49 protein-coding genes (2 of these 49 cut by a window edge) are annotated in these 57,671 nt (G+C 60.5%); 39 read left to right on the plus strand and 10 right to left on the minus strand.

From position 1 onward, the window contains the following. Both BMS17_RS00240 and BMS17_RS00245 read right to left on the minus strand, forming a co-directional pair. Positions 1-79, minus strand: the start of a protein-coding gene (locus BMS17_RS00240) for a GntR family transcriptional regulator (protein ID WP_046027847.1). 593 nt of this gene lie to the left of the window's left edge; 79 of the gene's 672 nt are visible here — the first part of the coding sequence; its start codon is at positions 77-79; its stop codon lies beyond the left edge, outside the window. Between the two features lie 181 nt (positions 80-260). Next, positions 261-920, minus strand: a complete 660-nt coding sequence (locus BMS17_RS00245) for a lysozyme inhibitor LprI family protein (RefSeq protein WP_046027203.1) — start codon at positions 918-920, stop codon at positions 261-263. Positions 921-1,442: 522 nt separating this feature from the next. On the opposite strand from BMS17_RS00245, the gene BMS17_RS00250 reads away from it, so the two are divergent. The 19 genes from BMS17_RS00250 (at position 1,443) to BMS17_RS00340 (ending at position 27,836) form a co-directional block, all read left to right on the plus strand. Further along, on the plus strand, positions 1,443-3,725 hold the full coding sequence (locus BMS17_RS00250; protein WP_077430157.1) for a phage tail sheath subtilisin-like domain-containing protein: 2,283 nt from the start codon (positions 1,443-1,445) through the stop codon (positions 3,723-3,725). A 59-nt stretch (positions 3,726-3,784) separates the two neighbouring features. Next, on the plus strand, positions 3,785-4,309 hold the full coding sequence (locus BMS17_RS00255) for a phage tail protein (protein ID WP_077430158.1): 525 nt from the start codon (positions 3,785-3,787) through the stop codon (positions 4,307-4,309). Positions 4,310-4,355: 46 nt separating this feature from the next. Then, positions 4,356-5,087, plus strand: coding sequence for a hypothetical protein (locus tag BMS17_RS00260; RefSeq protein ID WP_077430159.1), 732 nt, complete (start codon positions 4,356-4,358; stop codon positions 5,085-5,087). After that, complete coding sequence (locus BMS17_RS00265) at positions 5,084-5,845, plus strand: hypothetical protein (protein WP_077430160.1); 762 nt, start codon at positions 5,084-5,086, stop codon at positions 5,843-5,845. Before BMS17_RS00260 ends, BMS17_RS00265 begins: the two co-directional genes overlap by 4 nt. Then, entirely contained in the window at positions 5,842-7,170 is a 1,329-nt protein-coding gene (locus BMS17_RS00270) for a DUF4255 domain-containing protein (RefSeq protein ID WP_077430161.1), read from the plus strand. The genes BMS17_RS00265 and BMS17_RS00270 overlap by 4 nt, the downstream gene beginning before the upstream one ends. Continuing rightward, a complete protein-coding gene (locus BMS17_RS00275) occupies positions 7,167-9,080 on the plus strand; it encodes an ATP-binding protein (RefSeq protein WP_077430162.1) in 1,914 nt (637 codons plus the stop codon). Before BMS17_RS00270 ends, BMS17_RS00275 begins: the two co-directional genes overlap by 4 nt. Further along, positions 9,077-9,355: a hypothetical protein gene (locus BMS17_RS00280; RefSeq protein WP_046027210.1), complete on the plus strand. Its 279-nt coding sequence runs from the start codon at positions 9,077-9,079 to the stop codon at positions 9,353-9,355. Before BMS17_RS00275 ends, BMS17_RS00280 begins: the two co-directional genes overlap by 4 nt. Further along, positions 9,352-12,669: a DUF4157 domain-containing protein gene (locus BMS17_RS00285; protein ID WP_077430163.1), complete on the plus strand. Its 3,318-nt coding sequence runs from the start codon at positions 9,352-9,354 to the stop codon at positions 12,667-12,669. The genes BMS17_RS00280 and BMS17_RS00285 overlap by 4 nt, the downstream gene beginning before the upstream one ends. Beyond that, complete coding sequence (locus tag BMS17_RS00290) at positions 12,666-13,322, plus strand: hypothetical protein (RefSeq protein WP_046027212.1); 657 nt, start codon at positions 12,666-12,668, stop codon at positions 13,320-13,322. The genes BMS17_RS00285 and BMS17_RS00290 overlap by 4 nt, the downstream gene beginning before the upstream one ends. Before the next feature lie 36 nt (positions 13,323-13,358). Beyond that, positions 13,359-13,676, plus strand: coding sequence for a hypothetical protein (locus BMS17_RS00295; RefSeq protein WP_046027213.1), 318 nt, complete (start codon positions 13,359-13,361; stop codon positions 13,674-13,676). Then, on the plus strand, positions 13,669-14,793 hold the full coding sequence (locus tag BMS17_RS00300) for a hypothetical protein (protein ID WP_046027214.1): 1,125 nt from the start codon (positions 13,669-13,671) through the stop codon (positions 14,791-14,793). The genes BMS17_RS00295 and BMS17_RS00300 overlap by 8 nt, the downstream gene beginning before the upstream one ends. Further along, positions 14,790-15,308 (plus strand): phage baseplate assembly protein V, encoded by a 519-nt coding sequence (locus BMS17_RS00305; protein ID WP_046027215.1) that lies wholly within the window; start codon positions 14,790-14,792, stop codon positions 15,306-15,308. Before BMS17_RS00300 ends, BMS17_RS00305 begins: the two co-directional genes overlap by 4 nt. Before the next feature lie 57 nt (positions 15,309-15,365). Further along, positions 15,366-15,689: a hypothetical protein gene (locus tag BMS17_RS00310; protein WP_046027216.1), complete on the plus strand. Its 324-nt coding sequence runs from the start codon at positions 15,366-15,368 to the stop codon at positions 15,687-15,689. 1 nt (position 15,690) lies between these two features. Next, positions 15,691-16,053 carry a GPW/gp25 family protein gene (locus tag BMS17_RS00315; RefSeq protein WP_046027217.1) on the plus strand — a complete coding sequence of 121 codons (363 nt, stop codon included), beginning with the start codon at positions 15,691-15,693 and terminating at the stop codon, positions 16,051-16,053. Continuing rightward, a complete protein-coding gene (locus tag BMS17_RS00320) occupies positions 16,050-18,467 on the plus strand; it encodes a putative baseplate assembly protein (protein ID WP_077430164.1) in 2,418 nt (805 codons plus the stop codon). Before BMS17_RS00315 ends, BMS17_RS00320 begins: the two co-directional genes overlap by 4 nt. Beyond that, positions 18,464-21,586, plus strand: a complete 3,123-nt coding sequence (locus BMS17_RS00325) for a putative baseplate assembly protein (RefSeq protein ID WP_077430165.1) — start codon at positions 18,464-18,466, stop codon at positions 21,584-21,586. The genes BMS17_RS00320 and BMS17_RS00325 overlap by 4 nt, the downstream gene beginning before the upstream one ends. Next, the gene (locus tag BMS17_RS00330) at positions 21,583-23,724 is read left to right on the plus strand and encodes a hypothetical protein (RefSeq protein ID WP_077430166.1); all 2,142 of its coding nucleotides are present in this window, start codon (positions 21,583-21,585) and stop codon (positions 23,722-23,724) included. Before BMS17_RS00325 ends, BMS17_RS00330 begins: the two co-directional genes overlap by 4 nt. Positions 23,725-23,756: 32 nt before the next feature. Then, positions 23,757-26,840 carry a DUF6519 domain-containing protein gene (locus BMS17_RS00335; protein WP_077430167.1) on the plus strand — a complete coding sequence of 1,028 codons (3,084 nt, stop codon included), beginning with the start codon at positions 23,757-23,759 and terminating at the stop codon, positions 26,838-26,840. 330 nt (positions 26,841-27,170) lie between these two features. Beyond that, complete coding sequence (locus BMS17_RS00340; protein ID WP_077430168.1) at positions 27,171-27,836, plus strand: dTMP kinase; 666 nt, start codon at positions 27,171-27,173, stop codon at positions 27,834-27,836. 234 nt (positions 27,837-28,070) lie between these two features. On the opposite strand, the gene BMS17_RS00345 is transcribed toward BMS17_RS00340, so the two are convergent. Then, entirely contained in the window at positions 28,071-28,580 is a 510-nt protein-coding gene (locus BMS17_RS00345; protein ID WP_077430169.1) for a cupin domain-containing protein, read from the minus strand. A 212-nt stretch (positions 28,581-28,792) separates the two neighbouring features. Here BMS17_RS00345 and BMS17_RS00350 point away from each other — a divergent pair, with 212 nt between their 5' ends. The 7 genes from BMS17_RS00350 (at position 28,793) to ppk2 (ending at position 35,125) form a co-directional block, all read left to right on the plus strand. Further along, complete coding sequence (locus tag BMS17_RS00350) at positions 28,793-29,401, plus strand: trimeric intracellular cation channel family protein (RefSeq protein ID WP_046027272.1); 609 nt, start codon at positions 28,793-28,795, stop codon at positions 29,399-29,401. A gap of 152 nt (positions 29,402-29,553) precedes the next feature. Beyond that, the gene (locus tag BMS17_RS00355) at positions 29,554-30,585 is read left to right on the plus strand and encodes an NAD(P)-dependent alcohol dehydrogenase (RefSeq protein ID WP_077430170.1); all 1,032 of its coding nucleotides are present in this window, start codon (positions 29,554-29,556) and stop codon (positions 30,583-30,585) included. A 142-nt stretch (positions 30,586-30,727) separates the two neighbouring features. Continuing rightward, positions 30,728-30,952: a hypothetical protein gene (locus BMS17_RS00360; RefSeq protein WP_046027274.1), complete on the plus strand. Its 225-nt coding sequence runs from the start codon at positions 30,728-30,730 to the stop codon at positions 30,950-30,952. Then, positions 30,945-31,316 carry a DUF3302 domain-containing protein gene (locus tag BMS17_RS00365; protein ID WP_046027275.1) on the plus strand — a complete coding sequence of 124 codons (372 nt, stop codon included), beginning with the start codon at positions 30,945-30,947 and terminating at the stop codon, positions 31,314-31,316. The genes BMS17_RS00360 and BMS17_RS00365 overlap by 8 nt, the downstream gene beginning before the upstream one ends. 3 nt (positions 31,317-31,319) lie before the next feature. Next, complete coding sequence (locus BMS17_RS00370; protein ID WP_046027276.1) at positions 31,320-32,279, plus strand: HlyD family secretion protein; 960 nt, start codon at positions 31,320-31,322, stop codon at positions 32,277-32,279. A gap of 166 nt (positions 32,280-32,445) precedes the next feature. Next, positions 32,446-34,158: a SulP family inorganic anion transporter gene (locus BMS17_RS00375; protein WP_077430171.1), complete on the plus strand. Its 1,713-nt coding sequence runs from the start codon at positions 32,446-32,448 to the stop codon at positions 34,156-34,158. A 148-nt stretch (positions 34,159-34,306) separates the two neighbouring features. Beyond that, entirely contained in the window at positions 34,307-35,125 is an 819-nt protein-coding gene (gene ppk2 / locus BMS17_RS00380) for a polyphosphate kinase 2 (protein WP_046027278.1), read from the plus strand. A 22-nt stretch (positions 35,126-35,147) separates the two neighbouring features. Here ppk2 and BMS17_RS00385 read toward each other — a convergent pair whose 3' ends face one another. Next, the gene (locus BMS17_RS00385) at positions 35,148-35,501 is read right to left on the minus strand and encodes a potassium channel family protein (RefSeq protein WP_046027279.1); all 354 of its coding nucleotides are present in this window, start codon (positions 35,499-35,501) and stop codon (positions 35,148-35,150) included. A gap of 112 nt (positions 35,502-35,613) precedes the next feature. Between BMS17_RS00385 and potE the strand changes: the two genes are divergently transcribed. The 3 genes from potE to BMS17_RS00400 are packed head-to-tail and all read left to right on the plus strand — an operon-like array spanning position 35,614 to position 38,139. Next, the gene (gene potE / locus BMS17_RS00390) at positions 35,614-36,954 is read left to right on the plus strand and encodes a putrescine-ornithine antiporter (RefSeq protein WP_077430172.1); all 1,341 of its coding nucleotides are present in this window, start codon (positions 35,614-35,616) and stop codon (positions 36,952-36,954) included. Between the two features lie 48 nt (positions 36,955-37,002). Further along, positions 37,003-37,908 carry an amino acid ABC transporter substrate-binding protein gene (locus tag BMS17_RS00395; protein WP_046027281.1) on the plus strand — a complete coding sequence of 302 codons (906 nt, stop codon included), beginning with the start codon at positions 37,003-37,005 and terminating at the stop codon, positions 37,906-37,908. Positions 37,909-37,950: 42 nt separating this feature from the next. Continuing rightward, on the plus strand, positions 37,951-38,139 hold the full coding sequence (locus BMS17_RS00400) for a hypothetical protein (RefSeq protein WP_046027282.1): 189 nt from the start codon (positions 37,951-37,953) through the stop codon (positions 38,137-38,139). Between the two features lie 21 nt (positions 38,140-38,160). On the opposite strand, the gene BMS17_RS30280 is transcribed toward BMS17_RS00400, so the two are convergent. The 4 genes from BMS17_RS30280 to BMS17_RS00415 form a co-directional block, all read right to left on the minus strand. Beyond that, positions 38,161-38,319, minus strand: a complete 159-nt coding sequence (locus BMS17_RS30280) for a hypothetical protein (protein ID WP_175648939.1) — start codon at positions 38,317-38,319, stop codon at positions 38,161-38,163. A 31-nt stretch (positions 38,320-38,350) separates the two neighbouring features. Further along, complete coding sequence (locus tag BMS17_RS00405; protein ID WP_077430173.1) at positions 38,351-39,961, minus strand: mechanosensitive ion channel family protein; 1,611 nt, start codon at positions 39,959-39,961, stop codon at positions 38,351-38,353. Positions 39,962-40,227: 266 nt separating this feature from the next. Then, entirely contained in the window at positions 40,228-40,428 is a 201-nt protein-coding gene (locus BMS17_RS00410; protein ID WP_046027284.1) for a YbdD/YjiX family protein, read from the minus strand. Next, a complete protein-coding gene (locus BMS17_RS00415) occupies positions 40,418-42,478 on the minus strand; it encodes a carbon starvation CstA family protein (RefSeq protein WP_046027285.1) in 2,061 nt (686 codons plus the stop codon). The genes BMS17_RS00410 and BMS17_RS00415 overlap by 11 nt, the downstream gene beginning before the upstream one ends. A gap of 399 nt (positions 42,479-42,877) precedes the next feature. On the opposite strand from BMS17_RS00415, the gene BMS17_RS00420 reads away from it, so the two are divergent. The 5 genes from BMS17_RS00420 to BMS17_RS00440 all read left to right on the plus strand — a co-directional run bounded on the left by BMS17_RS00420 (position 42,878) and on the right by BMS17_RS00440 (position 48,683). Next, the gene (locus BMS17_RS00420) at positions 42,878-44,245 is read left to right on the plus strand and encodes a cache domain-containing protein (protein ID WP_046027286.1); all 1,368 of its coding nucleotides are present in this window, start codon (positions 42,878-42,880) and stop codon (positions 44,243-44,245) included. A 33-nt stretch (positions 44,246-44,278) separates the two neighbouring features. After that, on the plus strand, positions 44,279-44,911 hold the full coding sequence (locus tag BMS17_RS00425; protein WP_046027287.1) for a response regulator transcription factor: 633 nt from the start codon (positions 44,279-44,281) through the stop codon (positions 44,909-44,911). Positions 44,912-44,988: 77 nt separating this feature from the next. Beyond that, positions 44,989-46,545 carry an efflux transporter outer membrane subunit gene (locus BMS17_RS00430; RefSeq protein WP_077430174.1) on the plus strand — a complete coding sequence of 519 codons (1,557 nt, stop codon included), beginning with the start codon at positions 44,989-44,991 and terminating at the stop codon, positions 46,543-46,545. Then, on the plus strand, positions 46,538-47,665 hold the full coding sequence (locus BMS17_RS00435) for an HlyD family secretion protein (protein WP_077430175.1): 1,128 nt from the start codon (positions 46,538-46,540) through the stop codon (positions 47,663-47,665). Before BMS17_RS00430 ends, BMS17_RS00435 begins: the two co-directional genes overlap by 8 nt. Then, positions 47,655-48,683 carry a DUF2955 domain-containing protein gene (locus BMS17_RS00440; protein ID WP_046027290.1) on the plus strand — a complete coding sequence of 343 codons (1,029 nt, stop codon included), beginning with the start codon at positions 47,655-47,657 and terminating at the stop codon, positions 48,681-48,683. The genes BMS17_RS00435 and BMS17_RS00440 overlap by 11 nt, the downstream gene beginning before the upstream one ends. Here BMS17_RS00440 and BMS17_RS00445 read toward each other — a convergent pair. Continuing rightward, a complete protein-coding gene (locus tag BMS17_RS00445) occupies positions 48,668-49,123 on the minus strand; it encodes a YMGG-like glycine zipper-containing protein (RefSeq protein WP_046027856.1) in 456 nt (151 codons plus the stop codon). The two genes, BMS17_RS00440 and BMS17_RS00445, sit on opposite strands and share 16 nt — an antisense overlap. A gap of 204 nt (positions 49,124-49,327) precedes the next feature. Here BMS17_RS00445 and BMS17_RS00450 point away from each other — a divergent pair, with 204 nt between their 5' ends. Continuing rightward, the gene (locus tag BMS17_RS00450; protein WP_077430176.1) at positions 49,328-51,718 is read left to right on the plus strand and encodes a DUF3772 domain-containing protein; all 2,391 of its coding nucleotides are present in this window, start codon (positions 49,328-49,330) and stop codon (positions 51,716-51,718) included. Here the strand turns inward: BMS17_RS00450 and BMS17_RS00455 are convergent, their stop codons facing one another. After that, on the minus strand, positions 51,719-52,627 hold the full coding sequence (locus BMS17_RS00455; protein ID WP_046027292.1) for a helix-turn-helix domain-containing protein: 909 nt from the start codon (positions 52,625-52,627) through the stop codon (positions 51,719-51,721). Positions 52,628-52,788: 161 nt separating this feature from the next. Here BMS17_RS00455 and BMS17_RS00460 point away from each other — a divergent pair, with 161 nt between their 5' ends. The 4 genes from BMS17_RS00460 to BMS17_RS00475 all read left to right on the plus strand — a co-directional run. Further along, the gene (locus BMS17_RS00460; protein WP_077430177.1) at positions 52,789-54,147 is read left to right on the plus strand and encodes a glutamine synthetase family protein; all 1,359 of its coding nucleotides are present in this window, start codon (positions 52,789-52,791) and stop codon (positions 54,145-54,147) included. A 154-nt stretch (positions 54,148-54,301) separates the two neighbouring features. Continuing rightward, the gene (locus BMS17_RS00465) at positions 54,302-55,390 is read left to right on the plus strand and encodes a polyamine ABC transporter substrate-binding protein (protein WP_046027294.1); all 1,089 of its coding nucleotides are present in this window, start codon (positions 54,302-54,304) and stop codon (positions 55,388-55,390) included. Then, entirely contained in the window at positions 55,387-56,688 is a 1,302-nt protein-coding gene (locus BMS17_RS00470; protein ID WP_077430178.1) for an FAD-binding oxidoreductase, read from the plus strand. Before BMS17_RS00465 ends, BMS17_RS00470 begins: the two co-directional genes overlap by 4 nt. Before the next feature lie 45 nt (positions 56,689-56,733). After that, a protein-coding gene (locus BMS17_RS00475) for an alkene reductase (RefSeq protein ID WP_256577117.1) crosses the window boundary here: on the plus strand, positions 56,734-57,671 show its 5' portion. The gene runs 16 nt beyond the window's last position; only the first 938 of its 954 coding nucleotides appear in the window; its start codon is at positions 56,734-56,736; its stop codon lies off the right edge, out of view.

The following is a 57,671-nucleotide window of genomic DNA, read 5'->3' on the forward strand; positions in this document are numbered from 1 at the left end:
CCCGCAGATGGCGAGTGATGATTTCCGACGTCGAGGGCGCATTGCCAAGGTCTGGAGCATTGAATTTGGTTTGGGTCACGGCGGCGGTCGTTCGGAATGAGTTGTAGATATGGTATACGAATTTTGCAGGGTGTTGCTCAACCGCACTGTCGATGGCAAATGGCTTACGCAATGGGGCCTGGTCATGGAAATCGAGCAGGTGGACGACCGGCAACAAGGGGGGAGGAGGGATAACTACAATCCCTGGACAGGCAGAGCCCTCAGCCAACCGGCTCGGCCGTACAGCTTACTTCCCCGGCACCAGGCTTCTGGAAATAGACCCCGTTTTCGTTTTGCCGAAAGCTGTAGTTCCCTTGGTAGTTCTTGCCGGTGTATCGGGTTTCAAAATCACTTTGCACCTGGCTCAGGGTGATCGAGGAGTTCGCCCATTTCAGGTAAACCACGCCTGGCTGCGTATTAAAAAATGTCGCAGTCATCAAGTCGCTAAGCCCGGTACAACGGAACGCCTGGGGGCCTTCGGTCAGTCTGTCTGGATCCTTGGTTCTCACAATGGCCGAGCCTTGGCGTAGCTGATACGCACGTTCGGCATAACTGCGGATCGCGCATGCCTTGGACTCCGGCCCGGAACCACACTGGTTGCGGGCCTCGATCCAGAATTGCTGGTCGATCATGACTTTGTTTGCGGGTGGCACCGAATGTTCATCTGTGAGCGCCAGGCGATAGAGACGCATCAGTTCAATATCCATTTGCGCCAGTTGCGGATCGCGGCAGATGAGTTTCTCGACGGATGCTTTTGTGTCGGCGCAGTCGAAGCTGGTCTTGAAGGTGCGCGCAGGTGACGCAGCATTCGCGCAGGAGATCGTGACCGCGCATACGCCGGCAACATGCAAGCAGGTGAAAAGGGCCGTGAGCGTTTTCATGTTGACGTCACCCGGATCATTTTCTGTACGGGGCTTTTCTGTACGGGACTATAACCTCAAGCGAGAGAAGTTCCATCCAGCTACATCTTAACTGAGCGATGAAAGTGGGGGGCTTCGCTGATTTTAATGATGTATGGCTATTAGCGTTACAACAAAACAGTCATTGGGCTTTTACAGTTAATTATTGTTTTACTTCGACGCTTTATAACTATTGGGTATTGGCTTTTGGCGGCAGCCCTTTAAGTTCAGGTGCTTATAGAACTAAAAATATCAATAAGCCATTAGCTAAAGATGGAAATGCTTGAATTTGCGTAATAAAAAAAAAGATCTATAGCTATCCATACCTTTCGGATCGTGGGCTGTCAGTTCCCATAAGAATTATGAACTGCGTCCAGGTCATCAACGGTTTCCGGGCAGTGGATGGGTTCGGATGTAGTTGTGTTGGTTGTGAGGCGACGTTGTATCTGCCTCTGAAGGGATTTGGCCATCAACCTCCTGCATCCAGCCCGGAAAGGATCCGTCATGCCTGCCCAACTCAGCTATCCAGGCGTCTATATCGAAGAACTTCCCAGCGGCGTGCGGACCATTACCGGCGTCGCGACCTCGGTGGCTGCCTTTGCCGGTTCGGCGCCACGCGGGCCGATCAACAAAGCCCAGCACCTGTTCAGTTTCGCCGATTACGAGCGGCGCTTCGGCGGCTTGGCAGTGGATTCCGAGATGGGTTATGCGGTCCGGCAGTTCTTCCAGAACGGCGGTACCGAGGCCTACGTGGTGCGTATCGTCAAGGACGCCAGTACAGCCAGCAAAACCTTGCAGAACACAAACCCGATCGATGTACTGAAGGTCGAAGCGCTGGACGAAGGCGCTGCGGGTAACGGTATCGAAGTACGGGTGGATCACCTCACCATCAACCCTGGTAGCTCATTCAACATCACGTTCATCCGCGCCTCGGATGGACGCGCCGAACGCTTTGAAAATCTGTCGATGAACTCGATGGACGCCCGCTACGTGCTGGATCAGGTCAATGCGGTTTCTCAGTTGGTCAGCGTGAGTCGGGTGGTCGGTCAGGCAGCACTGGACGGGTTGGCAGCCGGCACTTCGCGCGGTGCCAGTCTGGCCGATGTGACGACCCTGCTGGACGCTAATCACAACGAGTTTCGGGTCAGCGTGAACAATCTACCGCCGGTCAAGGTGCTGATCGCGCTGCCGGCGGATATCGCCGGTGGTACGCCGACCCAGCGTCTGGATTCACTGTGTGGCGCAATCCAGGCCAAAGTCCGGGCCCAAGCGAACAGCCAACTGGCCTACCAGAACTTCACCTGTGGGCGGCCGGCCGCTACGCAAACGATCCTGATGACGTCCGGTGTCGGCGGTGAGTTCTCCAGTGTGCGGGTGCTGCCCGGGCAGAAAAGCAATGCCAGTGCTGCGCTCAAACTTGGCAGTGAAGCAGGTGGAGTGGAGGTCGATGCGGTCGGGGCAATCCGTCCGGTGCCGGTGCCTGATCCTGCGACCCTGACCAGCGATACCTTCGCTGCCAACGACCTGGATGCTCTGCCAGATGCGACCCACACGGGCCTTCGCATCAGCCTCAATGGCAATTCCGATGTGATCGATATCGGTGACGCGGGGGCGGTTGGCGCCAATCTGGCCGCCAAACTGACGGACGTCGCCGCGCGGATTCAGGCCGCGGTGCGTGCGCGTAAACCAGGAGATCCCGCCTACCGCAACTTTACCTGTGCAGTGGCCGGCAGCACCCTGGTCCTGGCCACCGGCACCCAAGGCGCGGCCTCAAGTATCGCGGTCTCGGATTCGCCGCTGAACAGCATCGCCAGCCAACTGCATTTGCTGGCGGGCTCGCTGACCACCCAGCCGGTGAACGTCACCCTGCAAGGCGGCAGTGAAACAGCCTATGCCGCCGCGGATATCTATTCCGCCTTCATTGCGGACCGTGACACACGCAAAGGGTTGTATGCCCTGGAAGAAGTGGACCTGTTCAACATCCTCTGTCTGCCGGGTATCACCGACACCGGCGTGCTGATGGATGCAGCGGCTTACTGTGAGGAACGCCGGGCATTCTTCGTGATCGACTCGCCACCAACCGCTGTCGATCCGCAGCAGATGGTGGCGACGGTTTCCGGCACCGCGTTGCCAAAATCCGATCACGCCGCCGTCTACTACCCCTGGGTCTACATCGCCGACCCCCTGAAAAACGGCAAGTTGCGCCTGAGCGCACCCTGCGGAACCGTGGCCGGGCTTTACGCCCGCACCGATGGTGACCGTGGTGTATGGAAGGCGCCGGCCGGCACTGAAGCCAGCCTGATCGGGGTACAGGCGCTGAACTATCAATTGAACGACCGCGAGAATGGCAGTCTCAACCCGCTGGGGGTCAACTGCCTGCGCAGTTTTCCGGTTTACGGCGCGGTGTCCTGGGGTGCCCGGACCCTGCGCGGGGCTGACCAGATGACCTCCGAATACAAATACGTGCCGGTGCGCCGACTGGCCCTGTTCCTGGAAGAAAGCCTGTATCGCGGCACTCAATGGGTGGTGTTCGAGCCCAATGATGAGCCGCTCTGGGCGCAGATCCGGCTCAACCTCGGCGCCTTCATGAACAGCCTGTTCCGCCAGGGCGCCTTCCAGGGCAAAACGCCGCGCGAGGCCTATCTGGTCAAGTGCGATCGTGAAACCACCACCCAGGACGACATCAATCGCGGCGTGGTGAATATCCTGGTGGCTTTCGCTCCGCTGAAACCGGCGGAGTTCGTGGTGATCAGGATCCAGCAGCTGGCTGGGCAAATTCAGGTGTGATCCAGGCAGCGGCCACCCGGGTGGGTGGCCGCTGAATCGCTGCATCAGGGAGATATGCCATGGCTCAGTTCACGGTCAACGCCCAGCGTTTCGATCCTTACAAAAACTTCAAATTCCGCGTCAAGTGGGACGGTCGCTATGTCGCCGGCATCAGCAAGGTATCGGCACTCAAGCGCACCACTGAAGTGGTCAAACACCGCGAGGGCGGTGACCCCAGCAGCAGCCGCAAATCGCCGGGGCGCACCGAGTTCGAGGCGATCACCCTGGAACGTGGGGTGACCCACGATGCCGATTTCGAGCGTTGGGCGAACAAGGTCTGGAACTTCGCTTCCGGCTTGGGCGCGGAGGTGTCGCTCAAGGATTTTCGCAAGGACATCATCATCGAGCTATACAACGAGGCCGGCCAATTAGCCCTGGCGTACAAGGTGTTCCGCTGCTGGGTCAGCGAGTTTCAGTCGCTGCCGGACCTGGACGCCAATGCCAACGCCGTCGCCATCGCCCGTCTGAAGTTGGAAAACGAAGGCTGGGAGCGCGATTACGAGGTGGTCGAACCGAGCGAACCAAGCTTCAACGAGCCGAACTGACGAGGCATCGTGCCTGTTGGCATTTCCATGATGGAGATCCCTGACCGTGTCCAAGCTTGATTCCGCTGACTGGCTGGCGATCTGGGACCACAGCCAGACGCTGCCCCCCGCACTGCAATCCTGCGCGCTGTTGGCGCCCTTGCTGGCCGACGGCCTGACGGGTGCCGAGCGGTTGCCAGTGGGGCGCCGCGATGCCCATCTGCTGGACCTGTATGGCGCGCTGCTCGGGCCGCAATTGACCGCCATGGCCTGTTGCGAACATTGCGCCGAACGCCTGGAGCTGAACCTGAGTACGGCCGACCTGCGTCTGGATGATCCGCCCGCCGACACGCCGGAGTTGCAATTGCAGTGGCAAGATTACCGCCTGTGTTTTCGCTTGCCGGACAGCCTCGATCTGGCGGCCGTGGCCCAATTGTCGGACATCGAGCAGGCGCGGCAGCTATTGGTCCGGCGCTGCGTGCTGGAGGCTGCGCAGGGCGCGCAGCCAATATCGCTCGAGAACTTGCCGCAGGGGGCGATGCAAGCCTTGAGCGAGGCCATGAGCCAGGCCGATCCACAAGCGCTGATTGAGTTAGACATGTGCTGTCCGGCGTGCAAGGAACGTTGGAGCGAGGTCTTCGATATCGGCAGCTACCTGCTGGAAAGCCTCGACCATTGGGCGCAACGGACGCTCGATCAGGTCCATTTGCTGGCCGCGGCCTACGGCTGGAGCGAGACGCAGATTCTCGCCTTGAGCCCGCAGCGTCGCGCCCGCTATCTGCATCGCGTGCAGTCATGAGCGACTGGCTGCTGGCCTTGGCCCGGCGCGCCTTACAGCCGCCAACAATTCGCCCGCGAATCGGCTCGCGCTTTGAAAACGACGCTATCGCGCCGCGCGATTTTGAGCCGGCACCGCAGTCGCAACTGACACCCACCCAAGAACCGTCCACCGCGACTGCCGCGATCCCGGTAACGGTGCAGCCGAGGGCCGAGCCGTCATCGCCGATGGCGCGGCCTGTTACGCAGGTGTTGCGTCAGGTGACCTCGCTGCTGCAACCAACACCGCCGGTAGCGACCATTCCGCCACCCATGCCAGGCCCTGCGCAGACGTTGGTTTCGTCAATGCTTGAATCACCGAAGGAGGCCGGGCTACCCCGAATTCCGCTACCGTTACCGCCGGTTGTCGAGACTGCGCAAGGACAGCCACCCCTGCGCCTGGAGTCCCGGCTGATCGAACGCTCCCACAGTGAACAGCGTATCGAGCGCCACGAGCTGACTCGGGAGCTGATCGAACGCCGTGTCGAACGCTTGCACGAGCAAGCGCCCAACGCCACCTCGGCTTCGCAGCCTCTGCATGTCCGGCAGGAACCGCACCCGACGCAGCCCGATGGGCCCGCTGCCGCACCGCGGGTCGAGATCAATATCGGTCGCATCGAAATTCTCCCGTCCGAGGCAGCGCCTGCGTCGCGTCGCGAAGAGCCACCCCGGCGCTTGCCGGCCAAGTCCCTGGATGACTACCTGAGCGAGCGTAACTCGGGTGCAGGACCGCGGTCATGAGTTCGCCACTTGGGCTGGCCGCCGCGCTCGCGACGCTCCAACAGTTGCTGGAAAGCGGCCTGGCGGAATTGAAAGTCAGCGATGTGCTGGGCGGTGCGCCGAGCGTCACCTGTATCGGCCCGGACCGCATAGATCCCGCCGGTGGCGACCAATTGAACCTCTATCTCTACAACCAGACGCGCAACCCCGGCTGGGCCAACCTTGGCCTGCCGAGCCGCGACAGTGTGGGTGAGCGCATTGGCAATCCGCCTCTGGCGCTGGACTTGCACATACTCATCACAGCCTATGGCGCTGCCGACTTCCACGCCGAAATCCTCCTCGGCGCTGCCATGCAGATCCTTCATGACACCCCGGGAATGGGCCGCGATGCCATCCGCGCGGCGCTCAAGCCGGCGCCGAACAAACCCAATGTGCCCAAAGCGCTGGAACGCGCCGGGCTGGCCGATCAGCTGGAGCAACTGCGGATCACGCCTCTCAATCTCAGCACCGACGAACTCTCGCGCATCTGGTCGGCGATCCAGGTGCCGGCGCGGCCCAGCGCGGCGTACCTGATCAGCGTACTGCTGCAATCGACGGCCAGGAGCCAACGCACGCCGCTGCCGGTATTGGCACGCAACCTCTATGTGGTGCCGTTGCGGATGCCACGGGTGGACCGGGTCGAGTCGGTGGCCGGCGCGTCAATGCCGATTCTGCCGGATGGCAGCGTGCGGGTCAGCGGCGCCAACTTCAAGGCCCAGACCGTACAACTGTGGGTCAACGGACTGGACCTGAGCGCTGGTCTGAGCACCGTCGATAACGAGACCCTGGAGTTCGGTTTCCTGTTGCCGGATCTGCCTCATCCGCCGGCGCTGCCTTCATCCTTGCGGGCGGGGGTCTGCACGTTGCAGGTGGCCCATGGGCAATGGTTGGGTACGCCGCCGGCAGCCCATGGGGCGGTGCAGTCGAACCTTGGCGTGTTCATCCTCAACCCGCAGGCGGGTTTTGTCGTGCTACCCGGTGCCACCAGCACGGTGGTCGACGGCGTCACCTACCGCTTCGGCAGCATCGAGGTGACATGCGCTCCGCCAGTGGGCCCCGGGCAGCGGGTGCGCGTGCTACTCAACGAAAAGAACCCGCCGAGCGATCGGCCGGCACGGGCCTATAGTTTCAGCGCGACTGACGGCAATGGCATTCTCCCGCCGGCCGAGCAGAGCTCGACAGTCACCGTCGAATACCAGGGCGTCGCCCAAGGCGCCTACCTGGCAAGGGTGCAGGTGGATGCCGGAACCAGCGCGCTGGTCATGGGCGCTGACGGGCAATTCAGCACGCCGCAGGTGCTGCCATGAGCCAGCGCCATGATTTTGCCGAAAACCGCCGCGTGCTGACCCAGGCGTTGAATGCCTTTGCCGCTTACCTGACGGCGCGACTGGCTGGCGAGCCTGCGCCCTTGGGCGGTTATCTGCGAACCCCGCCAGCCCTGGCGCGGCTGAGCGAGCGGTTGGGGCTGAGCCGTTTCGAGCAGGATCTGTTGCTGCTGGCCGCCGCCGCTGACCTCGACCCACGCTTTCGTGACCTGCTGGCACAAGCCCAAGGCGACGCGAACCAACCCTGGTTGAGTTTCGAGCTGGCCCTGAATCTGCTCACGGACCCTGAGTGGAGTTCGATCACCCCTATCGGCCCTCTGCGGCGCTGGCAATTGCTCGAACCGAGCGGCAGCGGCGGGGTGCTGCAAGCGCGGCTGGTGGTGGATGAAATCATCCTGCACCGGATCGCCGGCCTGAGCTTCCCAGACCCGCGCCTGGAGCCCTGGTTTCGCCGCGAAAACCTGCCAGACGCCGCGTCGGTCGCTGTCGATGGGCATCAGGCCAGGGCCAGCATCCTCGAGATCGCCGCGCAGTGGCAGGCGGCGCCCAACCTGGCCCTGGCGCCCATTGCGCGACTGGTGGACGGTGACGGCGATGGCTACGCCCACGCCTTGGCGACAGAGCTGGGGCTCAAGCTCTACCGGATGACCGAGTTCGACCTGCCTGCAGGGCAAGCCGAGCGCGGGCAATTGGCGCACTTATGGGAACGTGAAGCGCTGTTGCACGGCGTGCTGCTCTGGTTGCAACCGCAAAGTCTGAACCCGGAGCAGGCACAACGCCTGGGCGACTTCCTCGATCACCTGCAGAGCTTGCTGCTGCTCAGTGGTGACAGCGCGCCAGCCTTGCGTCGCCGTCAATGTCGGGTCAGCGTTCAGGGCAGCGATGCATCGGCACGGCTCAAGGTCTGGCAGCAACAATTGGGTGAGTCAGTCGCAGGCCTCAACGGCCGTCTCGGCCTGCTGGCGGAACAGTTCCAGCTCAGCAGCAGCACCATTCTGCGTCTGGCCGAGGGTTTCAAAGCCAGCCCCCAAGGTGGTGCCGAACACCTCTGGCAGGTGTGTCGCGAAGAAGCTCGACGCGGCCTGGAACACTTGGCCGAACGGGTGGACGCTCGCGCCGGCTGGGACGACCTGGTGCTGCCGGACGCGGCCCTGACCAGTCTGCATACGTTGGCGGCGCAAGTCCGCCAGCGCACGCGGGTCTACCGCGACTGGGGTTTTGCCGAACGCAGCGACCGAGGCCTGGGCATCAGCGCCTTGTTCGCCGGCGGCAGCGGCACCGGCAAGACCCTGGCCGCCGAAGTGCTGGCCAACGAACTGCAGCTGGACCTGTACCGCATCGATCTGGCGGCGCTGGTCAGCAAGTACATCGGCGAGACCGAGAAGAACCTGTCACGGGTATTCGCCGCGGCTGAAAGCAGTGGCGCGATCCTGCTGTTCGACGAGGCCGACGCCTTGTTCGGTAAACGCAGTGAAGTGCGCGACAGCCATGACCGCTACGCGAACCTGGAGGTCAGCTACCTGCTGCAACGGATCGAGACTTACCGTGGCCTGGCGATTCTCACCACCAACTTGAAGCAGGCCATCGACCCGGCGTTCCAGCGCCGCATCCGTTTCATCGTGCAATTTCCTTTCCCCGATGTGGACGCCCGCAGCGCTATCTGGCAGCGGGCATTTCCGTCCGATGCACCGTGCAGCGCATTGGATATTGGCAAGTTGGCGCGGCTATCGCTGTCAGGCGGGCATATCCGCAACCTGGCCTTGAACGCGGCCTTCCTCGCGGCGGACAAGGACATGGCCATCGGCATGCAGCATCTGCGCGCGGCGGCCGAAGCGGAATTCGCCAAACTGGAAAAACCGCTGCCGGCGGCGGAAGTGGGGGACTGGGAATGACCCGTACCCTGGCACCCGCCGCCCCGACCATCAACCTTACGATAGGGACCCTGGCGTTGCCCGGTTATTCGTTGCGCAATGGCCAGCGACTGGCCGGCGCCCTGGAACGCGAGTTGGGACGTTTGCTGATCCAGGGACCGCTGCCAGGGCAGGGCTTTGCGCTTGAGCAGGTGCAAATCCCCCGGTTCGCCACGCCCGCCGGAGAACGCCCGGAGCGCACCGGGCGGCGCTTGGCACGGTTGATTGCCGAACAACTGCAGGGGCCGGGACAATGACCGAACACGCCCTTGCCCCCAGTGCCGAACGCGACGCCTCGCCGCCGAAAACCGCCGTGCGCGGTCTACTATTGCAGCGCAAGTGCGCCTGTGGCGCGGGTGCCGGCAGCAGCGGCGAATGCGAAAGCTGCGCCGCCGGCCGCCAGCAGAACCTGCAACGCAAGAGCAACGGTGCCTCGGGCGGGCAGGGTGTACCGGACTCGGTCAATGAGACCCTGGCACGTCCCGGCAGACCGCTGGATGCGGACACCCGCGATTTCATGGAAAGCCGCTTCGGCAGCGACTTCGCTGCCGTACGCGTACACGACGACAGCGCCGCCGGGGCCAGCGCCCGGGATGTGGATGCGCATGCCTTCACGGTCGGTCAGGACATCGTGTTCGGTGACGGTCAATACCAGCCTCACAGCGACAGCGGTCGACACCTGTTGGCCCACGAACTGGCCCACACCGTGCAACAACAAAGCCTGCAACGCTCCGGCATCAGCAACCTCGCCGATCAGGGGCCGCACTACCAGCGACTGGAACGCGAGGCCGACTTCGCCGCCGACAGCGTGATGCGCGGCCAGCCTCTGGCCAGCGGCGTGCTCAGTCAGGGCGGGCCGCGACTGTCGCGCAAGGATGGCAAGGGCAAGTCGCAAGACTATGAGGTGGAGAGCCGTTACAAAGACCTGGAAATGTCCACCGGGCACAAGGTCACGCCGGAGAAAAAAACCACTGCCAAAGTGAAGGGCAAGGACAAGGAGCTGGCTTCGTACGACGTCGATTTCCTTGAGTTGCATGAGGTCAAGGGCCCGGTGCTCAAGGAATGGCAAAGCAAGGCCAAGGCCAAGGCCCTGCGTGCAATCATCACCTTGCAGGGGGCCAAGGCCCAGGAAGCGGGCCTGTGGCAAATGCGTGTCAGCTCCGACGAGTTGCGTTCGCGCTGGGTCAATCTGCGCGGCTGGAAGATGGGCGATGCGTTGAACGCCGCGTGGCAAAAGGCCGGTGGCGATGCCGAATTTCCCAAGGTCGGCGGTGCCACGTGCGAGATGGATCACATCATCGAATTGCAGGTGGGTGGCGATAACACTCAGGAAAATATCCAGGTGCTCGATCGCCTTGATAACGGCATGAGCGGCAGCCTGATCAAGCAACAGGTCTTTGGCCTGGCACAAGCCATCGCGCAAAAGATCGAGGAGGGCGGCGAGGAGCCGCCGGCGCAGATCCGCATGGTGTTCGCCGATTCCAAAATGAAGGGCACCGGCAAGTGCGGACCCTGTTGCGAAACCGGCAAGAAACTCGGCAAGCCCGGCAAGGACGGGCGCGCCGACAAGTCCACTGAAACCCTGATCGACTACCCGGTGGTGGCCGGCGGTAGCACGCGGGTGCTGCGGGTCAGTGAAAAGAGCAAGACGCCGCCGATCTTTGAGTCCGGTATCCCGGAAAACGTCGCAGGGGCCGAAATCCTTCCCGGGTTGTTGTTGATGACCTTGCGCCGGGTCGGCAAGGGCAAGGACACCATCAACGCGATGATCGACAACCGCGACCGGACCCGCCTGCCGATCACCTTGCCGGCCAAGGGCACCGGGGTGGTGCTGGATGTCGCCGAGGACGGTGGCCTGACCCTCTCGGCGGCGGCGAAGAAGAACGCCGGTATCGCGTTTACTTATGACTACCTGAGCCCCGGCGTCTTCACCAAACTGGACCTGGTGCCCGGCGGGGTCGCGGGCGAGGGCTACATCACCCCCACCAAAGTGCCTTTGTTGCAAAAAATCGAAGTGGCCTTCTCGCCGGAGTATTTCCGGCTCAAGGCGCCGCTGGACAAGGACAAACTGAAGCCACCGTTCGCCGGGGTGAAAATCACCGAGGCAACGCTGGCCATCGATCTGGCGCCGAAACTGAAACCGGTCGGGACTGTCGCGTTCGAGTTCGGCACCGCGAAGAAAATCGCCGCGAGCAAAGTCGAGGTCAGTGCCGACGAGAATGGCCTGGTGTTGACCGGGGTGCTCTTTGTGTATTTGCCCGGCGTCGATGAAGCCAAGGGCGAGATCAAGTATCAGGCCGGCGAGTGGAGTGGCGGGGCGCACATCGAGTCGGGGCAGATGGCCGGCAAGATTCCCTATGTAAAAAGCGGCGCTGTCGATGTGTTTCTCAAGGCCGGCAAGATCGACGCCAGCGGCAAGGTCAATCTGGAACTGCCAGGCGGCAACGAGGCTGCGCTGGAGATCAGTTACGCCGCCAACAAGTGGGTGTTCCAGGGACGCGGAAAGATCAAGGTCAAGAGCCCCTACCTCAAACCGATCCAGGCCAGCCTCTGGTACGACGGCGAACTGTTTATCGCCAAGGGCCAGGCCGGATTCGCCTTCTCGGGGCTCGACGGCATCATCGATGCCACCTACGAGAACAAGGGCGGCAAGGAGAAGGTCTACGGCAAGGGCGATATCAAGATCGACAAGGGGCGCGCCAAAGGCAATATCGTTGTCGAGTTGCTGCCCAATGAAAAGATCATCGGCAAGGGCAAGCTCTCCTACGAAATCAAGAAGGACATGGTGGCCACCGCCGGGATCACCGTGGACGAGCAGCAAAAGATCACCTTTGACGGCGAGCTGAGTTTTCCCGACATCACCCTGTTCAAGCGCTTCCCGGAGAAACAGGAAGACCAGCCGATTTTCTCGGCCTCGGGAAGCATCCCGATTCCTGGCGCCTCCATCGGCCCGATCGGGCTCAAGGTCAAACTCTGGGGCAGCCTGGGGTATTACTACTATGTCGGCCCCGGGGTACTCACCGGGATCAAGGCCACGGTCAAGTTCAGCCCGTTCGAAGCCGACCCGGACTTCAGTTTCAACCTCAAGGCCAAGGCCAGCATCCCGGCAGGCGGGGGGATCAGCGGCAAAGTCGGCGCCGATGTGGTGATCGATCTGTACATCGCCGAGGTCGGTGGCGGCCTCAATGTCGAGGCCAGGGCAGGGCTTGAAGGCAAGGCCGAACTGGCCGGCGAGATCGCTTACAGCAAGGACAAATTCAGCGTCGATGCCAGCGCCTATATCGGCGGCAGCGTAGTGCTGGCCGCCGCGTTGAATGCCCGGGTCTACGCCGAAGCCGGGGTCTGGCGGTTCAAGGTACGGACCGAAAAAACCTGGAAACTGCTCGGTGGCACCTTCGACACCGGCCTGAGCCTCGGCGTACGCCTGCCGCTGCACTACGACAGCATTGATGGCTTTCGCATGCCCAAGCTCTCCGATATCAAACCGGAACCTGCGCAGCTCAATCTCGACCCCTCGAAGATGCTGTCCAACCTGTTCGGCAATGCCACGAAAGAGGAGCACGAGGTATGACCGGCTTTTCCAATTCGCCGAAAGTACTCAAGGGCGGCCTGATCCTGATCGACCCGGCCAGCGGTGCCGTGCTGCGAGTCATTGCGCTGCAGTACAACCCCGATCTGCTGACCCGCAGCCTGCAACCGCAGAGCACCGGCGGCAGTGCAGCGATCAGCGAGCCACTGCGCCTCAAAGGACCGCCGGTGGAAACGATCAAGCTCGACGCCGAGATCGACGCCACCGACCAATTGGAGTTTTCCGATCAGCACCCTGGCGCGATCGAGGTCGGCATCCACCCGCAACTCGCCGCACTGGAAACCATCGTCTACCCGGACAGCAACGCCTTGATCCGCAACAACCAGATGGCGAGTGCCGGCACCCTTGAAATCGTTCCGGTACAGGCGCCACTGCCCTTGTTTGTGTGGAGCAAGGAGCGCGTGGTGCCCGTGCGCATCACCGATTTTTCGATCGTCGAGGAGGCGTTCGACGTCAACCTCAACCCGATCCGCGCACGCATCACCCTCGGCATGCGCGTGCTCAACATCAATGATTTGGGCTTCGGCGACAAGGGCGGGCACCTCTACATGGTTTACCACCAGAGCCGCGAACGCCTGGCGCGCAAGGCCAGCAGCGCGACCCTGGCCAGCCTGGGTTTGAGCGCGCTTTTTTAAAACAACGGAACGCTGATGAACGAAAGGACAGCCACGATGAGCGACCGCTTCCCACCTAACAGCCGTTACTACCCGACCGACACCGCCGAGTTGGTCCAGGTCGACGGTCGACGCGTGGTTTACCTGCGGCGGCGCTTCGTACCGGACCCGGCTAACTTTGTCACCTTGCAGATCTACACCGTGATCGAGGGCGACCGGATCGATCGCATGGCCGCTGCGGTGCTCGGTGACCCGGAACAGTTCTGGCGCCTGCCGGATGCCAATGGTTGCCTCCACCCACTGGAGCTGGAAGAGCTGGGCCGGCAAATCCGCCTGACCTTGCCCGAAGGCATGCAGGGGCCGAGCGATGCTTAAAGGCATGCATGTCTCGCTGCTGGTCGGCCCGGCGATACCGTTACCGGTGCCCAAGCCGCTGATCGATGCCTTGCAGAGCATCCAGGTGACGTCGGCGGCGGGCGCCCGCAGTGGCTTCCAGATCAGCTTCGCACTGCACAACAATTCACCGCTGCACACCCTGTTGTTGCTCACCGGCGGGCGGGTGCCCTGGCTGCGGGTGCTGATCGTGATCACCCTCAACAGCCTGCCGATGGTGTTGATGGACGGCCTGATTACCCGCCAGGAGGTCAGTGGCTCCAACGAGCCGGGGCAGAGCACCCTGACCATCACCGGTGAGGACCTGTCGGTGGCCATGGATCAGCAGGAATTCAACGGCATTCCCTATCCGGCCATGCCGGCCGAGGCGCGGGTGGCGCTGATTGTCGCCAAGTACGCGATCTTTGGCATGGTGCCGCTGGTGATCCCGCAAATCTTCAGCGATGTGCCGATCCCGGTGGAAAAAATCCCCACCCATGACGGCACCGACCTGGCCTACGTGCAGAAGTTGGCCAAGGACGCCGGCTATGTGTTCTACGTCGAACCCGGCCCGTTGCCGGGGATGAATACCGCCTACTGGGGCCCGGAGATCAAGCTCGGGATACCGCAACCGGCGCTGAACCTGGGGATGGATGCCCACAGCAACGTCGAGGCGCTGTCGTTCAGCGTGGACAACACCAAGGCCAGCCTGCCGATCGTGTTTATCCAGAACCCGCTGACCAAGTTCCCGATTCCGTTGCCGATCCCCGACATCAGTCTGCTCAACCCGCCGCTCGGTGCGTTGCCGCCCATTCCCAAGTCGATCCACCTGCTGAAGGACACCGCCAAGCTCTCGCCAATGGCGGCCTTGTCCAAGGGCTTGGCGGAGGCGGCGGGCTCGGCGGATGTGGTGACCGCCACCGGCTCGGTCGATGTACTGCGTTACGGCTCCGTGTTGAAGGCGCGCCAACTGGTCGGCGTGCGCGGTGCGGGCAGCGCTTTCGACGGTTTGTATTACGTGAAAACCGTGACCAGCAACTTCAAGCCCGGCGAGTTCAAGCAGAGCTTCACGCTGACCCGCAACGGTTTGATCTCGACGCTGCCGAGGGTACCGGTATGAGCGCTGAGCAAGGCAAGTTCTACGGCAAGTTCCGCGGTGTGGTGTTGAACAATATCGACCCGATGCAGATGGCCCGCATCCAGGTCCAGGTGCCTGATGTGCTGGGGCTCGGCATCTCCAGCTGGGCCATGCCCTGCGTGCCGTTCGCCGGGAAGCAGAGCGGGATGTTTGTGGTGCCGCAGATCGGCGCCGGGGTCTGGGTCGAATTCGAGCAGGGCAACCAGGATTACCCCATCTGGGTCGGCGGTTTCTGGGGCAGTGCGGCAGAGGTGCCCGCCTTGGCGTTGGCGGGGTTGCCGGTATCGCCAAGCATTGTGCTGCAAACCGGCAACCAGAACGGCCTGACGATCTCTGACCTGCCGGGGCCCACGGGCGGCATTCTGCTCAAGACCCTGACGGGGGCGATGATTTCGATCAACGAAATCGGCATCACCATCAGCAACGGCCAAGGCGCGACGATCATGCTCAACGGGCCGGCGGTGAATATCAATCAAGGCGCATTGACGGTGATTTGAAATGAACATTTCACGCAATCGGCAGCTGAAATCGGCCATGACAGGGGAGGACCGCTGATGCCCGGATTTCTCCTGCATCTGGGCGCCACTGTGATGTGCAGCCACGGCGGCCAGGCGACACCGACCGCGCCGTTTCCCCGGGTGACACTCTCGGGCCAGCCCGTGACGACCCTGGCCGCGCCCTATGTGATTGCCGGCTGCGCCATGCCGCCACCGCCCTCCGGCAATGGCCCCTGCGTGACCGGCCAATGGCTGGTCGGCGCGACCCGGGTGTTCGCCGGCGGGCTGCCGGTGCTACTGCAATCGAGCACCTCGATCTGCGTCCCCACCGGCACGCCGATGATGGTCACAGTCACTCAGCTACGGGTCTCAGGAGTCTGATATGGCTTTGGACTTTCCCTTCAGCATCGACTCGCGCGGGCGCAGCGCCGAAGTGTTCGCCGATCTGCAGGTGCGGGACATGATCGAACAGGTGCTGTTCACCGTGCCGGGCGAGCGGGTGAACCGTCCGGATTTCGGCTGCGGCCTGTTGCAATTGGTGTTCGCGCCCAACAGCGATGCCCTCGCTGCCGCTGTGCAGATGACGGTGCAAGGTTCGCTGCAACAGTGGTTGGGGGAACTGATCGAGGTCGAGGCGGTGACCGTCGAGAACCTCGACGCGCGCCTCGACGTGACGGTGCAGTACGTCATGCGCCGGGATCGCCAGCGGCAACTGGCGACCTTCAGCCGAGGGATTGCGCCATGAAACGCCAGTTTTTGTCTGACAACCGCCATCGTCTGCAATTGCTGCGTGACCTCGACCCGTCGAGCCTGAACGGCATCGACTACCTGGAAGTGGTGTCCCTGAATCAGCGCAAGCTCAGTGTGGTGTTTGTCAATCCGTTGGCTGGCATCACCGCCGCCCATTGCCGGATCGAGGGCGGGGTGCGCATCACGGGTGTACAAATCGAGAGCCTGAATATCAACGGCAATCAGCTCGACATTACGGTGGACCGGGCCGGTGATTTTTCCTGGTACCGTTTCGTGTTGATCAACCCCAAGGCGCCCGAAGACTCACCGCCGGGCTTCGACCCTTGCCTGTCGAGTATCCGCTTCAGTTTCAAGGCGCAGTGCCCGTCCGAATTCGATTGTGCCGACGACCAACCCTGCCCACCGCAGGTACCGGCCGAGCCACTGCTGGATTACCTGGCCAAGGACTATGGGAGCTTTCGCCGGTTGATGCTGGACCGCATGGGGCAACTGATTCCTGGCTTTCGCGAGCGCAACCCGGCGGATTTTTCCGTAGCCCTGGTGGAAATGCTGGCACATGTCGGCGATCAGCTCAGCTATTACCAGGATGCAGTCGCCACCGAAGCGTATCTGGGCACTGCCCGTCGCCGCGTCTCCCTGCGTCGGCATGCGCGGCTGCTGGATTACCCGATCCACGACGGCTGCAACAGTCGGGTCTTCGTCAGTCTGAGCGTCTCGCCCCAAGCTGACGGTCGAGTGTTGGCCGCCGGTACGCCGCTGTTGACCCGTACTGCCGAGCCCGGGACTGTCTTGAAAGAATCCGCGCTGCAAACCTTGCCTGACGGCAGCACCCAAGTCTTCGAAACGATGCACGCGTTGCCGTTGCAGTCCGCCCATAACCGCATTGATATCCATCATTGGGGCGAGCCGGATTTCTGTCTGGGCAAAGGCGCGCAAGAGGCCGCGCTGATCGACGTCCCGCCGCTGAGCTTGCAGGCCGGCATGCTGCTGATCTTCGAAGAAGTCCTGAGCCCCGGCACCGGCCGTGCACCGGATGCCGACCGCACCCACCGGCATGCAGTGCGCTTGACCGAGGTCAAGCCGGGGCACGACCTGCTGACCGGCACGTCGTTGCAGCTGATCAGTTGGCACGCCGAGGACGCGCTACCGTTCCCGTTGTGCATCAGCGCGCGTATCCAACAGTCCGGTGTCAGCAAGACGGTCAGGGTCGCTCAGGTCTGCGGCAATGTGGTATTGGCCGACCATGGGCTGACTCGCGCCGATGAGTCGCTGCTGCCGGACGTTGTACCGACTGCCGGCCAATACCGGCCGCGCCTGCGCGAGCCCGGCATCGTCTATGCCCAGGCCTATGAACATGACCCGACGCGCTCCGCCAGCAGCACCTTGTATCAGGACCCCCGGCAAGCCCGTCCGTCCGGCATGCAACTGCGCGAAGACGACCCCGATCAGTTTGGCGACCAACCCAAGCCCGGTGCCAGCCCTTGGTTGCCACGCCGCGATCTGCTCGGCAGTGACCGCTTCGCACAGGAATTCGTGGTGGAGACCGAAGCCGATGGCAGCGCCCACCTGCGCTTTGGCGACAACCGCTTCGGCATGCAACCGCAACCCCTCAGCCGGCTGTTGGCCAGCTATCGCCAAGGCGGTGGCAGCATCGGGAATGTTGGCGCCGAGAGCATCACCCAGATGATCTGTGAAGACCCTCTGATCAAGGACTTCATCCAAACGCTGCGCAATCCGTTGTCGGCAAGCGGCGGCGCAGAGCCGCAAAGCGCTGACTCGATCAAGCTGTTTGCACCCCAGGCTTTCCGCACCCAGGAACGGGCGGTCACCGAGGCCGATTACGCGCGGGCCGCCGAGCGTCATCCGCAAGTACAACGGGCCGCTGCGAGGCTTCGCTGGACCGGCAGCTGGTACACGATGTTCGTCAGCCTCGACCGCAAGGGCGGCCAGCCACTGGATAAGCCGTTTCGTGAAGAAATGCTGCGCCACCTGGAACGCTACCGGTTGGCCGGTTATGACCTGGAACTGCGTGATCCGATCTATGCCCCGCTGGATATTCAGCTGAACGTCTGCGTATTGCCGGGCCACTTTGCCGCGACGGTCAAGCTTGGCCTGCTCAAGCGCCTGAGCAGTGGCGCAGACGGGCTGGGACAACTCGGCTTCTTTCATCCCGATCACTTCAGTTTTGGCCAGGGCCTGGCGCTTTCCACCCTGATGGAGGCGGCGCATTCGGTAACCGGCGTGGCCTCGCTTCAGGTCGAGGTGTTCCAGCGCTGGGGCAAAACCCCTAATCAGGAAATAGCGCAGGGCTTGATCGGTGCCGCGTTACTGGAAGTGTTGCGCCTGGATAACGATCCCAATTTCCCCGAAAACGGCCGACTGCTGCTGAACATGCAAGGTGGCTTATGAGTAATGGCGAACACTGCGGCTGCTGCGCCGGGATCAAGGTGCTGACGCCGGTCGACGAATTGAACCCGCCAGGGCAGACGACGTTGCACTATCGGGTCGGCACCCATGGGCGTTTTCGCGAGAGTCAGCTGGCGCGCCTTTCCAGCCAGACGGCGCTGCTCGGGCTGAGCACTCGCGATGCCGATGATCCGGCGCTGGCATTGCTCGATGCCTGGGCTGGTGTCCTCGATGTGCTGAGTTTCTATCAAGAGCGCATTGTCAACGAGGGCTTCCTGCGTACCGCCACGGAGCGGCGTTCGATATTGGAGCTGGGGCGTTCCATCGGCTACGAGCTGCGCCCTGGCGTGGCGGCCTCGACGTTTCTGGCTTTTTCTCTGGAGACCGCGCCGGGCGCGCCGTTAACCGCGCGGATCGACGCCGGCAACAAGAGCCAGAGCATTCCAGAGCAGGATGAACAGGCCCAGGTTTTCGAAACGCTGGAGCCGTTGTACGCGCGCGCTGCCTGGAATGCCTTGGCCCTGCAGAGCCAGGAAGAGGTGCCGCCGTACTGGGGCGCTCGTACTCTGTATCTGAAAGGGCAGAACACGCGCTTGCAAGCCGGTGACGCACTGTTGATCGTCGGCGATGAACGCCTGAAAAATCCCGGCAGCGAAAACTGGGACCTGCGCCGCGTCGTTCGCCTGCAAGTGATTTCGCCGGTGGAGCCGAGCGCCGACCCACTGGCCGGCTACACGGTGGTCACGCTCGACCGGCCGCTGGGTGAGGTAATGCCCCACGTCCAGCCGGCCAAGGCCAATCCTCGCTGTTTTGCCCTGCGGACCAAGGCTGCGCTGTTCGGCCAGGCGGCGCCCGACTGGCGGGCGATGCCGCGCAGCCTGCGGGCAAGCTACCTGGGCCTGGACGATGATAAGCAGGCGAATATCAGCCTGCACGGCCAGTGGCCGGGCTTCACCCTGGCCGATGTTTCCGATCCGCCGACCCGCCAGGCCACCGGCAGCGGCCTGTATGGCGAGTATTTCGAAGGCAACGACTTCAAGACGCGAAAGCTCAGCCGTACCGACGCCACCGTTGATTTCGACTGGGGCAACGCCAGCCCCGACCCGCAGCTGACCGGCGATACTTTCTCGGTGCGCTGGAGCGGCTGGTTGCAAATACCCGAGAGCGGCAATTACCGCTTTTTCGTCAAAGCCGACGACGGCGTGCGGCTGTGGCTTGGCGGCCAGTTACTGGTCAATCAATGGCAAGAGCAAGGCGCGACCGAATACGGCGAGAGCCTGTTCGAGCTGCAGGCCGGACAAAAACTCGACCTGCGCCTGGAGTACTACGAGAACGGTGGCGCTGCCTTGATTCAATTGCGCTGGCAGGGCCCTGGCATCGCCAAACAAATCATTCCCCAAAGTCGGCTATACCCACGAGACGTACACAGCGTGCATCTGGATGCCAGCTATCCGCGACTGGTCACGGGCAGTTGGCTGGTGCTGACGCTGCCCGATTATCAGGAGCTGTATCAAATCCTCGACAGCCGCGAGGATGCCCGCGCCGCCTTCACCCTGAGCAGCAAGACCACGCGCCTGAGCCTGCGTGGCGAACAACTGCGCGAGCTGTTCAACGAGCGTCTGCGCGAGACCACGGCCTATGGCGAATCCATCGAGCTGCCGTGGGCGACCCGGCCCAGGTCCGGGCTGCTCAGCGGTCATGTGCTGACGCTGGATGATCTGCAACCGGAGCTGGAGGCGGGGCGCTGGCTGTCGATCAGCGGCCACACCTTGCCGGACGTGACGCAAAATGCGCCGGCGCGTCAGCGACTGTTGGCCAATGACCCGTTGGTGGCGGTGGAAATCGCCAGGGACGGCCGGCTCGCCAGCCTGTCCTTCACCGATGGCGCGCGCCATGAAGTAGTGCTTGGCTTCGCCAGCGAAGTGGCGCGCCTGCAACGCAATGACAGCAGCGGGCCGCGTTCGCGCCTGGAACTTGAGAGCGATCTGCAACATGCCTATCTGCCGTTGAGTGTGCGGATCAACGCCAATGTGGCGCCGGCCAGTCACGGCGACAGCAAGCAGATGCAGATACAGCCGGAAATCCTTGGCAGTGGCGACGCCAGCCAGGCCTTCCAGCGCTTCCTGCTGCTGCAGAAACCGTTGACCTACATTTCCTCACCCACCCCTTCGGGCATCCAGAGCACGCTGCAGGTACGCGTCGAAGGTGTGCGCTGGTCCGAGGCGCCACAATTGGGTGAGCTCGGCGCGCAAGACCGTGCCTATCTGCTGCGCCGGGGCGATGATGGCCGGGTCACCGTGCAGTTCGGTGACGGCGTGCACGGCAGTCGCGTGCCCACGGGACAGATGAATGTGCAGGCGTACTATCGCGTCGGCATTGGTGCGGCCGGCAACCTCAACAGTGGGCGGATCAGCCTGCTGCTGTCCCGTCCGTTGGGGGTCAAGGATGTGATCAACCCGGTACCCGCGGCGGGTGGGGTCGATCCGGAAGACCGCGACAGTGCCCGGCAGAACGCACCGCTGAGCGTACGGACCCTGGATCGCATCGTCTCGCTACGGGATTTCGAAGACTTCGCCGCGGCCTTCGCCGGCGTCGGCAAGGCCCAGGCGGTGTGGTTATGGGATGGCGAGCAGCGGTTGGTCCACCTCACGGTCAGCGGGGTAGAAGGTGTCAGCATCGATCCCGGATCGGCGCTCTATCGCAACCTGGCCGCGGCCATTGACGCGGTGCGCCCGGCTCATCAGCCGCTCAAGCTTGCACCCGGGGTGGTGCTGCGTTTTGGTGTGGAAGCCAAGGTTCGGGTTAACCCGGACTATCAAAGCGCAACAGTCCTCAGTGCAGTGCGCAGCGCCTTGGGGCAGGCCTTCGGGTTTGCCGCGCGTTACTACGGGCAACCCGTCAGTGGCAGCGAAGTACTGGCGGTGATGCAGCGGGTGCCGGGAGTGGAGCGGGTGGATCTGGATAGCTTGCGGCTCTACGACGGCCTGTCCAGCAGCAGCATGGCAGGTCCGGATGGCCGACTGCGCGCCCGCGGTGCCCGGTGGCAGAGTCAGCAAATATTGGCGGCACAACTGCTGTTGCTGGACCCGTCCGCCGTTACCTTGACGGAGCTTAGCCTATGAGCATTGACGCCGAATTCCTGATGGCGCGGCTGCCGGCCTTCTACCGCGAGCGCGATGCAGAAATGGGTGGGCCGCTGCGGGCATTGCTGGAAGTTATCGCCGAGCAGGGCGCGGTGCTGGAAGAGGACATCACCCGGCTCTACGACAACTGGTTTATCGAAACCTGTGACGACTGGTTGGTCCCCTATATCGGCGATCTGCTGGGCGTGCGCGGTCTGTATCCGGTCAGCGGCACCCAGGCGTTCGGCCTGCGCGCGTATGTGGCCAACAGCCTGCGCCTGCGACGGCGCAAGGGCACGCTGCCGGTGCTGGAACAGCTGGCATTCGATACCACCGGCTGGCGTGCGCGGGCGGTGGAGTTTTTCGAGCTGCTGGGCACGACCCAATACCTCGAACACTGCCGCCCACAAAATGTGCGCACGCCGAACCTGCGTGATGCCACACAATTGGAGCGGGTCGACGGCCCCTTCGACCGCGCCGCCCATACCGTCGAGGTGCGTTCGCTCCCGGCCGGGCGCTACAACATTGCCAATGTTGGTCTCTATCTCTGGCGGTTGCAGGCCTACGCACTCCAACGCGCCACCGCCCGAGCCATGACCAGCCTGGCGGGCTTCTACAGTTTCGATGCCCTGGGTCGCGACGTCGCCGAGCCGCTGTTGCGGGGGGAGGGCATGTTGTTCAACCGGCCGCGCACCGAGCAGGAAATCACTCACCTGGCGCAACCGGAAAACGTGCCGGAACCACTTTCGCGGCGACTGCTGCACGACGAACTGACGGCGCTGCGTCAGACCCTGACCGATGGTGAGACACCTGACCCTGTGTACTTTCCCCTCGATCGAGAGGAGGAGGGTGGCCCGGTTCTGCGGATCTGGCTGGACGATGTGGAAGTACTGCCGGAGCATCTGCTGGTGTGCAATCTCTCGCCCTTGCCCGGCGTAGTGCCGCAAGAATGGCGGCGTCCACCGGCCAGCGTCACGGTGAAATCGAGCAAGGCCGGTCAGCCGGATAAAACCTTTCCTGGCGTTGCCAACCTGTTTCTGGTGGGTTTCGACCCGGTCCTGGGACGTATCGCCTTGCCCGCCGGCAAGACCGCGAACCGGGTGGAAGTCGCCTACAGCTATGGCTTCCCCGGCGATGTCGGCGCGGGGCCCTACGATCGACGCCCGTTGCGTCGCGACGATGAGCCGTTGCAGGGCCTGCTCGATCCGGCGGATTTCCAGGTACTGCTGCGGGTCCCGGGCGACCACGCGACGCTGACCGACGCGCTGGCGGCAGTCATTGCCGGGACCCGTACGCTGATCTATCTGCTGGACGACGGGACCCAGGAGCTGACCCCTGATCTCAACCTGCCAGATACCCACCTGGCCATTGAAGCCGCCAACCAGCGGCGGCCGGTACTGATCGGCGACCTGCGGTTACGCGGCAACCTCGACACCCGGCTCAGCCTGTCCGGGCTACTGCTGGACGGTCAACTGCGTTTGGACGGCGCGCTGGGCGAAGTGAATCTGCGTCATTGCAGCCTGACGCCGAGCAAGGGTGGCATCCGTCACACCGGCACCGGCAGCCAACTCTGGCTGCGGCTGACCCATTGCCTGTGCGGGCCGTTGCGGACGAGCAAGGCCATTGCCGGAGTCGAGGGCCACAACAGCGTGTTCGATAACGGCGATGACGTGGCCTTCGATTTACCGGACACGCGCCTGCAACTCGACCGCTGCAGCGTCTTCGGCGCCAGCGCCGCCGGGGAGCTGGAAGCCAGCAACAGTCTGTTCAGCGCCAAATTGAATATCGCCCGACGCCAGGAAGGCTGCGTGCGTTTCTGCTATGTGCCATCGGGCTCGCAGACGCCACGTCGCTACCGCTGCCTGCCGGACCTGGTGACCCAGGGGTTGCCGACCGCCCAGGCAAAGAGCGAACGGGTGCGGGTGACGCCAGCCTTTACCTCGGTGAGTTTCAGCCATCCGGCATATGCCCAGCTGCGCCTTTCAAGTGCTCAAGAGCTGCGCACCGGCGCCGAGGACGGCGCCGAAATGGGCGTCTGGAATGTGCTGCAACAACCACAACGCGAGGCCAACCTGCATCAGGCCTTGGACGAATACCTGCGCTTCGGCCTGGAGGCCGGGGTGATCTTTGTGAACTGAACGAACGCGCAAAACGGGCAAGGACTACCACTATGAAAGCCGATCTCACCCGCTCGACCGACAAGCCGGACCAGCACTATCGCGCCGTACGCATGCAACAGGGGCGGGTGCAGCTGGATGCGGACTGGAACGAGCAGCAAGACATTCTCAATCGCCGGATCGAGAGTGAAACCGTCGATACCATTGGCCATAGTGGCGGGCCCTTGGCCAACCCCGGGTTTCTGCTGACCGGCAATGGCAAGAACATCGGCATCGGCATCGGCCATTACTACGTCGAAGGCTTGCTCTGCGAAAACGCCAGCCAGGTCCCGGCCACCAGCCAGCCGCACTTGCCGGGCAACGTCTCACCGGTGCTGCCGGCCAATGCCAGTCTGTTGCCATTACCCCCGGCGAATGCGCCGCAGTTGGTCGAGATCAAGGTCTACGACAACAACGGAGCACCCATCGACCCTCCGGACGGGATCTACCTTGGCTATCTCGAAGCCTGGCTGCGGCACATCACGGCGCTGGAAGACCCGCTTATCCGCGAAGTCGCCCTCGGTGGGCCGGACAGCGCGACCCGCGACCAACTGCTGTGGCAGGTCAAGTTGCTGCGTGCCGGTGATATCGGCGCCGACCTGAACTGCCTGAGCGCGCTGGCGGCCTGGACCACCCTGACCACTGCAGCCGATGGCAAGCTCGCGGCCCGCGCCGAACCCAGCACTCCGCCCAAAGATCCCTGCCTGCTAGCGCCGGAAGCAGGCTACCGGCGCCTGGAAAACCTGTTGTATCGCGTCGAGATCCACGACGATGGCAGCGTTTCAGCCGACCAGCGCTACAAATGGTCGCGTGACAACGGCAGCATTGAAACCCGCGTTGTACGTTGGCTGGGCGAGCCGACGGCGGACGAGTTCGAGGTCGCCAGCCTTGGCCGTGATGCCTACCTTGCGATCACCGCCGGCTGCTGGCTGGAATTCTTCGACGATACTTACGAACTGCTTGGCCGGCCGGGGACTCTGGTCCAGGTGCTCAAGACAGAAGGCAATATTGTCACCCTCGATCTGGCCAGCGCCACCGGGTCTCTGGACAAGGCGCTGTACCTGAGCAACCCGCGTGTGCGGCGCTGGGACGGTTGGGCGAAGCTGGTCCCGGCGGCAGCCAATTTGAACAGTGGCTGGGTGGAGCTGGAGGAGGGCGTCGAGATCAAATTCATCCCCGGCAAGTATCGTGTCGGGGATTTCTGGACCATTCCCGCTCGCACCGCTACCGCTGACATCGAGTGGCCGTTGGTGGCCAATAAACCTGCCTTCCAGTCACCGCAAGGGGTATTGCGCGCCTTCACCCGGTTGGCTTTGCTCAACTGCCAGGCCGGGGTCTGGAGCACGCTGTCCGATTGCCGTCAGCTATTTCCGGCGCTGACCGAACTGACCAACCTCTATTACGTTGGTGGCGACGGCCAGGAGGTTATGCCAAACCCTTTGGCGCCACAAAACCTGCCGTTGCCCAGCCCGCTGGAAGTCGCGGTGTTCAATGGCAAGTTCCCGGTTGCCGGGGCCGAGGTCAGCTTCAGCGTCAGTGACGGCACGCTGCCCAACGGCACCGCCAGCCAGATCATCGCCACCGGCGCGGACGGTATCGCCAGCGTGATCTGGAGCCTGGCGCCCGGCGTGCTGAACCAGACCTGCACGGCGCAACTGCTCGAAGCCGGCCAGGTAGCGGCCGGCAAGTACAACGTCCTGCATTTTTCCGCCAGTCTGTCCGTGGCCACACAAGTCGCCTATGACCCGGCGAAGTGCGCCGACATGGCCGCCCAGGGCATTCATACCGTGCAGGATGCGCTCGACGCGCTCTGTCAAAAAAACCACGGCGGTGGCTGCTGCACCAGTGTCGGTGTCGGCGGCGAGTTCGAGAACCTCGACATCGCGCTCAAAGTGTTACTCGAACAGGGTCAACGCGACATCTGCTTGTGCCTGCTACCTGGCGAGCATCACCTGGCCGACAGCATCGACCAGGTCGCGCCGAACGGCACCCATCTGTTCATCCACGGTAGCGGCCCCGCGAGCCGGCTGGTGCTGCGTAATCAAGAGTTCAACTGTTTCGATTTTGCCTCCCTGACGTTTCTGGATTTCGACATCGTCATGCTGGGCGAGAATCAGTGCCTGCGTTTTCAAGGCAATCAGCAATTGCGCTTGCAACGGATGCGCCTGTCGGGGCTGACGGTGCCCGGGATCAGCCTGGTGCAGATCGACGACGCCCAGCGCATTGACCTGAGCGCCTGCCTGATCAACGCCTACTCGTCGAGCGGGACACAGCACGCCCGGGAACTGTTTGATGCCATACCCTTGCTCGCCCCCCTGGAGGCGGCGATGAAATCAGGCAAGGGCGAACTTTTTGCGCCTATCCCAAGCAAGGTGGTCGATGCCTTTGCAGCGTTCAGCGCCGCTCAGCGCAAGGCTTTCGGGCAACAAGTGGATCGCCGCCAGGTAGTCCTCAACACCGATGAAATATTGGCATTGTCAACGCTGCGCAGCGATATCGAACAAGGTGCCAGCCAGCGTCGACTGCTGCTCTCGCTGGATCGTTTGCGCACGGAACTGATGCTCAACCACACCGGCTTCGCCCTGGCCCTTGGCGATGCCGAGGCGGATACCTTGCTGGCGGACAACCAGATCAACGGCCGCGTGTCCTTGTACGGCGAGGCCAAGAGCGACGAAGCGCTGGACCTCGATTTTCTGAAAAATCTGGGTGTTGCGTTTAGTCGCGGCCGAGTCCGACTCAAGCCCGGCTATGGCGAATTACGCCTGCGCAATAACCGGCTACAAACGTTGCGCCTGGGCGATGCGATGCTCGACCGCTTGCGGCAACTTGCCGGCTCAGCCGACGGAGGCGAGATTGAAGGTTGCTATCGCAGCCTGCTGGCGGATTCCAATACATTGGTGGGCACGGAAAACCTGTTGCTGGCGTTGAAACTGTCCCTGAGCCAGAACCAGCTGAGTGTCTTCGGTCACATCGCCGCGTGTATTGCTTCCCAAGGCAAGTACATCGGCAACTTCAGCCTCGAATCCGTCCTGTTCGTGCTGGGTCACAACGCTAACCAACAGTTTGCCAATGCCGGGCTGATTTTCAGCGAAATGTAGCGGGGCGCAGATTCAGAAGGGGATTTGCGTCGATTGAATTAGGCACACTGCAACGACAGATCCGTGAACGTCGAAGAATTGCTTCCGGGTGCCGGGAAGTGGATGGATGCGAGAGAAGCTCCACCCGAGACATGATTTAACTTATGGGCGATGACCGGTGTTCATAAGCAACTGTGACTCTTGGTTTTGAGACCCTTGGGTCAGAAACTGGGTTAGAGTGCTCAGCAATGCCTGTTCATAGGGCCTTCCACCCGATTCGGGTAGCCGCGCCAAGCGGTTCCAGCGCACGAGCCGGGCAAAAAAAACCGTATATCAATCGATATTTGAAGAATGAATCGTCCGCTGTTTGTTTCTCTAGATGGGCCCAAGGGAGCCGGAAAAACCACACTTTTGGAGGCCGTTACGAAAGTACTGAGGGCGGACAACAAAAAGGTGATCCGACTTTGCGAGAAAAAAAGCGATCCCTATCGGCGTGAAACAATGACCCTCGTTAACAAGCTCGTCAGAAATCCCACCCGAGATTTGGAGTTGGAGGTTTGTGAGCGCTTTGCAGATAGCCGTACCTGGATTTCCCAGCACGTTCTGGCTAAACAGCCACAAGACAGCATCATCTTGATCGATCGCTGGTACCCGTCTGATGCCGCGTTTCGCCGGCTAGTCCCGTTTGCAGAAATTCTACAGTTGAACATTGATCGAAACGTGCAAGTGCCAGATCTGCATGTCGGGGTTGTCACCAACCCTGAAATTTCATGGGCAAGGGCAGCGGCACGACGTCGTGGACTGAGTAGTACGGTGATCCATAAGCTGGAAGAACATGTCGCTTGTACCCAGGCGTTCGAGCAAGCGATTGCAGATAACGGCTGGGTTTTATGCCGCAATGAAGGAACGATCGAAGACGCAACGATGCAGGTGGTGTTTGAGATTTATAGAGTCCTTCAATGTCCCATAGGCGAAGTTCGCTGCGCCGGTCTTGTCGCCGCAGCGGTAGCCGGCTGATGCTTTGAACTGGGTGCCTGCCATCGAACGCTGAGCCGAAGCTTCCCGAGGCGGGTCATACATGATCAGACGGTTCGAGCGTCGATTGCTGGAGATGAATACCAAGAGGAAAGCGGACGCTAGGGATACGGACATAATCTACGATTTAACATAATATACATTACACGTAACAACGTATTTCAGAATTAGCCTCGTTGCCCACAGATTTTGCAGCGCCAATTCACCTCCAGCCATTCATCCGTGCGTGAGCCTTTCTATCAACATCGAATGCTCGGCAAACTGTTCGCTGAGCTTTTGCCGATCACCCATTTCCATATCCGCAAAATCAAACCCCGGCGACACCGCTTCGCTGATCAGACCAAATCCCGCCAATCCGTCCGTAAGCCGCGAAGCTTTCCAAACGCCGCCCGGTACAGTCAATTGCAAACATTCTCCCGCGATGACATCGCTGCCCATCGTGACGGTTGTCAGAGTGCCGTCCGGAAAAATGAGCGTGTACTCAATGGCATCGCCCAGATGGTAGTAATGAACAATGTCGGACTGATTCAGGTGGAAATGGCCAACCGGGGAATCTCTCGTTAACAGGTAATAAATGGACGTCATCCGGTAACGCTGGCCATCGGTTGTTGTGACGAGACTCTGATCATCGGATTGATAGGTTCTGCGGTAGTAGCCTCCTTCTACATGAGGCTCCAGATCGAGCGCCGCGATGACTTCATTGATGCTGGGTGATTTTCGAGTCATGCTGGTAACTCTCCTCACTACATTTCGATAGATAACAACATAATCGCGTACGTTAGCTACATAACTCGACTAAATGGCTCTTTAGTTGAGCTAACAGAAAATCTCTGTCATCCCGGTTTCAGTCGTGGCGCTTATCCAGGCTCGAAAATGCGCAAACCCACTAGACTATCGCCATAGCTCACCTGATGGGCAACCTGAGAACGGAGTAACGGATGCTTTATTTTCAGCAAATGTTGGGCACTGCCGTGTTCGCCATTACCGGGTTGCTGGCTATCCAAAGAGTCGGTGTCGATCTGTTCGGAGCCGTGGTTTTGGGGATCATCACCGCTATTGGTGGTGGCACCCTTCGAGACCTGTTGCTCGATCAACCGATTTTCTGGTTTGCAGACTTCAACTACATCTGGGTCGCATTGGTTACCTCACTGGTGGCTTTTTTTCTCATCAATAGATTGCATAAACGCTATCAGCTGCTGCTGTATCTCGATGGTTTTGCGGCCGCGCTGTTCGCAATAGTTGCCACTGAAAAAGTGCTGTCTTTGCAGCTCGCGGCACCTTTGGCAGTAATGATGGGCTTGCTGACCAGCATTGGCGGCGGCATCGCCCGTGATGTGCTGGCTGGCAGGGCTTCGTTGTTAATGTCACGCGAGATATACGCCACGCCAATCCTGCTGGGGTGCATCCTGTACGTCTTGCTGCGCGATACATTCCCCACGATTCAAATCGCCGGCTGGATCGCCTTGATATTCACCTCAGGGTTCAGGTTTCTCGTCATTTACTACGGGCTCCAGATGCCTGCTTTTTTCTCTACCAAACAGGGATAAGCCGGGCCGATAGCGGTGTAGACACCCGGTTGCAGCCCCCTGCCCCACGCGTCTGCCCCACCCATCGCTAACCGGGACAACGCCAAACGACCCGCTACACTTGCCTGTCGACGCCGCGCCTCCCGAGCGGCCTCCTGATCTGGAGGTATCCCATGAGTGACAGCACTGAACTCACGACATTCACCGGCTGGGCCGCAACGACAGCAGGCGCTCCACTGGAACGCTATAGCTATGATCCCGGCCCACTGGGAAGCGATGAGGTAGAAGTCGCCGTGGAGTATTGCGGCGTCTGCCATTCCGACCAGTCGATGATCGATAACGAATGGGGTATCAGCCACTACCCGTTTATCCCCGGTCACGAGGTGGTCGGCCGTATTGTTCGCATGGGCCCACAGGTACGCGGCCTCGAAATGGGACAACGGGTGGGCATTGGCTGGTTCAAGGGCAGTTGCATGCATTGTTCTTCGTGTATCGAAGGCTCTCACCAGCTCTGCAACACGGCCAAACCGACCATCATCGGCAGCAATGGAGGCTTCGCCGACCGCCTGCGGTCACACTGGGCCTGGGCTCTGCCGATTCCGGACGCGCTCGACCCGGCCAAGGCCGGTCCATTGTTCTGCGCCGGCTCGACGGTGTTCAACCCGCTGGTGGAGTTTGGCGTCAAGCCCACTGACCGGGTCGGTGTGGTCGGGATCGGGGGCCTTGGTCACCTGGCCTTGCGCTTTCTTAATGCCTGGGGCTGCGAGGTCACGGCTTTTACCTCATCGCTGAGCAAGCAGGATGAAGCCAAGCGCCTTGGTGCGCACAACGTCATTGCCTCTACCGACAGCAATGCCCTGAGATCCATTGCCGGGACCCTGGATTTTCTCCTGGTCAGTGCCAGCGCCGACCTCGATTGGGCGGCCATGCTCGCCACCTTGCGGGGTAAAGGTCGCCTGCATTTTGTGGGCATAGTGCCCAGCGCCATTCCAGTGCATGTGTTCGACCTGATTCCCAGGCAAAAGAGCCTGTCAGGCTCGCCGGTCGGTTCGCCCAGCAACACCGCGACCATGCTGGAGTTCTGCGCGCGTCATCAGATCCTGCCGCAGGTCGAGGTGTTTGCGATGAGCCAGGTCAACGAGGCCATCGACCATCTGCGCAGTGGCCAGGCGCGTTACCGCGTCGTGCTGGATGCCAGTAAATGACAATTACTATCGGTCGCATAAAACGACCTAGAACACCGCAACGATTAAGAAGATCCTTTCAATAGCTCGCCTGCAGGCTCTGTCATTGGCCATGTGCCAAGGCAAGCCTGCATTCGCGGACAATTGAATTGCCGGAGTTGTTATGGTTTTTTTTGAACTGATTCCTTTTACGGTGCGTGTGCGTGCCGTCGCGGATGCATTGCGACGCATCGACAAGCCCATCCAACCGCGCGCCAAACAATACTTGCCGGTGCACGCAGCGCTTCTTTATGTACTTTCAGTTTTCAGGACTGCCCGCACTCATAAAATCCGTGACTACACTGAGCCCAATACATTGCTCGTGCCCGGAGGCGTCCGTCATGCTTGATTATTTCGCATTAGGCCTGTTGTTTTTTGTCGGGTTTGTCTTGTTTTACGGGGTCATCGCACTGCACGACATTCCTTACGAAATCGCCGTGCACCGAAATCACCCGCACCAGGATGCGATCCATGCAACCGGTTGGGTCAGCCTGTTCACCCTGCATGCCCTTTGGCCATTTCTGTGGATCTGGGCGATGGCGTACCGGGAGGATCGGGGCTGGGGATTTGGTGATGGCAAGTCGACGCAGGTTCATGTCGTTCGTCTGGAGGAACAGGTTGCTGCCCTGAACAATCGGATTGAGCAACTGGAAGCGGCGACACGTACTGCGGGGCACATCCCGGCGTCGGACAATCGCGGTGAGGGAATCTAAGCCATGGATCTATTGCTCGTTTTGACCTATGCGGCCATCTGCGTGGCCATTTTCAAGATTTTCCGCATACCGCTGAACAAATGGACGGTCCCTACCGCAGTACTTGGCGGGATCCTGCTGGTTGGCGCATTGATTTTCACGATGAACTACAACCACCCCTACTCCGAGGTGGCGCGCTCGTACTTCGTTTCGGTTCCAGTGATTCCGGTAGTCACTGGCCAGGTGATCGAGGTACCCGTCAAAGGTAATGAACCTCTGGAAAAAGGTGATGTGCTGTTTCGAATCGACCCCGCCCCGTTCGAATACCGGGTCAAGTCCATCAAAGCACAGTTGCTCGCGGCAAAAGCTGATCGTGCTCGAATCACTGAGTTGATCAAGCGTAACTTCGCCACTCAACGTGAACTGGACATCGTTGTTGCTCGCTCCGACGATTTAGACGCACAACTGTCTATTGCGCAGTATGAACTGGACAACACTGTCGTTCGGGCCCCCAGCAAAGGCTTCGTGACCCATGTTTCCTTGCGCACGGGCATGATGGCCACCAAGTTCCCCTTGCGCCCTTCAATGATATTCATCCCCGAAGAAGGGCATTACTTTTCAGCATGGATGCGTCAGAACAGCCTGTTGCGCTTGTCAGTCGGCGATGAAGCGGAAGTAGCCTTCGACGGCATTCCCGGCAAAGTGTTCGAGGGGCGGGTTCAGAGCGTTATCTCCGTCATTGCAGAAGGACAAGTACAACCCTCTGGAACGCTGGTCAGCTTTACCGGCTCACCGCCAGCAGGTCGGGTACCGGTCATTATCGAAATAACCGACCCCGACTATGCTCAATACAGCAAACAAGTACCTGGCGGTGCCTATGGGCAGGCGGCGCTTTACAGCACGCACTTTCACCATGTCGCGGTGATGCGCAAAATTCTGCTGCGCATGGCTGCCTGGATGAACTACATCTTCCCATTCCATTGAGGAATTGGTGACGCCCTCTTTCAACAGGCGGCGTCACCCTCCTCCGTCTACCCCCGCACCGACAAGCTTTTTAGTTTCAGTGACTGCACGCCACTGTTTGGCCGGCGCGTGGGCGACTGAATCCGGATTTACCACTGCTTGAATTGAATGACCGTTGGAGCACTTCATGATTCAGCAACGTAGCGATCAGGATGATCGGCTTTCAGGATCCCCCTTTCGGCGGGCCGCGAGCGCCCTGTTGCCGGAATGGGTTGGCCACTATCGGCCGGCCTGGTTCAAGGGTGATGTCATCGCCGGGCTGACCGCCGCGGCCGTGGTTATTCCCAAGGCCCTGGCGTACGCCACCATTGCAGGCCTGCCCGTGCAGGTCGGCCTCTATACCGTGCTGGTACCGATGGCGATCTATGCCGTACTCGGCAGTTCGCGACCGCTCAGCGTCAGTACCACCACAACCCTGGCCATCCTGGTTGCCTCCGCACTAGGGCATATCAGCCCTTCCGGCGATACCGCCACGCTGGTGGTTGCCTCCGCCACCCTGGCCCTGATGGTCGGCGCCATATTGGTCCTGGCGGGGATGTTGCGCCTGGGTTTTGTAGCCAATTTCATTTCCGACCCGGTGCTGGTGGGTTTCAAGGCGGGCATCGGGATTGTCATCGTGCTCGACCAGTTGCCCAAGCTGCTGGGCATCCACATCGAAAAAGCCGGTTTTTTGCACAACGTACTCACCACCTTTCAGGGGCTGGGGCACGCCTCTTTGCCGACAGCGGCAGTCGGTGTGTTCATGGTGCTGATCCTGATAGGCATGAAGCACTTTACCCCACGATTGCCAGCGCCCCTGATTGCGGTCGCGCTCGGAATCGCCGGCATGAGCCTGCTGAACCTGGAGCATTTTGGTGTGTCGGCAGTCGGTGTGGTGCCGATCGGGTTACCGGCATTGACACTGCCCGGTTGGTCGATGGTGTCCGACCTCTGGCCGTCGGCCATGGGGATTGCACTCATGAGCTTTACCGAGACCATCGCGGCAGGCCGTGCATTTGCGCGCAGTGACGAGCCCGCCTTGCAACCCAATCGAGAACTGGTAGCGACAGGTTTTGCCAACGTCGGTGGCGCGTTTCTCGGGGCCATGGCCGCTGGCGGAGGAACCACCCAAACAGCCGTCAACCGCCTCGCCGGTGCGCAATCACAACTGGCGGGCCTGATCACTGCCGGGCTGGCATTGGGGACGTGCCTGCTGCTCGCACCCTTCATTGGTTTGATGCCCAATGCCACGCTCGCCGCCGTTGTGATTGTGTATTCGATAGGCCTGATCCAGCCTTCGGAATTTCGCGACATTCTTTCGATACGCCGCACAGAATTCATCTGGGCGATTGTGGCAATGGTCGGGGTCATGCTACTCGGCACGCTGCAGGGTATCGTCGTGGCGATCATCGTTTCGTTGCTGGCGCTGGCCTATCAGCTCTCGGACCCGCCCGTACACATACTGGGGCGTAAACCCGGCACCAACATCTATCGACCGTCATCCGCCGAGACCGAAGACGATGAACATTTTGAGGGGTTACTGCTGCTGCGGCCTGAAGGTCGCCTCTTCTTTGCCAACGCCGAACGTCTGGGTTCGAAAATTCGCTCGTTGATCGCAGAGGCAGCGCCCAGCGTCGTGATTCTCGATCTGCGCAGCGTTTTCGACCTGGAATACACCGCCTTGAAAATGCTCACGTCAGCCGAACAGCGCTTGCGAGAAAGAGGCATCTCGTTGTGGCTGGTGGGCATGAGCCCAAGCGTATCCACGATGGTTGTCCATGCTCCGCTGGGCCAGGCATTGGGCGACTCACGGGTGTTCCTGAATCTGGAGCAGGCCGTTGCGCATTATCAGAAACAGTAATTGCACGCCTGCCCGCAGGCGTGCCTTGCATCAACGGTGTCCTTGAGAAATTGAACTACCCTTTACTCCCAAACCGTACCGGTTTAGCCGTGTATTGGCCGCCGGTGCCTAGCCGTATTCATGTGCATAAAGAGGTTGAAGTATTGCGATGAAAAAACAAAATCTTAAAGTAACCGACTCCGCAGATAAAGAAGCCGCCGGGCTGAGCCGCAAAGACTACGAGGCACAGCTGAAGACTCTGCATGTCGAACTGGTCAAATTGCAGCAGTGGGTCGTCGCCACCGGGGCCAAGGTCGTGGTGGTTTTCGAAGGTCGTGACGGCGCCGGCAAGGGCGGCACGATCAAGGCGCTGACCGAACGTGTCAGCCCTCGGGTGTTTCGTGTCGTGGCGTTGCCAGCACCGAACGAACGAGAAAAAAGCCAGATGTACCTGCAGCGCTACATGCCGCACTTCCCGGCGGCAGGTGAAGTCGTGATCTTCGACCGCAGCTGGTACAACCGTGCGGGCGTTGAGCGTGTCATGGGTTTTTGCGACAAAAAGCAGGTTTCCGACTTTTTTCTACTCGCGCCCATGTTCGAACGGCTGCTGGTCAATTCCGGCGTCTTGCTCTTCAAGTATTGGCTGGAAGTCAGCCCTGATGAGCAGTCCCGTCGACTCAAGGAGCGCATCACCGACGGCCGCAAAATCTGGAAGCTATCGCCGATGGACATCAAGTCCTACAACCGCTGGGACGACTACACCCGGGCACGTGACGAGATGTTCGAGGCCACCGACACCGAGTGGGCGCCTTGGCATGTTGCTCGTTCGGAAGACAAAAAATCGGTACGGCTGAACCTGCTGACCCACTTGCTGAAAAACATCCCGTACAAAAAAATCAAGCAAGAGAAAGTCACGCTGCCGAAACGCAAAATCGGCAGCTACAAGCCGATCAATTATCAATTCAAGTACATCGCAGAACCGTTCTGACGGTTCTGCGCGATGTGGCAGCCTACTCCCTGGATTGAGGTTCGGATTGGGCTGCCTCAGCCGTTGCTTCAATGGCCCGGATACTCACCGCCGCAAATATCGCCGTCATCAAAACGCCGTGGAAACCCAGCACGATGGCAAGGACACGCGAGCTCGCGAGTTTGGGGGCCAAGTCACCGTAGCCGATGGTCAGGCCGGTCACAAAGGCAAAGTAGATGCCGTCAAACGCCCCCCATCCTTCCAGGTGGCTGATGACCAGACCGAGCACTATGATCATCGTCAGCAGTATGGAAAAAATCGGCCAGACAACACGGAAGTAAAACCACACAGCTTTGTAGAACTCTCGACGAACATGCTTGGCATGACTGATGTTCATGTAATGGCTCCAGAGGTTTAACGGATTTAAAAGCGTGGCGTACCGACACCCAACAGCTTGGCACAAGCGCCAGACTTCGGGGCATTGCGTGGTGTGAAGAAAGGAGTTTTCGATGGCCGACTCAAGCAAAAAAATGAGCCTTGTGGGGCTCACCACGTTGGTGATGGTCAACATGATGGGTTCGGGCATCATCATGCTGCCCACGAGCATGGCGCAACTGGGGGCCATTTCATTGCTGTCATGGATCGTCACGGCAGTCGGGTCCATGGCCATTGCTTACTGCTTTTCCCAATGCGGCATTTACTGTCAGCGCCCGGGCGGATTGTCCGCGTACACCGAAGAAGCGCATGGCAAGTCAGGGTTCTTCCTCTGTTCGTATCTGTATTTTCTTTCATTGGCCATTGCCAACGTCGCCGTCGCCATTTCCGCCGTGGGTTACATGACCTCATTCTTGCCTTGGCTGGGCAGCGGCGCGATTCCCCTGTTCATCGGCACCGTGGGCTTGCTGTGGCTGACCACTTTCGCCAATTTCGGTGGCCCCGGCATCACCGGCAAGATCGGTGCGATTACCGTCTGGGGGGTGATCATTCCAGTGGCGGGCTTGAGCATCATCGGCTGGTTCTGGTTCAAGCCAGAGGTACTGGTTGCCGCCTGGAACCCGAACAATCTGTCCAACGCCGAGGCGATCAGCAGTGCGATTCCGTTGACCCTGTGGGCGTTTCTGGGCATGGAATCCGCGGCGCAGGCCTCCGATGCGGTGGAAAATCCCAAGCGTAACGTGCCGCTGGCCTGTCTGTTTGGCACGCTGGGCGCTGCGGTGGTCTACGTGCTGTCGACGACCGTCATCCAGGGCATCATCCCCAACGCCGAACTCGCCAACTCTTCGGCGCCCTTCGCGCTGGTCTACGCGCAGATGTTCAACCCCACGGTCGGCAACATCATCATGGCGCTGGCGGTGATGGCGTGTGTTGGCTCGCTGCTGGGCTGGCAGTTCACCCTGGCCCAAACGGCGAAAATGACCGCCGACCAAGGAATGTTCCCGAAACTGTTCAGCAAGCTCAACGCCCACAATGCGCCCCTCCTGGGCATGCTGGCGTGTGGTGTGTTGCAGACGCTGATGGCCTTGTCGACCATTTCACCCAATGCCGCCGCGCAGTTCGGCAAACTGGTCAATCTTGCCGCCGTGACCAACCTGATTCCCTACGTGACGGCGCTGACCGGATTGCTGGTCATGATGTACAAGGCGCGGGTTTCGCCTGCGGTCTATATGCGCAATACGCCCGTGCTGCTGATCGCGGTCGCCTATTCGTTGTACGCCCTGCACTCATGTGGCAAGGACGCCGTGTTCGGCGGCGCGCTGGTCCTGGTGTTTGGATATCCGCTTTATGGCGTGCTTGCCAAGCGCTTTGCCAGGCTGTCCGCATCCGCTCAAACCGGGGTCGATAATCCTTAGTCCTGATTTTCTGCACGGAACTGACATCTGAACACGGGGAATCGGGACATGAACGTACAACGAATCAAAACCACAGCACTGCGGTTCGCCTGCCTGCTGATGCTCGTGCCGCCACTGGCCGGTGCCAACACCCTGGAGCGCGTACGTTCGAGCAATACGTTGACCCTCGGCTATCTGCCTGACTTCGCCCCTTTCAGCGTCAAAGTGGGCGACAAGGCCCAAGGGTATGCCATCGAGCTTTGCAACAAAATCGCCGACAAGGTCAAGGCTGAACTGGGGTTGCCCGAGTTGCAGGTGCGCTACCAACCCGTCACCGTCGCCGATGAGACCAGTGCCGTCAGTTCGGGCAATGTCGATATCCTCTGCACGCCTACCCCGCCAACACTTGAGCGCCGCAAGACAGTCAGTTATTCGGTGCCAATCTACACAGCAGGCCTCTCGGCGGTGGTGCATCAGGATGCACCGGCGACGCTGCTGGAGGTGCTCGACGGTCGGGTCGCGCACACCGGGCCGACCTGGCGAGCCACCGTCAACCGTGGCCTGGCCAACCAGACCTACGTCACCCTGGCGGGAGGCGTCACCGAGGCGTGGATTCGTCAGCAAATGCGCATGCTCGGCGTCGTCGCCAAATTGATCACGGTCGACTCCGCCGCAGCGGGCCTCGAATTGATTGCCGAAGGCAAGGCCGATGCGATGTTCTCCGAACGGATGATGCTCAAGAACCTCATCGACAACCAATACCCCACGGGCAATCTGGTCCTGCTGGAACGCATTTTCGAGTACGCCCCGACGGCCATGACCGTGGAGCGTGGCGATGAGGATTTCCGTCTGCTGGTCGATACCACGCTGAGCGAAATGTACCGATCCGGGGAGATTGAACAGGCGTACGATAAGCACTTGGGAGGCGCCAGCGACACGCACAGAAAGTTGTTCAAGATCTATGCCCTGCCCTAGCGCCCGGCAATACATACGGTCTCATGTTATTGGAGAACGGCTGTGATCAAGCACTTCATCCCTCCTGTCATGGTCGCCCTCCTCATCGCGATCAGTGGCGCCTCCTGCCATGACCATGAAAAAGACGACACCGTAAACGCGGAGCAACATCCGCCGTTTACCGATGGCAACGGCAAGTACATCCCGCGCGAGCAACTCCAACCCTCGACGATGCCTCGCCCCCGAATGTAAAAGGGCTACCGCCCATCCAAATTAGTGCCAACTGACCGTCAGGGGCAACTCTTCGTCTTGCTCAATAATCCGCCCCGCTCGCACCACGCGTTCCACGCTCAGTGACTCATGCGATCGTTCAACGTCCACGATGCGCAGACCATTGGCCGGGGTGTTCGCCGCCACTTGATGGGCCCGCACGACAATCCTGCCAACTCCCTTTCAGACGGTATCAAGGTTCCTTCGGTTCTTGCGCGGGCGCCGTAAACCACTTGTCTCTGGGCACCCATTTTTCATCTTTTGGATCGCCCAGATAATGCGGCGACATGATCTGTACGCCGTGTTCGTTGAACACATCCTGAATATTGGCGTGCAGCATGCTGAGCAACACCGCGCGAGGTCGGGGCTGACTGGGAATGGCCTGGGCCACCAGGCGATACTCGGGATAAAAGTCCGACAGCGCGGTTTGAAACACCTGCGCCGGCGGCACTTCAAGGACACCGGGGGTGCGTCTGGCGGCTTCCAGCAACATGGCCTCGACTTGCCGCCATGGCGTGTCGTACCCAATGGTGACGACGGTATCGACCACATAACCCGGACCTTGCACGGTGCGCGAATAGTTCTTGGTGACCGTGCCGGTGATCATCGAATTGGGCACGGTCAGCACTTCGCCCAGGCCGGTGCGAATGCGTGTGGTGAACATACCCAGCTCGGTCACCGTGCCTTCATATTCGCCGATGCGCACGAACTCACCGGGGCGCAGCGTGCGCGTGTAGGTCAGGATCAACCCCGCCGCCGCCTGGCCAACCACGCTGGAAGCCCCCAGCGAAATCATCAGGCCGATCAACACCGATAGGCCTTTGAAGGCATCGGTGCCGGCCCCTGGCAAATAGGGATAAGCCATGGCCAGGGCAAACAACCAGATGGCCAGTGACGTCAGGCGCTGAGTCGGTTGCAGGGTTTCATGGTTCAGCCAACTGAGGGTGCCGGGGGCGGCCATGCGGCGCAGAATCCGGCGACTGAATGCGGTTGCACCCCGTGCGATGAAATAGATGGCCAGCGCCACGCCCAGACCGGGTATGGCACCGACGATCCCTTGCAGCAGGTACTCGGCGACTTCAAGCAGATAGTTGTTAAGGCTTTCGCCCCATGGCCGGGTGTAGGGGAAACGCGACAGGACAAACCCCAGCCACTCATACGTGAGCAGCAACACGACTGCCCAGCGCAACACCTCCAGCAAACGGGTGACCAGCGGATACAGGTAATTGGCGTCGACCAGTTGGACGCGCCCTACTTTCAATGCCTGGGTATGCCGGTCCATCAGCTCGGGCAGTTTCATCATCATGCGCCGGCGCAGAGATGCCATGCCCCAGAGCAGCACGACATAGATGACCGTGGCCAAAGCCCCCACGGCCGCGGACCGGAGTATCAACTGCAAGCTGCGTGCTTCCTGGGTTTCGGCCACCACCAGACGCAGCTTTGCCGCCGCACTGTCGGCAGCCTCCTGGACCGAGGTGAATTCCACGTTGTCGACATCGTGAGGAGCAACGATAAACGCCCGCCGGGCCCCTAATAACACCAGGTAACTGTTCTGGATCGGGCTGACGGTAACGCTCAGATCACCGGTCTCGTCCAGCGCGTCGCTGATCACCGCTTTGGCGCGCTTGACCCGTGTCGCCGGGGCCTCACCCAGAATCGTCGCGCGAAACACCATGATGCTGCGGTTGGCCACTTTAAGTTCAGCGGGGGGATCTACCACGTTGGGCGCGTCTTCAGCCCACAAGAGCACCGACCAGAACATCCCGAATACAGCCATCAAAATCGCGAGCGAACTGCTGCGCATGTGTCACTTCCTTACGTCACAAATTCAGGACTGAGGTTCGTGTGGCAGCGTAGTTCAGCGATGAACGGTTGTCAGATTTGGGCTCAGGGCGGTTGTTGTGCTTGCCAGTTGCGCGGCAAGAGCCCGGTCCATTGTTTGAAATGACGGCTGAACACCGAAACATCGGCGTAACCCGGATTCAGCGTGAACGGTGCAATGGATGTTTATCCGCGACCATTAAAAAACCCGGCCTCATCGGCCGGGTTTTTTATGTACTCACGTCGCTATCAACAGCAGCGCGTCTGTCCGTTCCCTCCCCCGTAACGGGCTTCCTGGCGTTCCCTGAAGAACACTTCGTAGCTCATCACCGGTTTATCCGGGTGTTTGTTCTGCATGTGCTCGACGTAGGTGTCGTAATCCGGCATGCCGACCATCAGGCGTGCGGCCTGACCAAGGTACTTACCGAGGCGACTCAGGTCATTGAACATGCGGAATGGCCTGGAATGGCGCTTCTTTATCCGTGCGTTCCTTGGTGCCCCAGGCGGCAATACCCACCTTGAGTGCAAAGAACAGAATGCTGAAGACCACGAACAGGAACAGCGCCGTCAGCGTTGCGTTGGTGTAGGCGTTGTAGATCACATGTTGCATCTGATCAATGCTCTTGGCCGGGGCCAGTACCTGACCGTTGGCCAGTGCATCGCTGTATTTCTTGGCCAGCGCCAGGAAACCGATGGCCGGGTTGGCATCGAACAGCTTGATGAAGCCCGCCGTCACCGTACAGATCAACAGCCAGACCGCCGGCAACATGGTGACCCAGACATAACGCTGACGCTTCATTTTGATCAGCACAACGGTGGCCAACATCAGCGCAATACCGGCCAGCATCTGGTTCGAGATACCGAACAACGGCCACAACGTGTTGATGCCGCCCAGTGGATCGATCACGCCTTGGTAGAGCAAGTAACCCCACATCGCCACACAACCGGCGGTGGCGATCAGGTTGGCGGTCCAGGAATCCGTGCGTTTGAGCGCCGGAACGAAGGAGCCGAGCAAGTCCTGGAGCATGAAGCGACCGGCACGAGTCCCGGCGTCTACCGCGGTCAGGATGAACAGCGCTTCAAACAGGATCGCGAAGTGGTACCAGAACGCCATGGTGTTTTCACCCGGCAGAACATGGTGCAGGATCTGCGCAATACCGACCGCCAGGGTCGGCGCACCACCGGCACGGGCCAGGATGGTGGTTTCGCCGATGTCCTTGGCCACCGCTTGCAGCGCATCAGGGGTAATGGCAAAACCCCAGCTGCTGACGGTTTGAGCGACTGAGACAACATCTGCGCCGACCAATGCCGCTGGGCTGTTCATCGCAAAGTACACACCCGGCTCGATCACCGAAGCCGCAACCATGGCCATGATCGCCACGAAGGACTCCATCAACATGCCGCCGTAACCGATGTAACGGGCATGCCCTTCACTGGCCAACAACTTCGGCGTGGTGCCGGAAGCAATCAGCGCATGGAATCCCGAGACCGCGCCACAAGCGATGGTGATGAACAGGAACGGGAACAGACCGCCCTTCCATACCGGGCCGGTGCCGTCGATGAACTGGGTCAGCGCGGGCATTTTCAGCTCGGGCATGGTCACCAGAATGCCGATCGCGAGGGCGACGATGGTGCCGATTTTCAGGAAGGTCGACAGGTAGTCACGTGGGGCCAGAATCAGCCACACCGGCAACACCGCGGCCACAAAACCGTAGCCGATCAACATCCAGGTGATCTGGATGCCGGTAAAGGTAAAGGCCTTGGCCCAGACCGGGTCGGCGGCAATCTGCCCGCCCAGCCAGATCGAACCCAGCAGCAGCAACACGCCGACCACGGAGATTTCACCGATGCGACCCGGGCGGATGTAGCGCATGTAGATGCCCATGAACATCGCGATCGGGATGGTCGCCATCACCGTGAAAATGCCCCACGGGCTCTCGGCCAGGGCCTTCACGACGATCAGCGCCAGCACCGCGAGGATGATGATCATGATCAGGAAGCAGCCAAACAGCGCGATGGTGCCGGGGATGCGACCCATTTCTTCACGGACCATATCGCCCAGGGACCGACCGTTGCGGCGGGTCGACATGAACAACACCATGAAGTCCTGAACGGCACCGGCAAACACCACGCCGGCGATCAGCCAGAGTGTACCGGGCAGGTAACCCATCTGTGCCGCCAGTACCGGCCCGACCAGAGGCCCCGCGCCGGCAATGGCCGCGAAGTGGTGACCGAACAACACGTGTTTATTGGTCGGCACGTAATCCAGGCCATCATTATTGATGACCGCAGGCGTGGCACGATTGGGGTCCAGTTGCATCACTTTGGTCGCGATGAACAGGCTGTAATAGCGGTAGGCAACAAGGTAGATAGCGACGGCTGCGACTACGATCCAGAGGGCGTTGATCGCTTCGCCGCGGCGCAGGGCCACGACACTTAGCGCAATCGCTCCCAGAACAGCCACGGCAAACCAGGCGAGGTGTTTAGCCAGACGGGGCATAGCGTGTCTCCTGCCGACAGTCAGTGGACTGCGGCGGTAATTTTTATAATTGTGTCCGCGGTGCGGAGCTGGCCCAATATCCCCGCATGCCGTCTACAAATAAATCCGCGTTACTACGTATGTGGTTTCTACGTAGTTCTACGTAGATGCCACTGATCTATCTGTCGAAACGCAAAACCCTGTGGGAGCGAGCTTGCTCGCGAAAGAGGTGTGTCAGTCAACATCAAAGCCAACTGACGGATCGCTTTCGCGAGCAAGCCCGCTCCCACAGGGGGTTTGCATTTCAACCGACTGACACCTCGGTCGGTGGTCATTCCGTCCAGCAGCGCTACTGGCCCAGCGTATCTTTGGCCTATGATGCCGGGCCTTCGCCTTCCCTCGGTCCGGTCAGGAGCCAAGATGCAGCTCAAACACAAAATCGTCGCGCTCGGGATTCTGCCGCTGGTATTGGCCATCGCGGTGATCTGCGCGCTGCTGATTTCGATGAACCGCCAACTTGGCGATCAACAGGCGCAGTTGATCGAAGACAGCATTCTGGCCAGCAAACGGGCCGAACTTAAAAACTACGTGGAAATGGCGCAAAGCCTGATCGCGCCGCTGTACGACGACGGCCACGGTGACGCGAACGCCCAGCAACAAGTGCTGGCAGAACTGCGCAAGCTCAGCTTCGGCATCAATGGCTATTTTTTCGTCTACGACCGCGAAGGTCGCAGCCTGATGCACGCGCGCCAGACCGAACTGGTGGGCAAATACCTGTGGGACATGAAAGACCCGCACGGTTTGCCGGTGATTCAGGCGCTGCTGAAAAGTGCCCAATCGGGCGAAGGTTTTCAGCGCTACGCCTGGAACAAACCGTCCTCCGGCCAAGTGACCGACAAGCTCGCATACGTGGTGATGCTGGACCGTTGGGGCTGGATGATCGGCACCGGCATTTACCTTGAGGACGTGGAGCGCGCCACGCAGCAGGCCCGCGACGAAGTGGCCATGGGTATTCGCAAAACCATGCTGGCGATTGCCGTCGTGGCACTGGTGGCGGTGCTGTTTGTGTTCGCCAGCGGCATGACACTGAACGTCAGCGAACATCGCCTGGCGGATAAAAAGTTGCAGCGCCTGACCCAGCGTATCGTCAGCCTGCAGGAAGATGAGCGGTCTCGGGTGTCCCGTGAGCTGCACGACGGTATCAGCCAGTTGCTGGTTTCAATCAAGTTTCGTTTCGAGCTGGCCAGCCATCTGCTGGAAAATGAACAGGGACATGACAAGGGTTTGAGCACGTTAAAGGACGCCACCGAACGCCTGGGCGAAGCCATCGGTGAGGTCCGCAGCCTCTCGCACGACTTGCGCTCTTCCTTGCTCGACACCTTGGGCCTGCGCGCGGCCATCGGCCAGCTCGCCGCCGAATTCGAGCAACGCAGCGGTCTCAAAGTGACTTACGACGACAATGAGTTCGATTGTCACCTGGTCGATGGCGCGGCGGTTGCGCTGTTCCGGATCGTGCAAGAAGGCCTGACCAATATCGAACGCCACGCCCAGGCGAAAAACGTGTCCATTACCCTGCTCGGCGCGGGAGAATCGGTACGACTGAGCGTGGTGGATGACGGCATCGGTTTCAACGTCGCCCGGGTCGAACGTCGCCACGCGGGCATCGGCTTGCGTAACATCCGTGAACGTGTCGAGCATTTTGGCGGTCGTTTCGAACTGATATCGATGCCCGGAAGAAGTGAGCTGGACGTGCTGCTGCCAATGAAAGCGCCCGCAACGAAACGCTGACTCACCCCCAGACAACAAGAGTGAATACCCGCGATGAACCTGCCCTACCCGATCCGCGTTGCCCTGGTCGACGATCACGCCCTGGTCCGAGACGGAATCAAAGCGCTGCTGGCGGTCATGGCGCCCCTGGAAGTGGTCGGCGAAGCCGAGAGTGGCGCGCAGGCCATCGAGATGGTCGGGCGCTGCCAGCCGGACTTGTTGCTGGTAGACATCAGCTTGCGCGACATGAACGGGCTGGAGCTGACGCGTGTGTTGCGCAGCCAGTACCCGTCACTGAAGGTGCTGGTGCTGAGCATGTACGACAATAACGAATACGTGAGCGAATCCGTTCGTGCCGGTGCCAGCGGCTATGTCCTGAAAAACTCACCGTCGCGGGAAATCATTGCGGCCATCGAAGCCATTGCCAGCGGCGGCACGTTCTACAGCGCCGAAATCGCGCAGCGGCTGATCGCCGATAAAAGCTCGGACAACGAGCTGACGCCGCGCGAAAGCCAGGTGTTGTACAAAATGGCTCAGGGGCTGAACAACAAGGAAATGGCCCGCGAACTGGACATCAGCGTGCGCACGGTCGAAACCCATCGCTTGAGCATCCGCCGCAAACTCAACATCGACAAACCTGCGGCGCTGGTCAAGTACGCGATCGATCACGGGATTATTTCCCGCTAAGAAAAAGCCAACGCCGGCCTCGACAATGCGCTCGGGCGTCTATGCTCCAGTGATCTTTCTTGGCTGGACACTGGACAATGCCTCCAAGTCGATCCCCTTTGATACGCCCGGCCCACCTCATCCTTCTGGGAGCTCTGGGCCTGAGCGGCTGCATTCGTCTGGGACCGGACTTCCAGCCGCCGGCTGAGGAGTGGAGCAAAACATGGGACTCCCCTGCCCTTGAGCAATCCAGCCAACGCGGCGCCAATCCGGATCTGCGACAGTGGTGGCACATTTTCCGCGACCCGGTGCTCGATAAACTGATTACGCAAGCGGATGCCTACAACTCCAGCCTTAGAATTGCCGGGTTGAACGTCATGGAGTCCCGCGCCCAACTGGGCATTGCGCAAAGCGGGCTGTACCCGCAACTGCAGCAAGCCAGCGCCGACAGCTTGTACGTCAAGCGTCACCAATACGGTGGCAACAACCCCAAGGACAATAATTTCTGGCAGCACAGTGCCGCGTTTGACATCGGCTGGGAGCTCGACTTCTGGGGGCGTTTCAGTCGCGCCATCGAGTCGGCCGATGCCAGTTATTTTGCCGCCCAGGCCAACTACGAAGACGTTCTGGTATTGGTGCGCGCCCAGGTGGCGGATGCCTACTTTTCATTGCGCACCACGGACGCCCGTTTGCGAGTCGCGCGTGAAAACGCCAAGCAGCAAAAACGCAATTTCGAGATCACCGAAAAACTGTTCAACAGCGGCCAGGACGCTGAACTCGATCTGCAACAGGCCAAAACCCAGTACTTGGGCACGCTGGCCACTATTCCCGGCCTGCTGGACCAATTGCAACGTACGCGCAACGCCTTGGCGGTGCTGATCGGGCAACCGCCGGGCACGTTGCCACAGGTGGTCGACAACGAAAGCCTGATCCCGCTGGTTGATCGCGCCGTGCTGCAAGATGTGCCCGCCACCCTGCTGCTGCGTCGACCGGATGTACGAGCGGCTGAACTGAACGTCGCGGCGCAAGGGGCGCTGATTGGCGTGGCCGAAAGCGATTTCTATCCGTCGCTGACGCTGCTCGGCAGCATTGTCTGGTCGACCGATACGCTCCATGGCACGTCCAGCAGCCTGGACCTGGTCGGTGGCCCCAGTCTGCGCTGGAATGTGTTCGATCACGGGCAGATCGCCAACAACGTGCGCGTCCAGGACGCGCGGTTGCAGCAGTTGATCGAAGCCTACCGCGACAAGGTACGCCAAGCCGCACGCGAGGCCGATGATGCGGCCAACGGCCTGATCCAGTCACTGGAGAGCGAACGCATCCTGCGCGACGCCGGAGGGGCTGCCGAACGTTCGCTGGTGCTGGCCAGCGTCCAATTCCGCGAAGGTTACGCTGACTTTCAGCGGGTGCTGGACGCTCAACGCGCGTTGCTCCAACAACAGGACAATTACCTGCTCGCACGCGGTAATGCAGTCAGCAATGTCATCGCCCTGTACAAGGCCTTGGGCGGCGGTTGGTACTCCGCCCTGCCCCGTGTGGACCCGGCCACCCGCCAGCTGATGGAAAAACGCACTGATTGGGGCAACATGCTGGATGAGCCCAACGCCGCGCTGCCCGCTTACCCGCTGCCTGACAAGGAAACTAGCCATGAGTGAAGCCTCGCAGCCCTCCCCCGACACCGCCGAACCGGTGGCGGCCGACCCGGTTAAAAAAGGCATCAAGTGGGTGTTGATACTGATCATCCTGAGCCTGGTCTGGTACTTGCTGGCCGACCGTTTCACGCCGTATACGCAACAAGCGCGCGTGGGCGCGCTGGTGATTCCGGTGGCATCGGAGGTCGCGGGTCGGGTGATCCGCGTGAACGTCCACAACAATCAGACCGTCAAGGCCGGCGACGTACTCTTCGAGGTGGACCCGGCCCCCTTCAAGATTGCCGTCGACCGTGCCCGCGCCGACCTTGAAACAACACGCCGGCAATTAGGCGCCAGCACCGCGGGGATTGCCTCGGCGCAAGCGACTCTGCGCACCGCACAGGCCAATGAAACCAAGGCACGTCAGGAGAATCAGCGCCTTGAAGGGTTGTACCGTGAAGACCCGGGGACCATCTCCGTACGCGTGCTCGAAATGTCACGCACCACCCGCGACGCGGCAGTCAGTCAAACCGCCGCTGCTCGCGCTGAAGTAGAACGAGCCAAAGAAACGGAAGGCGGCGGCGAAGACGTCAACGCAAAATTGCGCAGCGCCGCTACGACCCTGTCAAAAGCCGAACTGGACCTGTCCAACACGCAGACACGCGCGCGTTCGGCAGGGTTGATCACCGACCTGCGTACCGATGTCGGGCAATTCGCCTCGGCGGGCGGCCCCGTCATGACCCTGATCACCATTCAGGACATCTGGATCACGGCCGACATGACCGAGAACAACCTTGGTCATGTCGGGCCCGACACGCCGGTGTCCATTGTGCTCGATTCGATGCCAGGCGAAGTTTACTCGGGCCACGTACGTAGCGTCGGTTATGGCATCAGCGTCGGACAGCCAACCCCGCCCGGCACCTTGCCCGGCATTCAAAACAGCCGGGACTGGCTACGCCCCGCACAACGGTTCCCAGTGATTATCGAGTTTTCCCAGGAGTCTATGAGCGCGCTGCTTGGCAGCGGTGGCATTCGTGCCGGTGGGCAGGCTGAAGTCATGGCCTTTACTAGCGAAGGCAGTCTGCTCAACCCGCTTGGCCGGCTCTATTTACGCCTGATGAGCTGGCTGTCTTATGCCTACTAAACGTACCCCACGGGAGCAGCGTGCCTTACGGCTGGCCACTGGCACGGCATTGTGCCTGGCGGTCAGTTTCGGCCTGGCGTTGCCCATTCCGTTTCTTGCGCCTGTGCTGTGCCTGTTGCTCCTGGCCTCGGTCAATCGACCGTTACCCTTCAAGGCCGCGATCGTTCTGGCACTGGTCGCGATGCTGACCACCGGCATCGGCCTGCTGCTCATCCCGATCCTGCGCTATTACCCGCTAAGCGGCGTGCTGCTGGTCGCGGTCAGCCTGTTTTTGGTGTTCCGCTGGGGACTCAGTGGCGGCAATAACCTGATCGTGACGTTGCTGGTGATGGGCCTGACCATGATCTCGTCGGCAGGCGTCGCCGAGTTCGACGCGGCGGCAATGGTCATTGGCGCGCTGGTCAAGGGTTTGTTAATGGCGGTGATGGTGATTGCGATCAGTCATTGGATGTTCCCCGAACCTGCCAATGCGCCATCGCCCCCAGCCGCCCCACCACCGGTAGGTGAAGAAGCCAGTCGGATTGCGTTGCGAGCAACCTTGATTGTCTTGCCAACATTTCTACTGGCAATGATCGACCCGGCGAGCTACCTGCCGATCATTTTGAAAGCGGTCGGCCTGGGTCAGCAATGCAACACGACCAGCGCCCGCAATGCCGGTCGCGAACTGGTCGGCGCGACCTTGCTCGGCGGTTTGTTGGCCATCCTGTTTTGGTGCGCACTGAGCCTGTTTGTGCACCTGTGGATGTTCTTCCTGTGGACCCTGCTGTTCGGCCTGATACTGGCGCGCAAGCTGTATGCCCTGAGCCCGAGCCGGTTTGGCCCGGGATTGTGGCTCAACACCTTTATCACGTTGATTATCCTGCTGGGCCAGTCAGTGCAGGACAGCGCCTTGGGCAAAGACGTCTACACCGCCTTCGCCGTGCGCATGGGGCTGTTCATGGCCGTCACGTTGTACGCGTACCTGATGGTTCGGTTGCTTGACCGTCCAGTACAAACACAAGCTCAAGGGTTGACCTGATAACCCTTGCCTTGCAGGCAACTGGTATAGGCCGTCGACGTGGTGGCGGCGCTGGTTTTCTCATTTTCCCGACGTTCCTGACGCTGACGCGAACCACCCACCACGACACCCGCCGCCGCGGCTCCTTTGGCCTGGTTTTGGCGATATTCCTGCTTCACCTCGCTGTTGGCGTTGTCATAAAACTCATCATGCTGACGTCCACGTACATCAGCCGCGGCGGCCCCGGCTGTCGCCCCCACTGCCGCCCCTTTGACCCTGCCACCGGAAGAGGACGTGCTAGTGGACGCCGTCTGACTGGCAGCCACGCTATGGCACTCGTTAATGTCCAACTGGGTTTGTTGCGAACTCTGGCCTTTGGTCGGCACTACGGTTTCAGCCCAGCCCTGGGCGGACGAAACCGACAATGCGACACACAGGCTGATGGAAGACAACGTATGCATGATCACCTCCTGTGCGGCACCGAGCAGACCGTTGACCACGGGCCCCGCACTTTATTGAGCATCTTGAAGTGTAGATCAGCCATCACACCCGCCTGAGGGTCATTGAGGTCGGTCGCGGCCGGCCAACATGAAACTTTTCGATCGTTTTGGCCTGATGACCTAACCTCAAGGGTTGAGTGAGCCACAACGGGGCCGGGCACGCCTATGCGTCATGCATTGATGTCAGCGATTTTCGTCGCGCTTACGCTGCTGCTGCAAAGTGGCGCCGCGCTGTCCGCCACCGATCCTCCGGCGTCTGCAGTCATTACACCAGACCCTGCGGCGTCAGAGGTGTCACCCTCCGCATTGCAAGACCTGCAAATGCGCCTGGACCAGATTAAACAGCAGGTTTCCTTGGCCAATAACGTCATCATGATGTTCGGCCTGCAGGATTCCGTTCAGTTGTTTATCAATGACGTGGACAGGCTGCAATCAGCGCTGCTTCCCGAACAAAAGCAATTGCAAGCCCAGCTGGATGTATTGAGCGGCCCCGTCTCGCTCGGCGGTGTCGCAGTAGAGAAATCGGATATCACCACGCAAAGAACCGATCTGACCGAGCAGAAGAAAAAAGTCGATTTCAGCCTGCAAACCCTGGCAGCACTCAGAGCCAGCGCCCTCGATCTGATGACTCAAATTGCCGGCATTCGGCGCAGTCTGCTGGAAAGCGAAGTCACCCTTCGCAGCGGCAGCATCCTGGGGCTGGAGTTCTGGCAGCCGTTGATTCACCCCAACAGGGAAGATCGCCTGCGACTCAGGGAATTCATTCAACAGATCAGCGACACCCTCGCGGCCGCCTGGCAACCCGGTGAACGCCTGTCGGCTGTCCTGCTGATCATGCTGGCCCTGGCCATCTGGTCCTGGGGGCGCAAAGTGGCTGATCGCGGGCTGACCTGGATTTGCATCCATCGCATACCGGCCGGGCGATTGCGTCGAAGCACGCTGGCACTGGCGTCGGTCGTGGCAACATTGTTGACCGCCATCTGTGCAGTGCAATTGTTGTTTTATGCGCTCACGCGACAACTGCCACTGTCGCCGATGATCCAGAACTTTGCCGAGGAACTCGAAAGGCTCATTTACACCTGCGTCCTGATCACCGGTTTAAGCCGGGCATTGCTGGCGAACCAGCATCCCTCCTGGCGGCTGCCCGCTATCTCCGACTCCGTTGCAGAGGCCATCAAACCCTATCCCAGGGTGTTGGCCGCAGCCTTGCTCGGGCTGGTATCGGCGGCCCAGATCACCAACGTAACCGGCATGAGCTCCTCCGCAATACTCTTTGGGCGAGGCCTGATCGCGTTGGTGGTCACGTTGATTCTTATCCTCTTGTTCCGTCGTGCCAGCCATGCGCGCAGGCTTGCGGTGGCATCAGGAGACACCACTGAAACGGGCACCGCCGTTGCCGGCCTGATTTATACCTGCACCATTGTTGCGTTGGTGGTTTCGATGTTCGCCCTGCTGATCGGCTATGTATCGCTGGCACGGTTCATCACTTATGAGCTGGTCTGGGGGTTCGTCATCCTGTCAGGCTTTTACATGTTGATTCAGTTGCTCAGGGACAGCTGCGAGTACCTGTTTTCGCCCAAGACGCCCAGTGGAAAGTCGATCAAGCAATTGCTTGGTGTTGGCGATGTTCGCCTTGAGCAAATGTCGATTATCTTGTCCGGGGCCGGTCGTGCAGGCTTGCTGCTGTTGGCGGTCATTTCGCTGTTTGTCGGCGGGGTTGGCACCACACTCGAGCAACTGGTGACCCAAATGCTGTCCATTCTTGGCGGCGATGGTTTGCGCAAGCTGAACATCATCCCCGGCCATTTGCTCAACGCAATCCTGGCGCTGATGGTCGGTGTGTACCTGATTCGAGCCTTTCGCCGCTGGCTGGATGACGAGTTCCTGCCCAAAACCGCCATGGACCCCGGTATGTGCGCCTCGTTGAGCACACTGTTCGCCAACATCGGTTATGCGTTGGTGATCCTGCTGACGTTGTCGTCACTGGGCATCAAGTGGACCAACCTGGCCTGGATTGTCAGTGCCCTGTCGGTGGGGATCGGTTTTGGCTTGCAGGAAATCGTCAAGAATTTCGTCTCCGGCCTGATCCTGTTGACCGAGCGTCCGGTCAAGGTCGGCGATCTGATCAGCATCAGCGGCGTCGAAGGTGACATCCGCCGAATCAACGTCAGGGCCACCGAAATCCAACTCAGCGACCGCTCGATTGTCATCGTGCCCAATTCCCAATTGATCTCGCAAAACCTGCGCAACGTCACCCTGGGCGGCAGTGCGCAAGGGGTGGCGAGCCTCGAGTTGATGTTCCCGCTGGATATCGACCCGGAGCAGGTACAAAACCTGCTGTACGACTGTTATCGCGAGAACGAAACCATCCTCGAAAAACCGGCGGTCTATGTGCGATTCAGCAAACTGTCGCCCGACGGCATCACCTTGACCGTGACCGGTTACGTCGCCAGCCCGAGAATTGTCGGCATCACCAAAAGCGACTTGCTGTTCGAAATTCTGAAACGTTTGGGTGCGGCGGGCATTGAACTGGCCAAACCGTCGTCTCCGGCTTGATCAACGCTGACTGCCGCGCTTGAGTGTTTCGCTCGGAAGCTCTTTGAACAGCGCCCGGTAACTGCTGGAAAAACGCCCCAGATGCCAGAACGACCAATTCATCGCGACTTCGGCGACAGTGGTGTCGTTGGGCGTGCTGACCAGCAATTCACGGTGTGCACTGTTGAGCCGGCGCAGGCGCAACCAGTGGGTCGGCGTCATCCCGGTGAAGGCCTTGAAGGCATGTTGCAATTGGCGCAACGGAACCCCGGCGACCTGGGATAGCTCGAGCAGGTTGAGGGTTTCTTCCGGGGCGTCGGCCGCCCACTCGCCGATGCGTTTCATGATCGTGCGTTCTTCGGTGCGACGCTGCAAACCACCCCGGTCAAGACAAACACAGGCGTTGTCGAGGATGTACAAACAGTCCTCCAGCAACTGCTGCGTCAGGGCTTCCTTGCTCGGCGGGTCGAGGGTTTCTGCCAGTCGGGTCAGCGTGCCGCTCAACCAGCGGCTGAACAACGCGTTCTGTCCCGAGTTCAGCGGCGACATGAACAACCCTTCCAGCCGCGCCACGTTCAAACCGTGTCGCTGAACGAAGTCGGGACCGAACACCACGGCGATTTCCTGGTAGTTCTCCGGGGTGATCCAGATGTTGCGGCTTTCGCCATTGAGCACGTACAGCGCGTTGTCACTGCGATCGAAACAGAACGCCAGTGAACCTTCGGGCGCGCTGAAATTCTGCTCGACCCGGGTGTTCATCTGCTCTTCGTAAATCTCCACCCCGTGCAAATCGAGATAGCGCACTCGCCCGGCGAAATGCCCGGGGGACATCTGCTGATAGTGCTGGACCCAACCCGGTGTAGCGCGGATTTGCTCGGCGACATCTTCGGTGTTGAACGCTTGAACCTGTATCGGACTGGACGCTGACATGGGTGACCTTACGCACTCGTTTGGTGCGTTTTGGTGCTGCTTAAAGTGGATAGATGGAACTGCAAGGCTCGCCCAAGATAGTCGTCAACGCGTCACAGGGGAAGAGTCCGGTGGATGAAACCGCTCTCCCCGACGTTAATAAAACCAATAATGAGGTCTTTATGAATGCCCCTTTCGATCAGCTGTTCACTTGGCTGAAAGATCACAAGATTACCGAAGTCGAATGTGTGGTCAGCGACTTGACCGGCATTGCACGCGGCAAAATTGCACCCACCAACAAGTTCCTGCATGAGCGAGGCATGCGCCTGCCGGAAAGTGTGCTTTTGCAAACGGTAACCGGGGACTTTGTCGACGACGACATTTACTACGACCTGCTCGACCCGGCCGACATCGACATGGTTTGCAAGCCGGTGGCCGACGCGGTTTACGTGATCCCATGGGCCATCGAGCCCACCGCGATCGTCATCCATGACACTTTCGACAAGTTCGGCAACCCGATCGAATTGTCGCCGCGCAACGTGCTGAAGAAAGTGTTGCAGCTGTACACCGACAAAGGCTGGAAGCCAATTGTCGCACCGGAAATGGAGTTCTACCTGACCCAGCGCTGCGAAGATCCGGACTTGCCGCTCAAAGCACCGATGGGCCGTTCGGGCCGAGCTGAAAGTGGTCGTCAGTCTTTTTCGATCGACGCCGCCAACGAATTCGACCCGCTGTTCGAAGACGTCTACGACTGGTGTGAACTGCAAGGCCTGGACCTCGACACGCTGATCCACGAAGACGGCCCGGCGCAGATGGAAATCAACTTCCGTCACGGCGACGCGCTAGACCTGGCCGACCAGATCACCGTGTTCAAGCGCACCATGCGTGAGGCCGCACTCAAGCACAACGTCGCGGCGACCTTCATGGCCAAGCCGATTGGCGACGAGCCCGGCAGCGCCATGCACATTCACCAGAGCGTGGTCGACATCGCCACCGGCAAGCCGATCTTCGCCGATGCCGACGGCACCATGAGCGAGCTGTTCCTGCACCACATCGGCGGCTTGCAAAAGTACATCCCTAAAGTGCTGCCGATGTTCGCGCCCAACGTGAACTCGTTCCGCCGCTTCCTGCCTGACACCTCGGCACCGGTCAACGTCGAGTGGGGCGAAGAAAACCGCACTGTCGGCCTGCGTGTGCCGACTTCGTCACCCGATGCCATGCGCGTGGAAAACCGCTTGCCGGGCGCCGACGCCAACCCTTATCTGGCGATTGCCGCCAGCCTGTTGTGCGGTTATTTGGGAATGGTCGAGCGCATCGAACCAAGTGCTGCGGTGCAAGGGCGCGCCTATGAACGTCGCAACCTGCGCCTGCCGATCACCATTGAAGACGCCCTGACCCAGATGGAAGAGTGCGAAACCATCGAACGTTACCTGGGCAACAAGTTTGTCCGCGGATACGTCGCGGTGAAGCGTGCGGAACACGAGAACTTCAAACGGGTGATCAGTTCCTGGGAGCGCGAGTTCCTGCTGCTTAGCGTCTAACCACTTGCCCCTGTGGGAGCGGGCTTGCCCGCGATGGCATTCTGTCAGTCAACGATGATGTTGAATGTGCCGTCCTCTTCGCGGGCAAGCCCGCTCCCACAGAGAACCGATCAAGAATCTCTGGAAGAATCCAATAATTAGAAGAGGTGTCGATATGCGTCTATTGAAATCCGTGGTCCCGGTCGCGCTGGCCGTCCTGTTCAGCGCCGTTGCGCAGGCTCAGCCACAGGTCAGCGTCTATAACTGGACCGATTACATCGGCGAAACCACCCTCGCCGACTTCCAGGCCAAAACCGGAATCAAGGTGATCTACGACGTTTTCGACTCCAACGAAACCCTGGAAGGCAAATTGCTCGCAGGCCGCACTGGCTATGACGTGGTGGTGCCGTCCAACCACTTTCTGGCACGCCAGGTCAAAGCCGGCGCGTTCCTGAAGCTGGACCGAGAACAACTGCCGAATTTCAAGAACCTCGACCCGAAACTGTTGGCGTTGCTTGAGAAAAACGACCCTGAAAACGCGCACTCCGTGCCGTACCTGTGGGGCACCAACGGCATCGGCTACAACGTCGACAAGGTCAAGCAAGTGCTGGGCATCGATCACATCGATTCCTGGGAGGTCCTGTTCGAACCGGAAAACATCAAGAAACTCAGCCAGTGCGGCGTGTCGATGATGGACTCGGCCGATGAAGTGTTCCCGGCCGTCCTCAATTACATGGGCATGGACCCGCGCAGCGAAAACCCTGAAGACTTCAAAAAGGCCGAAGCCAAGCTGCTGAGCATCCGCCCTTACATCACCTACTTCCATTCTTCCAAGTACGTTTCGGACCTGGCCAACGGTGATATTTGCGTGGCCTTCGGCTACTCCGGTGACGTGTTCCAGGCGGCCAACCGGGCCAAGGAAGCCAAGAATGGCGTGAACATCGCCTACGCCATTCCCAAGGAAGGCAGCAACCTGTGGTTCGACTTGCTGGCCGTTCCTGCCGACGCGAGCAATCCAAAAGAAGCCCATGCGTTCATCAACAACCTGCTGGACCCGCAAGTGATTGCCAAGGTCAGCGCTTCGGTCGGTTACGCCAACCCGAACCCGGCCGCCAAGCCGTTCATGGACCCGGAGCTGGTGAACAATCCTGAGGTGTACCCGCCACAGGAAGTCCTCGACAAGCTCTATATTTCCACCACTCCACCCCAGTCGATCATGCGTCTGATGACCCGTTCGTGGAGCAAAGTGAAGTCCAACAAATGAATCAGTACACCAACGAACACGCCCATTCCTACTACGCCGCATCGGCTAATAGCCTGACGCCGCGCCCGGCACTGGCCGAGGACCTGACCGCCGATGTCTGCGTGATCGGCGGCGGTTTCACCGGCGTCAACACCGCCATCGAACTGGCCCAGCGCGGGCTCTCGGTGATCCTGCTGGAGGCCCGGCGAATTGGCTGGGGCGCCAGTGGACGCAATGGCGGCCAGTTGATTCGCGGCATCGGCCACGACGTCAGCGGGTTCGCCCGGCATGTCGGCGCCGAAGGTGTACGTTATCTGGAACGCGCCGGAGTTGAATCGGTACAGGTCGTGGGCAATCGGATTCGCGAACACGGCATCGATTGCGACCTGCGCTGGGGCTTCTGCGAACTGGCCAACACCCCGGCGCAGTTCGCCGGGCTGAAGGCCGAACACGCGCAACTGATCGAATCGGGTTACGCCCATGAAACCCGCCTGGTCGAACCCGGGCAGATCCGCGAGCACGTCGTCAATTCCGGCGTATATGCCGGCGGCCTGGTGGACATGGGGTCGGGGCACTTGCACCCGTTGAACCTGGTCCTGGGCGAAGCGAAACTGGCGGAGTCGCTTGGTGTACGGATCTTTGAACAGAGCCCGGTGCTGGAGTTGATCCATGGCAGCACCGTGCAGGTTCGGTGTGCCGGCGGCACGGTACGCGCCGCCAGCCTGGTGCTGGCCTGCAACGCGCACCTGGAGGAACTCGAACCCAAGCTCAGCGGCAAGGTGCTGCCGGCGGGCAGTTACATCATCGCCACCGAGCCCCTGTCGAAGGACGCTGCCGCCCAACTGATCCCGCATAACGTCGCCCTGTGCGATCAGAAGGTCGGCCTGGATTATTACCGGCTCTCGGCGGACCGGCGCTTGCTGTTCGGCGGTGCCTGCCACTATTCCGGGCGCGATCCGGCAGACATTGCCGCCTACATGCGCCCGCAAATGCTGAAGGTATTTCCGCAATTGGCCAATGTGCGGATCGATTACCAATGGGGCGGCATGATCGGCATCTCGGCCAATCGCTTCCCCCAGGTCGGACGCTTGAGCCAGCACCCGAACGTGTTCTACGCCCAGGGCTACTCCGGCCATGGCCTGAACGTCACGCACTGGTGCGCCAAGCTCTTGGGCGAAGCCATCCACGCGGGCCACAGCCAAGGCTTCGACGTATTCAGCGCCGTGCCGCACATGACTTTCCCCGGCGGCCGCGCCCTGCGTTCGCCACTGCTGGCGCTGGGCATGCTGTGGTACCGGATGCGCGAAATGTTGGGTTAACGGCGTATGGCGAGGGGCCTGCCCCCTCCGTCTTCCGAAGGCGGTTTGCTTATCGGTGAAGCCACCATCGCCGCACCAAACGGCAACGGCTATCTCGGCGCACCTGGCCTGTTCGACGACAGCCAGATAGCGGGTTGGAAACACATCACTTACGCCGTGCACACCAAAGGCGGCAAGATCTTCCTGCAGCTTTATCATGCAGGTCGCCAATCCAATGTCGACGTGCAGCCTGAAGACAGCATCCCGGTCGGCCCATCGGAAGTCCTGCACGGCGGCGTGGCTCACACCACCGAAGGTTGGGTGCCCAATACCCCGAACCGCGACCTGACCATCGAAGAGATCGCAGAGCAGGTAGAAAACTTCCGCACCGCAGCTGAACGCGGCGTGAAAGCCGGTTTTGACGGCGTGGATCTGCATGGCGCCAACGGTTATCTGGTCGACCAGTTCCTGCAAGACAACAGCAACAAACGCACCGACATTTACGGTGGCTCATTTGAAAACCGCGCACGTTTTCTGCTGGAAGTCACCAATGCGCTGATTTCGGTCTGGGGTAGCGAACGTGTTGCCGTGCGCATCGGCCCAGGCGGCACCTGGGGTGACATGGGTGACAGCAATCCAGAAGCCCTGTTTACCTACGTAGCGCAACAACTGGCGCCGCTGAACCTGGCTTACCTGCACCTGATCGACCCGCGCATCCTGGGCAACATCGAGGACGAAAATGCCAGCCCTGCCCCCGTAGCTGCCCAGATGATTCGCCAGCATTACAACGGCGTGATCATCGCTGCCGGTGGCTTCAACGGTGAATACGCAGAAGCCATTCTTCAAGCGGGTGACGCCGATCTGGTTGCCTTCGGTCGCCACTTCATCGCCAACCCGGACTTGCCGGAGCGCCTGCGCCACAATCTGCCGCTGAACGCTTATGACCGCCCAACCTTCTTTGGCGGTACCGAAGTGGGCTACACCGACTACGCGTTCTATAAAGA

The organism is Pseudomonas sp. C9 (assembly GCF_002000165.1).
In the GTDB taxonomy this organism is placed as follows: Bacteria; Pseudomonadota; Gammaproteobacteria; order Pseudomonadales; family Pseudomonadaceae; genus Aquipseudomonas.

Excerpts from the sequence above, each read along its gene's own strand:
- BMS17_RS00250 (WP_077430157.1), top strand. The coding sequence starts at position 1,443 with ATGCCTGCCCAACTCAGCTATCCAGGCGTCTATATCGAAGAACTTCCC.
- BMS17_RS00335 (WP_077430167.1), top strand. The coding sequence starts at position 23,757 with ATGAAAGCCGATCTCACCCGCTCGACCGACAAGCCGGACCAGCACTAT.
- BMS17_RS00455 (WP_046027292.1), bottom strand. The coding sequence starts at position 52,627 with ATGTCAGCGTCCAGTCCGATACAGGTTCAAGCGTTCAACACCGAAGAT.
- BMS17_RS00325 (WP_077430165.1), top strand. The coding sequence starts at position 18,464 with ATGAGTAATGGCGAACACTGCGGCTGCTGCGCCGGGATCAAGGTGCTG.
- BMS17_RS00420 (WP_046027286.1), top strand. The coding sequence starts at position 42,878 with ATGCAGCTCAAACACAAAATCGTCGCGCTCGGGATTCTGCCGCTGGTA.
- BMS17_RS00385 (WP_046027279.1), bottom strand. The coding sequence starts at position 35,501 with ATGAACATCAGTCATGCCAAGCATGTTCGTCGAGAGTTCTACAAAGCT.
- BMS17_RS00415 (WP_046027285.1), bottom strand. The coding sequence starts at position 42,478 with ATGCCCCGTCTGGCTAAACACCTCGCCTGGTTTGCCGTGGCTGTTCTG.
- BMS17_RS00340 (WP_077430168.1), top strand. The coding sequence starts at position 27,171 with ATGAATCGTCCGCTGTTTGTTTCTCTAGATGGGCCCAAGGGAGCCGGA.
- ppk2 (WP_046027278.1), top strand. The coding sequence starts at position 34,307 with ATGAAAAAACAAAATCTTAAAGTAACCGACTCCGCAGATAAAGAAGCC.
- BMS17_RS00365 (WP_046027275.1), top strand. The coding sequence starts at position 30,945 with ATGCTTGATTATTTCGCATTAGGCCTGTTGTTTTTTGTCGGGTTTGTC.
- BMS17_RS00405 (WP_077430173.1), bottom strand. The coding sequence starts at position 39,961 with ATGCGCAGCAGTTCGCTCGCGATTTTGATGGCTGTATTCGGGATGTTC.
- BMS17_RS00310 (WP_046027216.1), top strand. The coding sequence starts at position 15,366 with ATGCCCGGATTTCTCCTGCATCTGGGCGCCACTGTGATGTGCAGCCAC.
- BMS17_RS00395 (WP_046027281.1), top strand. The coding sequence starts at position 37,003 with ATGAACGTACAACGAATCAAAACCACAGCACTGCGGTTCGCCTGCCTG.
- BMS17_RS00305 (WP_046027215.1), top strand. The coding sequence starts at position 14,790 with ATGAGCGCTGAGCAAGGCAAGTTCTACGGCAAGTTCCGCGGTGTGGTG.
- BMS17_RS00290 (WP_046027212.1), top strand. The coding sequence starts at position 12,666 with ATGACCGGCTTTTCCAATTCGCCGAAAGTACTCAAGGGCGGCCTGATC.
- BMS17_RS00445 (WP_046027856.1), bottom strand. The coding sequence starts at position 49,123 with ATGCATACGTTGTCTTCCATCAGCCTGTGTGTCGCATTGTCGGTTTCG.
- BMS17_RS00285 (WP_077430163.1), top strand. The coding sequence starts at position 9,352 with ATGACCGAACACGCCCTTGCCCCCAGTGCCGAACGCGACGCCTCGCCG.
- potE (WP_077430172.1), top strand. The coding sequence starts at position 35,614 with ATGGCCGACTCAAGCAAAAAAATGAGCCTTGTGGGGCTCACCACGTTG.
- BMS17_RS00265 (WP_077430160.1), top strand. The coding sequence starts at position 5,084 with ATGAGCGACTGGCTGCTGGCCTTGGCCCGGCGCGCCTTACAGCCGCCA.
- BMS17_RS00345 (WP_077430169.1), bottom strand. The coding sequence starts at position 28,580 with ATGACTCGAAAATCACCCAGCATCAATGAAGTCATCGCGGCGCTCGAT.
- BMS17_RS00460 (WP_077430177.1), top strand. The coding sequence starts at position 52,789 with ATGAATGCCCCTTTCGATCAGCTGTTCACTTGGCTGAAAGATCACAAG.
- BMS17_RS00275 (WP_077430162.1), top strand. The coding sequence starts at position 7,167 with ATGAGCCAGCGCCATGATTTTGCCGAAAACCGCCGCGTGCTGACCCAG.
- BMS17_RS00360 (WP_046027274.1), top strand. The coding sequence starts at position 30,728 with ATGGTTTTTTTTGAACTGATTCCTTTTACGGTGCGTGTGCGTGCCGTC.
- BMS17_RS00375 (WP_077430171.1), top strand. The coding sequence starts at position 32,446 with ATGATTCAGCAACGTAGCGATCAGGATGATCGGCTTTCAGGATCCCCC.
- BMS17_RS00245 (WP_046027203.1), bottom strand. The coding sequence starts at position 920 with ATGAAAACGCTCACGGCCCTTTTCACCTGCTTGCATGTTGCCGGCGTA.
- BMS17_RS00315 (WP_046027217.1), top strand. The coding sequence starts at position 15,691 with ATGGCTTTGGACTTTCCCTTCAGCATCGACTCGCGCGGGCGCAGCGCC.
- BMS17_RS00410 (WP_046027284.1), bottom strand. The coding sequence starts at position 40,428 with ATGTTCAATGACCTGAGTCGCCTCGGTAAGTACCTTGGTCAGGCCGCA.
- BMS17_RS00300 (WP_046027214.1), top strand. The coding sequence starts at position 13,669 with ATGCTTAAAGGCATGCATGTCTCGCTGCTGGTCGGCCCGGCGATACCG.
- BMS17_RS00470 (WP_077430178.1), top strand. The coding sequence starts at position 55,387 with ATGAATCAGTACACCAACGAACACGCCCATTCCTACTACGCCGCATCG.
- BMS17_RS00370 (WP_046027276.1), top strand. The coding sequence starts at position 31,320 with ATGGATCTATTGCTCGTTTTGACCTATGCGGCCATCTGCGTGGCCATT.
- BMS17_RS00270 (WP_077430161.1), top strand. The coding sequence starts at position 5,842 with ATGAGTTCGCCACTTGGGCTGGCCGCCGCGCTCGCGACGCTCCAACAG.
- BMS17_RS00435 (WP_077430175.1), top strand. The coding sequence starts at position 46,538 with ATGAGTGAAGCCTCGCAGCCCTCCCCCGACACCGCCGAACCGGTGGCG.
- BMS17_RS00430 (WP_077430174.1), top strand. The coding sequence starts at position 44,989 with ATGCCTCCAAGTCGATCCCCTTTGATACGCCCGGCCCACCTCATCCTT.
- BMS17_RS00280 (WP_046027210.1), top strand. The coding sequence starts at position 9,077 with ATGACCCGTACCCTGGCACCCGCCGCCCCGACCATCAACCTTACGATA.
- BMS17_RS00355 (WP_077430170.1), top strand. The coding sequence starts at position 29,554 with ATGAGTGACAGCACTGAACTCACGACATTCACCGGCTGGGCCGCAACG.
- BMS17_RS00330 (WP_077430166.1), top strand. The coding sequence starts at position 21,583 with ATGAGCATTGACGCCGAATTCCTGATGGCGCGGCTGCCGGCCTTCTAC.
- BMS17_RS00295 (WP_046027213.1), top strand. The coding sequence starts at position 13,359 with ATGAGCGACCGCTTCCCACCTAACAGCCGTTACTACCCGACCGACACC.
- BMS17_RS00440 (WP_046027290.1), top strand. The coding sequence starts at position 47,655 with ATGCCTACTAAACGTACCCCACGGGAGCAGCGTGCCTTACGGCTGGCC.
- BMS17_RS00450 (WP_077430176.1), top strand. The coding sequence starts at position 49,328 with ATGCGTCATGCATTGATGTCAGCGATTTTCGTCGCGCTTACGCTGCTG.
- BMS17_RS00425 (WP_046027287.1), top strand. The coding sequence starts at position 44,279 with ATGAACCTGCCCTACCCGATCCGCGTTGCCCTGGTCGACGATCACGCC.
- BMS17_RS00255 (WP_077430158.1), top strand. The coding sequence starts at position 3,785 with ATGGCTCAGTTCACGGTCAACGCCCAGCGTTTCGATCCTTACAAAAAC.
- BMS17_RS00320 (WP_077430164.1), top strand. The coding sequence starts at position 16,050 with ATGAAACGCCAGTTTTTGTCTGACAACCGCCATCGTCTGCAATTGCTG.
- BMS17_RS00350 (WP_046027272.1), top strand. The coding sequence starts at position 28,793 with ATGCTTTATTTTCAGCAAATGTTGGGCACTGCCGTGTTCGCCATTACC.
- BMS17_RS00465 (WP_046027294.1), top strand. The coding sequence starts at position 54,302 with ATGCGTCTATTGAAATCCGTGGTCCCGGTCGCGCTGGCCGTCCTGTTC.